The following is a 57671-nucleotide window of genomic DNA, read 5'->3' as shown; positions in this document are numbered from 1 at the left end:
GGTCACGTTTTGCAGGACGCTGGTGAGGTAGGTGTAGACACCAAACATTCCGCCAAAACCCACAGCGGCGGTCAGCAGGGTGAGCAGAACCTGCGTGTTGCCCAGAGCCGTGATTTCCTTGAGCGGGGAGTTCTTGCGGTTGGGTTTATCAGCGGGAATATAGCGCAGGACGCCGAGAAAGGTCAGAACGCCAAACAGGCCGATAATCAGATACGCAATGCGCCAGCCAAAATGGTCTGCTGCAAAGGTGGAAAACGGCGCGCCAATCAGGGTGGAAATGGCAATGCCAGAGAGCACGCGCCCGACCGCCCAGCCGCGGCGGGAGCGCTCCACCATGGAAGCCGCCACAAGAGCGGAAATGCCGAAGAGCGCACCATGCGGCAGGCCGGTCAGAAAACGGGCGACCTCAACCAGTCCCGGTGTGGGCATGACAATGCTCAGAAAATTGCCGAGGCAGAACATGATCAGCAGAACAAGCAGAAGTTCCCGCCGGGACAGCCGCGCGCCCAGAATGGTGATGAGCGGTGCGCCAATTACCACCCCCAATGCGTAGGCGGTAATGGCATACCCGGCATCGGCCAGAGACAGATTGAGCGACTGTGCAAATTCCGGGAGCATGCCCATGATGGCGAACTCCCCGGTGCCGACAACAAACGTGCCGAATGTGAGGGTAAGGAGGGCTGCTGTTCTGCCATGAGGCGGCGGAACCACGGTAAGACCGCTCTCAGGCGGCACAGTTTCTGATGTCATGCAGGGTCTCGGCTTAAAAAAGTCGGCTCAGGCGATCAGAACGCGAGAGGCGACGGTGGCAATGGCAATATCATCCGCAGTGCTGGCGCCGGATACGCCAATGGCGCCCACAACGGTGCCCTCGGCATCCTTCAGCACAAGGCCGCCGCCAAAGCTGATGAGCCCGCCATTGGTATTTTCCAGTGTATAGGCATGGGCGTTGGGGTGGGCAATTTCTGCAAAGTCGGCGCTGTCCATCTGGAACAGCACAGCGGTGCGGGCTTTTTTGTTGGCGATATCAATGGCCCCGAGAATGGTGCCTTCCATACGCATAAAGGCAACCGGCCAGGCTGCGGCATCCACAATGGAAATGCAGACAGAGACATTCATGCGCTCTGCTTCGGCCAGAGCAGCAGTGATCATGGCGGTTGCGGTAGAAGAGTTCATGGCAGAGAAAATCGCTTTCCTGAGATAAAGGCGCAGAGTAGCTGCGCTGCTCAATAAGGGAATGGTGGGCGCAAGGGAAAGACTATTTGTTCAGCAGCTCTGGATATCTGTGCGTTCGACGTGCTTCATCATCATCCATGCCAGACGGCTGAGCCGGTGTGGCGGGAGCTTGCTGGCAGGGCCGGTCAGGCAGATGCTGGCACGCACCTCGCCATTGTCCCGCCAGGGAATGGCGACGCTGTTTACGCCCGGGTGGTAGCTTTGCAGATCCAGCGCAAAGCCTTTGATGCGCACGGTTTCAATCTGAGCGAGGATATCACTGTTCAGAGCATTGGCGCGGGTGGTCAGCACCCGTTTGCCAAGGCCGGGGACAAAGGCCAGAAAAACCAGCCCCACGGCGGATCCTTCCAGCTTTTCCCGGCTTGGGATTCTGTGCATCAGGTCCGGGTCTGGCAGGTTGACGATATCCAGATAGGCGGCCTCATCCCCGCTGGGGACGGCAAGCCAGACGGTGGCTCCGCTCTCTTCGGCAATCGCATCGAGGGCAGGGCGCAGGCGGGCGCGCAGAGCATTATCATCGCCGGTAATCCGGGCCAGATTGAGGATGCGACCGCCCAGATGATAGCGCATGTCCCCGGTGCGGCGCTGCACATAGCCCAGATGGTCGAGTGTCTGAAGAATGTTGTGGACGGTCGTTTTTCCAATGCCGGAGATGCCGGCAATTTGTTGCAGGCGTGCGCTGCCACCCTCCTGAGCGATGATTTCCAGAATGGCGGCGGAGCGTTCAATTGACTGAATAAGTTTCGGGGTTTTGCCCATGGGACAGGTCTCCTGATGATCAGGATTTATCGTGAGCGACCCGCCTTTGGGAACTGGAGCAGGTCCATCATGGGTGAACTTTTGCAGATTTAGGAGAGAATGCTTGTTTCCTGAAAGAGCGACCGCTTCATGCAGCGGTAAAATTTTTGTGGCTATATGAGAATAATTCTCATATAGCGGAACGCAATGTCGGAGGTTTCGCGTTGAGCACAAGAAAACTATCGCTGAGACTGTATCAGGAGCATCGTAAAGCGTTTCTTGTGTATGCCAATCGCCTCACGAGGGACCACGCGCAGGCAGAAGACCTGGTGCAGGAAGCCTGGCTGCTGTTTGAGCAGCAGAACAAAATAGAAATCAGCGCGCCGGTTCATTATTTCAAGACAATTATGCGGAATTTGTGCAGGTTTAGTTACCGGCGCCAGAAGCTGGAAAAAACCAAAGATACAGATTTTGATAATGCCAGCCGGATGATAGCGGATCTTGCTCCATCACCCGAGCAGGTTGCGGATGCACGCTGGCAAGTCAGCAAGTTGCTGGACCAGATAGAGGCGATGCCAGCGCGCCAGACCGCAGCAATTAAAATGTACTATTTTGAAGGATTAAAACTGCGCGAAATTGCCGCTGAGTTAAATATTTCAGTCTCGTTTGCGCAAAGCCTTATTGCTGATGGCATAGAAGCTTGTACAAATGCGCGCGCAACAGGAGAATAACGTGCCTTGCAATCTGAAAGGCAGAGTGTTGTGTCACCGGCACTTTGTCCGTTTCGTCGCTTTTGTCATCGCCTGATGATGGAGAAGACAACGGCTACGCGGGCCGCCGCACTCTGGCAGGTAAAATTGCAGGATGACCCGAACAATCCAGAGCTGCTGCGCCAGTTTGATATCTGGTTAAAGGCCGATCCAGGCCACCATCAGGCATGGGCGGATGTCAGCAGGACAATTACGCTCTTGCAGCAGGCCTCACCGGAGCGGCGACACTATAAGATGCCACCGGCTCCAACAGCGTATAAACCTGTCTGGCAGAGGCGTGCATTCCAGAGTTGGGCTGGCGGTGTTGCCGCCTTGGCATGTGTTGGCATGGTTTTGTTTGCGCCGGATGCAATGGTGTGGGTACGAGCAGATTACTCTACCGGTTATAGCCAGACAAAAGAGGTTCAGTTGCAGGACGGGAGTGTCGTGCAGCTGGCGCCGCGGAGTGCGGTTGCTATCCAGTTCACCAAAACAAGCCGTGCTGTCACTCTTTTACGCGGGCAGGCCCTTTTTACAGTCCAGCATAATGCACAGGTTTCTTTTACGGTAAAAGCTGGTGCTGTGACGGCAACCGATTTGGGAACAGTCTTTGATGTGGCGATGGATGATCACCACACCACAGTGGCTGTTAAGGAAGGAAGTAGTCGGGTTAGCGCTCCGGGAGGTCTTGCGGCGTATCAGGACTTATATGCCGGAGACTGGCTGCGGGTGACCGGGCATGTAACGCAAACGGGTAAGCAGAACCCGGAAATGGTGGGTGTATGGGCGACTGGTTCGCTTGTGGCCCGCTCTATGCGGGTTGCTGACTTCGTGACGGCGCTACGGCCGTGGTCACAACGTCATATTTTTGTGCTCGATAAGCAACTGGCAGAAAAGCGTGTCACTGGGGTTTATAACGTCCATGACCCGATGCAGGCCTTACGGCTGGCGGTCAGGCCGCATGGCGGAAACGTGGAAACTGTGTTGCCGGATTTGGCGCTCGTCACCGGTCCCGGATAAGGCGAACAATAAAAAATTTCTCTGATCGCAGGAAAATTTCTGCGCTCGTACATCTATGGAGAGGTGTGCAACTGCGAAACAGTTGCAATTCTGTGATGTTGAGTGGCAGGAAGGATTTTCGATACCCATGGTTATACGGCATTTTCTGGCTCGTGGTCTGATGCGAGGGGCTCTTGGCCTGTCGGTTTCCGGGGTGTGGACTTTGTGTGAGGGGACTGATGCGATAGCCCAGACTACCGCTCCCGTTCACTCTTTCCATGTTGCTCCCGGGGCCTTATCTGAAGTCCTGCTTGCCTTTAGTCAGCAAGCCCACGTGCAGGTGACTTCCGATGCAGAAAGCCTCGATAATCGTACCAGTGCTGGCGTGACCGGTCATTTTACGCAGGCAGCAGGCTTGCAACAGATTTTAGCCGGAACGGGGCTGACGTATCGTGCGGTTGGAGAGGGCGCATTTCAGATTGTCGCAGCGCCACGTGCATCGCAGGAACAGGCCGCCCCCATAAAAACGCCAGTCCCGCACAGCGCAGAAGGGAGTTCCACGAGCAGCTATGGCGGAACGGAGCGCATTGTGGTTGTGGGGCAGTCTATTGACCGGCTGAAAAATACCAACAGCGCAGTTACAGTGTTGCGGCATCTCGATACTGATGAATATCGGTCTCTGTATGATGTGACAAACCGCGTGCCCAACATGGTGGGGAATGCTGCGGGGCTTCCCGCTATTCGTGGGATGAGTGGTGAGGGGGCTGCGGGCGGTATTTTCACCCTCATGTCTGGCAGCAGGCCGCGTACAGCCGTGATTATTGACGGCTTACCCGAAACCTTCGGAGGCCAACGCTATACAGATTCAGGGCTATGGGATTTTGATGATGCGCAGGTTCTGCGCGGCCCGCAGGCCACCACGCAGGGGCGTAATGCGATTGGCGGCGCAATCACCATGAATACTAAAGACCCGACATGGGCTTGGCATGGGGCCGCGCATGCAGGGTATGAAAGTCAGGGGGACAGAGGCAGTTTCGGGGCAACGCTTTCCGGGCCGCTGGTGAAAGATCAACTGGCAATCCGGCTTTCCGGGAATGGCATTTACGGAAACAGCTATATTAAATATGCCGGAAAATCATGGCCGTATAATCCGAGTGAAATTAATCAGTCGACGTTTAGAGGAAAACTGCTCTGGACGCCTAAGGCATTGCCGCGTTTTAAAATGGAAATGGTGGGCTCTCACAGAGAGCAGAACGGTGAATATCTCTATCAGGCAACCGGTCCGGACTTCTGGAAATATAAATTTGATAACCCGGATATGAATATTCGTGTTTCAAATTCCTCTATTGATACGTTGAGTGATAAATTTAGCTATGAAATTTCAGATGCTCTGACAGCGAGCCTCTTATATGGCCACGTTTGGTATGATGCGAATTTCAACCAGTCCAACCAGCTTGGTAGCCCAAATTCTCGCGGCAAGCTCAACCTGAATGAGAATAACAATACGATAGAGCAGAGATTTGTTTATTCACCCAAAAATGGCTGGATTAACGGTGTTCTGGGTCTTTATTACTTTAATCGAGACCAGAATATTACCTCGCCTGATATGGGGGTGAATGGACCTGATCAGGAGCAGACCTATGCCATCTATATGGACGGCACAGTGCATCTGGTGGGTGGTCTGAGCCTGATAGCGGGCGCCCGTGTGGAGCGGGAAGTGCAAACCCGAAATGTGCGAATGAATTGGGGCAGCGTCAATTTTGATGGCGGCACGACCATGTTCCTTCCAAAAGGGGGCTTGCTCTATACCTTTTCTCCCCATGACAGCATGAGCTTTACTGTCAGGCGCGGTTATAATCCGGGTGGTGGCGCAATTGATTGGGATCGCGGGTTTTACTACCAGTATAAAAAAGAAACGGTCACGACTTACGAGCTTTCAGGGCATACGGAGCAGTTTGGTCGGCGTTTCAGTCTTAATGGAAATCTGTTTTATAATAGCTTTCATAATTATCAGGATCTTTTGGATTATACCTTTGTCAATGTTCCGGATGGCCGGAGCATGGGGCTGGAGCTGGAAGCACAGTATCATGTGACAAAGGGGCTCAATATTTATGGGGGTGTTGGGTTGCTGGATACAAAAATTCAAAAAGCCCCAACGGCGTATGCCTATGCAGAAGGGTCTAAATTCAGCAATGCCCCCAGTACGACATTTACTGTAGGGTTTGATCAGAAATTTCAGTCTGGTTTTTCATTCGGCGGAACGGTTAACCGGGTGGGGGCTTATACGTCGCAGGTTGAAAACGGAACGGGTATTACAGCCGGGAACTATATTACCTTCAACATGCATGCAGCCTATACGTCCAAATATTACACAGTGCGTTTTTATGCAAAAAACCTGTCTAATGAGCACATTATTTATAACGCACGCAGCAGTTGGGCTGGCTCTTATGCGCAGGTTGGCCAGCCGCGTGCTTTTGGTGCCAGTCTGGAGGGGCATTTCTGAGGTTGGGTGAAGCCTGACTGCGAGGAGAGGGAGCAAAATTTTCTCACAACTCACCGGCGCTGCTCTTATTCGGAAGAGCGGCCCCGGGGCATGGAATCAGAGAAGCATGCGTCTTGCTGCATGGTGGTGCAGGCTGCGCGCTGCAGGCAAGGTGCGGCGTCTCTTGGAGCGCCGTTACGCAGAGCAATCTGTGTTTACTGGCACACGGAGGAGAGTGGCCGCGTCCTGATGGCGGTTTTCCATACGGTTGAGCATACGGGCCAGAAGGAGGGCGACGCTCACCAGCCCTAGGCCGCATAGGCCCAGTGTGCCAAACAGCGTTTCATAATGGTGGTTTTGCAGGGGGGCGGCATTGGCTGCGGGGGTGGCAAAACTTGCAATTTCACTGCCCAGATACATACCTGCACCCACAGTGAGGTAATAGGCTCCCACCATCAGGCCATTCAGGCGGGCGGGGGCATAACGGGCAATAACCGCAAGCCCTAGCCCCCCAATCAGCAGTTCCGCCGTTGCGAGCGCAAAATAGCCACCCAGCATAGGCCATGCGCTGGTCAGGCCAGAGCCAGCAAAGCGTGTGCCGCTCCACCAGATGAAAAATGCTAGCGCTACAAAACCAAAGCCCACCGCGAATTTTGTGGGCAGGGAAAGGTCCCGGTTCCGGCTGGCGAGCGCATGGTAGAGCTTGGCCAGAAGGGGGCTGAGAAGAATGATGAAAATCGGGTCCAGCGCCTGAAACTGTGCGGCTGAAAGGGCAAATAACGGGTGCCCGAGAATGCGGAACGTGCCGTCCACATTGGTGAGGGCAAACAAGGTGAGGGAAGTCTGCATCTGCTGGTAGAAGCAGTAGAACGCAATGCTTTGCAGCAGCATGATCCCCATCGTGACCAGATTAAGCCGCTCCCGGGAAGCGGCTTTGCGGTAAAGCGCTCCCCACAGAATAGCCACCAGCGCCAAGCACCCAAACACAGCTAGCCGGGCGAAGGACGCGCTGGATAACACACCCATGACGGCAAGCGCGCAGAGGAGAATGGCCCCGGCTCCGGCAAATGCCGAACGCGGCAGGAGCGGGGCTTTATCCGGGGCTGAGCCAGTATGGCGCAGGGCCTGCGTGCGGGTGAGCAGGACACCCAGCGCGCAGGCCGGTCCTGCAACGCAAAGACCAAAAGCTGTAAAGGACCCAGCATAATCCCGCACCCATGGAATACAGAGCATGGAGAGGGCAGAGCCCACATTGGCCGCCATATAGTAAAGCGTGAAGGCGGAATCCCGCTCTTGCGGGTGCTCTTCATAAAGGCAGCGGATCAACTGGGCCGCATTGGGTTTGAAGAGTCCGTTGCCTGTTGCGGCCAGTGCCAGAGCGGGTTCAAAAAGTGCGCGATACACCGTGGAGAGCGCAAGAAGTCCGTAACCTGCGCTCAGCAGGATGGCGCCCAGCACCACGGTGCGGCGTGCGCCATAAACCCGGTCCCCCAGCCAGCCACCCAGAAGAGGCGTGGCGTAAATCATGGCGGCAAAGGCCCCGACCAGCAGGTCCGCCCCCATATCGGCCATGCCAAGCTGCTGCACCATGAACAGCAGCAGAATGGCCTCCATGCCGTAAAACCCGGCGCGTTCTGCGGCTTCTGTAACCAGCAAGGTGAAAAAAGCGGAGCGTCGGGCGGCAAGGGGCGGTGTGTCAGGCTGCACAGAAAGGGTCCTTCACAATCACATGCCTCTTGGTTGCTAAAGGAGGGAGTGGGGCATGTGGAAGAATGGGGTGGTGTGCTATTTATTATTTCGTATACGATTATACAGAGTAGATCAGTTCGGACAAGAAATTAGTCTGGCAAAATGGCTGAAATTTTCGGCAACAGGCTTTCTGTCTCTTTTTGGGATGGCTGCATAAAATCTACCCTTCAAATATGAAATAGTATACGATATATGCGTAGATATTCCCTGTCATGAGAGGCTTCAGCACTGTGAGACGGCGTTTTTTAGGGAGAGCTGGTGGCACGGTGAAGGTTGTTGCGCGGCTTTCCTGCGTTTCCGTACTGACGGCGTTGGGTGTGGCTGGGCTGCCGCTGGAGGCTTTTGCGCAGGCGGGGGCGTCCGGGCTGGAGGCGCCGCCCAGGGGCCGTTGCACTGCGGATGGCAGCATAAAGCTTTGCGCAGCAGGGCTGTTTGCCTTGCGGTTTTATGGCGCGGATGGCACGTTGCGGTCCCTTGCTGCCAGTTTGGATAAAGAGGCCGACTATCTGCCCTGGCGTCTGGAAGGACGACGGCAGGGGAATGGTTTTGCACATCTTGGGGATATTGATTTTCGGCTGAAAACTGAAGGCACGCCTCGCTGGAAAGACTTTTCCTCATGGCATGCAAAGCGGCCTGTGCGGGTGCTGCCTGCGGAAGGAAACGTCCTGCGGCAGGATGAGATCACGCCGTCTCTGGGCGCTGGGTTTCCCTTGCGTGTGCGCCGTGTATGGAGGCTTGCAGGGCAGGGTCTGGTTTTAGAGTTTTCCGTAGCCAATCCCGGCAGGCAGTCCGTGCAGGTCGGTGGTATGGGGTTCCCGCTGGTTTTCGGGAACGATTTTACCGATGAAACACTGGATGAAGCGCACAAGCACGAGGTGTTTGGACACGTCATCACGCAGGATCCGCGCGTCTGGATTGCTGGACTGAGCGACGAGGGTGGCGCGGGGAGCTATGTGGCAGCCGCCATGAAGGAGCTGGATAATCCAGACCCGCAGGAAGTTGCAAAGCTGGAGCAGTTTGCGACTAAAACTGTCGTCGGGCAGCTTCAGGTGGCCTCCGGCCCAACGGAAGGCGGGGTGCGGAAAAGCCTGTTTTATTATGATCCGGTCCCGTTCCCGGCTTATTATAACGCGGCAGAAAACTGGAAGACATGGGCATCATGGTCTCGCCAGAAAGCGGCAGATATCGGCCGGGCGTACAACTATCCGCATGTCGCTATTGTGCATTGGGTTTTGTATCGGCTGGCGCGGAATCATAAGGGCTTAGTGCAGCAGCATGATGCAGGCTGGTATCTGCATAAAGCCGCCATCACCATGACAGCCATGATGCAACAGGCTCCCTATTACACGCAGTATGGCCTGATGGAAGGCGATGTGTTTGTTGAAATCCTCAAGGATTTGAAGCGGGAAAACCTGACAGCAGAAGCGCAGACGATCGAAAGCCTGATGAAAAAACGTGAGACCGTCTGGAAAGGTCAGCGTTACCCGTATGGCAGTGAAATGGCTTGGGATTCTACCGGTCAGCCTGAAGTCTATGCCTGGCTCCGCTATTTTGGCGATACAGCACAGGCGGAAGAAACACGGGATGCCATTTTGGCATATGATCCTGCGTTGCCAAGCTGGGGCTATAACGGGAATGCCCGGCGCTACTGGGATTTTCTCTATGCTGGTAAAATTGCCAGAATAGAGCGGCAAATCCACCATTATGGCTCTGCGTTGAATGCCGTTCCTTTGTTCTCGGCATTTCAGGCGCAGTCAACAGATTTTTATATGCTGCGTGTGGCGTATGGCGGGCTGATGGGGGCTTTGACCAATATTGACCCGCAAGGTTTTGGGTCTGCGGCCTTCCATTCTGCACCCGATGTTATGCGGTTTGATGCATATTCGGGCGATTATGGCATGGGTTTCTACGGCCATGCGATCGCGACACAGGTTGATGTTGTCAAACATCCTGAGTTTGGCTGGCAGGCTTTTGGCGGCCTGTTGCATGAAGAGGGCGATGGGAGCGTGACCATTACGCCAAAAGATAGTGCAAGAAGCCGGATTTTTGTCGCAGACGCAGGCGTGTTTCTCACGCTGGAAAGCGGGAAATTTGAGAGTATCCACTATAATCTGGCCTCTCAGGACATGGATGTCACACTGGCTCCGGCAGAGACGTGGACGCCAACGGCGCGGCTGCGTGGTGAGTATCCTGCTGGTGCGCCAGCGCATGTTTATGGCGTAAGCCCTGCTGTTCCAAAAGTGCGGGATGCGTGGGAAGTGCCGTTGCACACCACTGCAACCGTTCTGCATTTGCACGCTATGACGCCCTGATCGGTATCAGGCTTGAAGACTATCATTCAGAAAACATGAAGCGTTTTTTTAAACGGCGTAAGGGAAAAGACGATGGAGATCAGACTAAACAGGCGCTTCCTGCTGGCGAGTGTTGCTTTGGGTGGCGCTGCGTCCCTTTTTCCGGGGGCGCGACGGGCGCTTGCTGCGCGCGGGCCGGGGAGTGTTGTGGCAGGGGAGAGTGTGACGCCTGTGCCGCTTCAGGATGTTCGGTTGTTGCCGTCTCACTGGCTGGATGCGGTTGAAAGTAATCGGGCTTATCTGCTCAGCCTGAGCGCAGACCGTTTGCTCCACAACTTCCGCACGCAGGCTGGCCTGCCGCCCAAAGGGGAGGTTTATGGCGGCTGGGAGAATGACACGATTGCGGGACATACGCTGGGTCATTACCTCTCCGCGCTCGCTCTGATGTATGCGCAGACTGGAAATGCTGAATGCCGCAGCCGCGTGGCCTATATTGTGCAGGAACTGGCGACTGTTCAGGACAAATGGGGCGATGGGTATGTGGCAGCTTTTACCCGTAAGGCAAAAGACGGCACGATTACCGATGGAAAAATAATTTTTGCCGAAATGGAAAAAGGCGACATCCGGTCAGGCGGGTTTGACCTGAACGGTGCCTGGTCTCCCCTGTATAACATCCATAAAACCTTTGCGGGTTTGTTTGATGCGCAAACCTATTGTCAGGACCCTAATGCGCTGCCAGTCGCGGTCAGGCTGGGTGGCTTCTTTGAAGCCTTTTACAGCAAGCTGATGGACGCACAGCTTCAAAAAGTTCTGACCTGCGAATATGGCGGCCTGAACGAAAGCTTTGCAGAACTGGCTGCCCGCACAGGCGATGCAAAGTGGCTGCGTCTGGCAAAGCGGACGTATGACCGGCCTGTGCTGGACCCGTTGATGGCCCGGCATGATGATCTGGCCAACCGGCATGCCAATACGCAAATCCCCAAACTGATCGGGCTGGGGCGGATTGCGGAGGTCAGCGGCGATGCGCACTGGCAGGTTGGCCCGCGCTTTTTCTGGCAGGCGGTCACACAGCACCATAGCTATGTGATTGGCGGGAATGCGGACCGGGAGTATTTCTCGGAACCGGATACGATTTCTCAGCATATTACAGAGCAGACCTGCGAGCATTGTAATACATACAACATGCTCAAGCTGACGCGGCAGCTCTACACATGGCAGCCGAACAGCGCGCTTTTTGATTATTATGAGCGTGCCCATCTGAACCATGTTCTGGCCGCGCATGACCCGCAAACGGGCATGTTTACCTACATGACGCCGACTATCACTGCGGGCGTGCGGGACTGGTCTACCCCGACGGACAGCTTCTGGTGTTGTGTGGGCACGGGGATGGAGAGCCATGCCAAGCATGGAGAGTCCATCTGGTGGCAGGGCGCAGAGACGCTTTTTGTGAATCTCTACATTCCTTCCCGGATGCAGTGGGCGCGTAAAGACGTGTCCTGGCGGATGGAGACCCGTTATCCGTATGACGGGCAGGTCACTCTGAAGGTTGAGGACGTAAAAGCGCCTGCAGCGTTCGCGCTGGCGCTGCGGGTGCCGGGCTGGGTCAAAGGGGACCTGAGTGTCACCGTGAATGGCCAGACCGTTCCCGCGACACCTTCTGGCGGTTATCTTGTGCTCAATCGGACCTGGCATGCCGGGGATACAGTTGCCCTTACGCTCCCTCTGGCGCTGCGCACAGAAGCGCCGGTCGAGGCTCCTCATCTTGTCTCCCTTCTGCACGGACCGATGGTTCTGGCGGCTGATCTTGCGAGCGCCGAAGCCCCTTATGATGCTATGGACCCGGCCCTTGTGACCTCAGATGTGGTGCGGGATATGGCTCCTGTTGCGGGGCAGGAGGCGGTCTATCGCACCACGCAGGCAGGCCGACCGGCACAGCTTGAGTTCAAGCCGTTTTATGCGCAGTACAAGCGCCGGAGTGCTCTGTATCTGCGGTGTTTTTCAGAAAGCGAATGGCATCAGGAAGAAGGTGTGTATCGTGAGGAACAGCGCCGCCAGAAAGATATTGCAGTTCGGACAATTGATGTCATTCATCTCGGGGAGATGCAGCAGGAGCATGATCATGGCCTGCGGGCGGATGGCTCCTGGCCGCTGGTGTATCGTGGTCGGAACGGGCGGGATCTGCGGTCCGGCGGGTTTATGGAATTTACCCTGAAGGCCAAACCGGGTCCGCTTGTTTTGCAAACGACGTTGTGGAGCAAGGATGTTCCCCGCACGCGGGGGACGCGCATTCTGGTTAACGGCAAGCCTCTTCCTAGCCTGAACTGGCCTGCGGATATGCACGCGCGGTTTGTGGATGTGGAGGCCGCTATTCCCGAAGCCTGGACACAGGGGAAAGAGACGCTGAGTGTGCGGATCCTCCCCGGTGGTTCGCGCTCCAATGGGCCGTTCTTTGGGGTGCGTCTGCTGGCTGCGGGGCATAAAGGTTCTCAGTAAGGGAGCAGCCATTTCCTGCCATCGTATGTCTGTCGGTTGTTTCGGGTGGGGGAATGGCCTAGCTATAGAAACAAGATCTGAGCGATAGAAGTGAAGTTTGCATAGTATGATCACCCCCCAGAAGACGCGACTTGTGTCACGGTCCATTTCTGACCAGCTTTATGACGTTCTCCGGGAGCAAATCCTGAACGGAGAGGTGGGGGAAGGTGAGCCGATCCGGCAGGACGGCATTGCGGCGGCATTTGAGATCAGCAAAATTCCGGTGCGTGAAGCACTGGTGCGCCTGCAACAGGATGGACTGGTCTCCCTTCACCCCAAACGAGGATTTTTCGTCACCCCGCTGACGCGTAAGGAAGCGGAAGATGTGTTCCATCTGCGCTTGCTGATTGAGCCTGAAGCGACGGCCCGTGGTGCCCAGAGTGCGACGGAAGAGGACGCAAAGAAGGCACAGGCCTGTCTGGAAGAGCTGGAAAGTGCTGTGGCACGGCAGGACCCGAGACGTGGGGTTTATAACCGGCTGTTCCATCTGGCTCTTGTAGAGCCCGCAGCAGGCCCCACGACCATCCACGTGCTAACCCTGCTGAACGTGACGGCTGACCGCTATGTGCGTTTTCACATGCACATGCAGGACATTGATACCCGCGCTAATCAGGAGCATCGGGAACTGATGGCGTGCTGGCTGGCGGGAAACAAGCGTGAGATTGAAAAACTGATGCGCAAGCATATTCAGACCACGCTGGATGATCTGCGCGGCGCGCTGAAATAAGGCGCGGTCGTAAAATTTTAAATGAGGATCAGGCCGCTTTTTCTGCCTGATCCTGAAGGCCGCAGGTCGCGGCCCAGTGGTGAATGATCAGCGCAAACACGACCACTGCGATATCGTCCCACACATGGTCCAGCAGACCGGCACCCTGAAAAGGGCCGCTCCAGGATAGAGCAAGAAGCCCCACAAAATAAGCCGGCATCCAGAGGCTGCTGCGCAGCTCCTGTGTCCATTCTGCAGAGGAGAGGCGGCGGCGGGCAACACTCATGAAAATAGCCGTAAGCACCAGCAGGGCAGGCATCAGCCAGCAGAGCGTGGTCCAGCCGGTCCAGATAACAATCAGGGATGCAATCGCAAAAGCCAGTGGTGAGAGCAGATTGAAGTAAGGCAGACGGAAGGGGCGGTGCAGGTCAGGCCGGGACCGCCGCAGCGCTGCGGCAGACGTAGGGGCCATGGCATAGCTCAGCATGAGGGCGGATGAGACCACGCCGATCAGCGCCTGCCATGAGGGGAACGGAAGCGTCCAGAAAAGGGCCAGCCCGAAGGTGAGCAGCAGGGCTTTATCCGGTACACCGCGCTGGGTATTCATGCGCTGGAAAACCGGAAAGAACGTGCCGCTTTTGGACCACGCATAAACTACGCGGGCCGTAGCCGACATGTAGATGTTGCCGGTGCCGGTGGGGGATAGAATGGCATCTGTCACCACCATGAGAGCCAGAAAGCTCAGGCCAAGCTGCACGGCAATATCGTGGAACGGCAGGGCAAGACGGGTTGCAATGCCGTTCCAGCCCTCCGTCAGCAGGTTAGCGGGAAGTGCGCCGATAAAAGCCGTTTGCAGCAGCAGATAAACCAGCATGGCCAGTGTGATGGAAGCCACCAGCGCAATGGGGATGGTGCGCTGCGGGTTTCGGACCTCACTGGCGACGGACAGAATGGGTGTCAGGCCGAGATAGGCAAAAATGACACCCCCGGCGGAAATGGCTGTCTCGACACCCTGAAAGCCATGCGGCGCAAAGCCATGCAGGCTGAAATTTCCGGGATGCATGTAGGCCAGCAGCAGCACGATAACCAGTGTGGGCACCAGAAACTTGAAGACGGTGACGATGTTATTGATGAGCGCAAAACTGCCAATGCCGCGCCGGTTGATGGCATAGAGTACGACCATAATCGCAAACTGCACCAGCCACCCGGCCAGAGTAGGGTCACCGCTGGCATTGCGGGACAGGCCGCCTATCCACGCATCGGCGTATTGGCGGGCGGCGACAATTTCGATTGAAATCAGACTGGAAAAAGCGATGGTGGTCATCGCTCCCGTCAGAAAGGCGGCGGTGGAGCCGTGGGCCTGTTCCGGGTAGCGCACCACGCTGCCTGCCAGCGGCAGGGCCGCACCCAGTTCGCAATAAACCAGCCCGATCAGCAAAACGGCGACACCGCCGATGAGCCATGAGACGATGCTGGCCGGCCCGGCCATATCCGCCACATGGGCGGCGGCAAACAGCCAGCCTGAGCCGAAGATGGACCCAAAGCCGATCATGGTCAGGTCAAACAGACCAAGGCGTTGCTTGAAGTGACCAGACTCATCATGCGCCATGAACGGCTCCTGTCATCAGTCGAAGGGCTGGCTGTTAGAGGGCTTTATTTGTCGGTCTGGCGCGGCAGCCCAAGGGGGTTGGTGCTGCGCAGGCCGGCGGGGAGAAGCGCATCGGGCAGATCCTGATAGCACACCGGCCGCAGGAAGCGCTCAATGGCCGCAGTGCCGACAGACGTGCTGCGCGGGTCCGTTGTGGCCGGGAAGGGGCCGCCATGTACCATAGCCGCACAGACTTCCACACCGGTCGGCCAGGCGTTGGCCAGAATGCGGCCAACCTTGCGTTCCAGAACCGGCATGAGCGTCTGGGCGACGGCAATATCGCCATCTTCCAGATGCAGCGTGCCTGTCAGCTGGCCTTCAAGACTGCGCGTCAGGGCAAGCAGGGTGTCCAGATCCGGGCAGGCGACAATCAGGGAGCAGGAGCCAAAAATCTCATGCTGCATGATCGGGTCCTGCATAAAGCTTGCAGCATCCGTGGTGAATACGGCAGCCTGACAGCTGGAGGCATCGCCCTTCGGCCCACGGCCCAGCAGGGACACACCTCGACGCCCGGCCAGTTTTTCCACGCCGGCGTCGTAAGAGGCATGGATGGACTGGGTGAGCATGGTGGGAGCGGGGGCCGTTTTCAGGGCCTCCTGCGCGCTCTGGCAGAAACGCTCCAGATCCGGGCCGCTCAGCGCCAGAATGAGACCCGGGTTGGTGCAGAACTGCCCGGCCCCCATGGTCAGAGAGGCGATGAAGGCCGTGCCAAGGCTCTCAGCGCTGTTCTTCAGCGCCTCCGGCAGCAGATAGACGGGGTTGATGCTGCTCATTTCCGCATAAACCGGCACCGGAACCGGGCGGGCGGCGGCAATCTGGCTGAGGGCAAGGCCGCCAGCGCGGGAGCCGGTATACCCGACCGCCATAATGGCCGGGTGTTTGACCAGTTCAGCCCCCAACGCATAATCCGGGCCACCGACGAGGGAGAATGTGCCTTCCGGCAGGCCACATTTTTGCACAGCGGACTGAATGGCGCGGCCAACCAGTTCACTGGTGCCGGGGTGGGCCGGATGGGCCTTGACGACCACCGGGCAGCCCGCCGCAAATGCGGAAGCGGTATCGCTCCCGGCCACGGAGAAGGCCAGCGGGAAGTTACTGGCCCCGAACACGGCAACCGGGCCAACGCCAATACGGATCTGGCGCAGGTCTGCGCGGGCCATGGGTTTGCGGTCGGGCAGGGCTTCATCAATACGGGCATCAAGGCAGCGTCCGGCCCGCAGTTCCCGCGCAAACATGCGGAGCTGCCCCATGGTGCGGCCCCGCTCACCCGTCAGGCGCGGCAGAGGCAGGCCGGTTTCTGCGTGGGCGCGGTCCAGAAGTGTCGGGCCGAGGGCTTCAATTTCATCCGCAATACAGTCCAGAAACTGCGCACGGGCTTCCGGCGTGGTCGCGCGGAAGGTGTCAAAGGCTTCGTCAGCCAGAGTGCAGGCTGTGCGGACATCGTCGGCCGTTGCGCAGGAAAAAGCGGTGTCCAGCGTCTCACCCGTTGCCGCGTTGAGAGCCTGAAAGGTTTCGGGGCGAGTGACCGTGTTCTGTCCGATCAGAAGAGCGCCTGTTAAAGTCATGAGGTTTCCTTATTTCAAAAAGCCGGAGCGCAGGCCAAACCTGTCCGGGCTGAAAGCTGTGGGGAGGGGGGCGCCACGCAGGATATGCGCGCTCAGCACGTCCGCGGTGACAGGCCCGAGGGTCAGGCCCAGATGGTTGTGCCCATAGGCCGCAACAACGCGCGGCGCATGGCGGAACGAGCCCAGAGCAGGCAGGTAATCCGGCAGCGTGGGGCGGGAGCCATGCCAGCGGGCAAAAGGGGAGGCCACGGGTAAGCCCAGTGCGCGCACATGGGCTTCCAGCCGTTCCCATTTGCGTGGGTCTGGCGCGGAGGCATCCCGCGTGAACTCAACAAAGGATGTGGCGCGCAGGCGGCTGCCAAAACGCGTGACGACCACGGCGCGATCTTCAAAAACCGCATTGGGCAGCGTCCACTGTCCGCCGTGGTCCCATTCCACATGGTAGCCGCGTTCCGCTACCAGCGGCACGGCGACGTCTGGCAGCAAAGTGCCGGAGCGCACGCCACAGGCCACAACAACGCGGTCTGCGGTGAGATCGCCTTGCGTGGTGTTCACCCGGACGGTCTGTGCCTCGGGGGTGATCTTCACCCCGCGGGCCGCAAGATGTGTGCCACCGGCTGCCACAAACCGCGCCAGAAGCGTATCCAGCACGTCACGCGGATTGGTGATGTGGGCCGTGCCTGCAAAATGCACGCCAGCTTTAACCGGGGTAGCGAGGGTCAGATTGAACGCAGCAATTTGTGCGGCATCCAGAGGCGTGGTGGTTGCAGGGCCGTGGTCAGTCTGTAGCGCACTTGTGGCCTTCTGGTCCGCGTCTGTGCCTTCCCAAAGTTTGACCACGCCGCGCAGGTCCAGAAGGTCTGGTCTGTCCAGCGTGTTGGCCAGTTTTTCCCATGCGGGCAGCGCGTTGAGCATCAGGCCACGCAAGGCGGCATCGCTCTCGCGCACACGCCCGGGCAGACAGGCGCGCATAAAGCGGAAAGACCAGGAGAGCCACGCCGGAGTAGAGCCCCAGTCCAGCGCTACGGGGCCGCGGGGGAAATGGTCAGACAGCACGCGGGTGGCGGTGGCGAGGCGGGCCAGAACCTGCACCTGCTCCGTCGCAATATGTCCGGCATTGCCCCATGATGGCGGGGCTGTGTCTGGCTCAGCAACCAGCGTGACGGCGCATCCCTGTTCCTGAAGGCGCAGGGCGCAGGCACGCGCAATAATGCCGCCACCCAGCACGAGGACGGAACGGGGCGGTGGGAGCGGGGCTGTCACAGCGGTGCACAGGCGCGTTGCAGCCACTCGCGCTCCTCCGGGGCCAGATGGGGGCCAATCTGCTCCAGTACGCGGGCATGGTAGGTGTTCAGCCAGGTGCGTTCCGTATCTGTCAGACGCTCAAGGCTGATGCCGCGCGTATCAATGGGAGCCAGAGTGAGCGTTTTAAAGCGGAGGTAGTCGCCTGTTTCGGTTTTGTAGGCCAGACAGGTTTCCATCTGGTTTTCCAGCCGCATGCCGTGAGAACCGGGGGCGTAAAAGCCCGGTTCGTTCGTCATCACCATATGTTCATGGAGCGGGTCCAGCACGGGGCGACGGGTGAAGCCAAGCGGCCATTCATGCACGGAGAGGCAACTGCCGACGCCGTGCCCGGCACCGTGGTCAAAATCCAGTCCTTCTTTCCACAAGGCCAGCCGGGCCAGAGGGTCCAGCCGGTAGCCATGTGTGCCTGCCGGGAAGATGGCCTGATCCAGCGCGATCAGCCCCTGAAGCACGCAGGTATACTGCTTTTTCCACTCCTCGGGCGGAGAGCCGGCACCGAGCCAGACAGTCCGGGTTACATCGGTTGTGGCGCAGGTATACTGGCCGCCGCTGTCAACCAGCAGGAAGGCATCGGCCTGCACTACGCTGCACTGCTCCGCCGTGGGGGCATAGTGCATGATGGCGGCGTTTGGGCCAGAGCCTGCAATGGTGTGAAAACTTGGGCCGATGCAGGTTTCTGCCTCGCGGCGCAGGGCCAGCAGATGGTCTGCGATGGCGGCCTCGGTTTTGCCGACGCCATGCGCTTTTACCCAGCACAGGAAACGGGTCAGGGCAATGCCGTCCAGCAGATGGGCGCGGCGCATGCCGTCCAGCTCTGCCGGGGTTTTACAGGCGCGGGGCATGAGGCACGGGTCTGTGCCTTCCGCCAGTGTGGCTTTTACGTCTTTAAGGGTATTTGCAAACCAGATCGGGCAGCGGGCCGGGTCCAGTCGCACGGTTTTTCCGTGCATGGTTTGCAAAATCTGTTCCATATCCGCAGGCATATGCACACGGACGGATGTGCCGAGGTGGCTACGCACCGCATCATCAATGCGGGTGATATCAATAAACAGATCAACCGTGGCATCGGCATGCAGGATGGCAAAACACAGGGCGACCGGCAAAAAGGGCAGGTCCCGCCCACGAATGTTCAAAAGCCATGCAATGCTGGTCGGGTCCGGCAGAATGACGGCATCCTGCCCGGCTTGACGCAGGGTATCCGCAATATCCTGAATTTTTGCGCTGTTTTCGCGCCCGGTGAGTGCCAGAGGCTGAATGCAGACAGGTGCAGCGGGGGCTTGGGGGCGATCAGCCCAGATGCCATCGACGGGATTGCAGGGGAGGGCGACCATATGACATCCGGCCTGCTCCAGCGCCTCAATATCCCGAACGCTCACGCTGCGCGGGTCAAACCCAACAGACTTCCCACGCGCATGTTTGGACAGCCAGAGAGGGGGTGGCGTCTCATACATATGCTCGACAGACCACAGGGATGTGTCCACCTGCTGGCGCATCTGTACCTGATAGCGCCCGTCAGAAAAGACGGCGGCCGTGTCTGGCAGAACCAGCGCGAGCCCGGCACTGCCGGTAAAGCCCGTCAGCCAGGCCAGTCGTTCGGCACAGGCAGGCACATATTCGCCAAGATGTTCATCGCCTCGCGGCAGGAAGAATCCGTCTACACCAAGGCCGGACAGAGCAGACCGAAGTGCCGTCAGGCGCTCTGAGGGGGAGGGAGAGGCCATGAGAGATGTCCGTCTTTCTTGATCTGATGTTCAGTTGAACGGGGCGGTGAAGCTGTGGGAGGGTTCGGTAAACCAGCGCGGGCCGTCGTCCGTCATGTAGAAATGGTCTTCCAACCGGATGCCAAATGTCTCGGGGATGACGATCATCGGCTCATTAGACATGCAATGCCCGGCTTTGAGCGGTGTGGTGTTGCCGCGCACCAGATAAGGCGCTTCATGAATGGACAGGCCAATGCCATGCCCGGTGCGGTGGGGCAGGCCGGGCAGCTTGTAATCCGGGCCAAGGTTATGGCGTTCCAGCACCGCACGGGCGGCATCATCCACCACATGGCAGGGCGCGCCAATTCTGGCAGCATTGAAGGCCGCATACTGGGCTTCTTTTTCAATGGCCCAGATCCGCGCTTGTTCCGGGTCAGGCTGGCCGAAAGCGTAGGTCCGCGTAATGTCGGAATGGTATCCGTCCAGGCGGCAGCCGGTATCAATCAGAACGAGGTCGTTTTCCCCCAGAACCTGATCCCCCGGAATGCCATGCGGGTAGGCGGTTGCATGCCCAAACTGCACTGCACAGAAATAGGAGCCATTATCTGCCCCCAGTGCACGGTGGCGCGTATCAATAAAACGGCGGATTTCACTGGCCAGAAGGCCCGGCTTCAGGAACGCATACACCTCTTTATGAACCTGAATTGTAATGGCCATGGCGTGCGTGATGAGTGCAATTTCCTCAGCGGATTTGCAGGCCCGCATGTTGGAGATCAGCCCGGCGTCATCTTCCAGCACAAGGTCAGGCCGAGCTTTGCGCATGGCCGTGACAAAACCAAAGCTAAAGTCCGGGTCCAGAGCAATGCGTGCCCCTGCGGCATAGGGTTCCAGAGCGCACAGGGCGGGGTTTTCATCTTCCTGCCAGGTTGCAATCTCCACATCCGTGCGCAGGCAGGCTTTAAGAGAGCCTGTTTCAAAATGCGGGCAGACCACAACAGGTGTGCCGGTGCGGGGGATGATGAGTGTTACCAGCCGTTCCGTCGCATCCCATGGCACGCCGGTGAAATAGCGCATGCTGTTGCCTGCATTTACGGCGAGCGCGTCCAGCCCGGCTTTTTCCAGCAGCACTTGCACCGAGCGGATGCGCTGTATGAAGGCGGCGCTGCTGATGGGCGCAGGCGAGGCAGGAAGGGGTGCTGTGGTGCTCATGGAAAGCGGCTCCAGACTCAAAAGGCGGTCATTACGTATACGATAAACGAATTATGGATCGTGAGCAAGCAGCTCATCGTCCCAGCGGCATTAGACGTTTGTTGTAGTTTATAACAGCAAAAGCATGAAGCGTGAGGGGCGGGAGAGGCTTTTTTGCAAAGAGGGTGCGGAGGGTGCTTTACGGGTCACTACGATGGTGTTACGTATACGATAAACGAAACGAGAGCAGAGCAAGGAGGCTCACACATGGCACTGGAAATGACCTGGAAAGGCGTTTTTCCCGCAGTTACCACCCAGTTTAATGAAGACCTGTCCGTTGACCTGAAAGGCACGCAGAAGGTTATTGACGCGCTGATTAATGACGGCGTGCATGGTCTGGTGATGATGGGAACGTGTGGCGAAAACAATTCGCTCGAACCCGCAGAAAAAGTGCAGATTCTGGAAGCCGCGCGTGAAGTGGCCGGAACGCGCGCCCCGCTGTTTGTTGGTGTGTCTGAAATGACAACCCCGCGCGCTGTAGCATTTGCCAAACAGGCCGCAAAAAGCGGTGCAGATGCGCTGATGGTTCTGCCGGCAATGGTCTATGTCCCCAAACCGCATGAACTGGTTGCGCATTTCCGCGAAATTTCCAAAGCGACCGACCTGCCGATCATCATCTACAACAACCCGACCTCCTACCGCGTGAATGTGGAACTGGATGTTCTGGCTGAGCTGGAAGATTGCAAAACGATTGTCGGTCTGAAGGAAAGCTCTTCCGACACACGCCGTTATACGGATGTGCCGAACCGCTTTGGTGACCGCTTCCTGATGATGGCGGGTCTGGATGACGTGGCGTTTGAAGGTCTGACACTGGGCGCAAAAGGCTGGATTTCCGGTCTGACCAGCGCCTTCCCGCAGGAGTCTGTAGCTCTGGTGGAAGCCCTGCAGCGTGGCGATATTGAAACAGCTCTGCGCATTTACCGCTGGTTCATGCCGCTGCTGCATCTGGATGCTGCGCATGATCTGGTTCAGTCCATCAAGCTGGCTGAGCAAGTGATGGGCCGTGGTAGTGAACTCGTCCGCTCCCCGCGTCTGCCGCTTGAAGGTGAGCGCCGCAAGCAGGTGATTGGCATGGTGGAAGCCGCTGCGGCAAGTCGCCCCAAACTCGGCTGATCCGGCTTTCCTCTCAAACGGCTCCCTGCAAAGGGGGCCGTTTTTTTTGCCCTGTCTGCTTTTCGGGGTGCTGATTGCGCGCTTAGATTACCACAATTGAAGAGAAGGGTTTTGCATCATGCAGGTTCATTCCACGCGCTGTGTTTCTGTTGTCAGACGTCTGGCTCTTATGACCACGGCGGCCTTGCTGAGTTATGGCCCGCTTGCGCACGCGCAGGCGGCGGTTGATCCCTCTGCAACCAAAGCCTTTCAGGACCTTTATCAGCGCGAGTGGGCATGGCGCATGGACCTTCAGGGCAGCTTGCCTGATGGAAAGCCCTCAGCCCATCTCCCCAAAGCGGACCCCGCAACACAGCAGGTGCGTCAGGAAACGTGGCGTAAAGCGCTGGCGGACCTGAATGCCATTTCCGTGCAGAGCCTTTCTGCGCAGGATCAGGTAAATTACGCGGTTTATAAACAGCAGCTGACTGTTTTGCTGGATGACCAGAACATGCAGGTCTGGCAAATTCCGTTTGATGCGGATTCCGGCTTCTGGAGTGATCTGCCTCCGTCCGATACTCCCTTCCTCAAGGAGCAGGATTACCGCAATTACATTAGCCGCCTGAATGACACAGGGCGGTATTTTGCAGACGAAATTGCCGCCATGAAAGCCGGAATTGCGCGTGGCTTCGTGCAGCCGAAGCTGATTGTAGAGCAGCGGTTGCAGGATCTGGAAAAAATGGCGTCTGTTACGCCGGAAGACAGTGCATTTGCACCGCCGTTCAAGCATTTCCCTGATGATATCTCCGCCAAAACACAGGCAAGCTTGCGGCAGGATGGGTTGAACGCCATTCGGGAGACGGTGATCCCGGCTTATAAAACGCTTTATACCTTCATGAAAGATGAGTATCTGCCGCATGCCCGTGCCTCACTGGCGGCGGAAGATCAGCCGGATGGAAAGGCGTATTACCGATCCCAGATTCGGGAATACACCACCCTGGATATGAGCCCGGATGAAATCCACAAAATTGGGATCAGGGAAGTTGCGGGCCTGCACAAGCAGATGCTGGGTGTGATGGCTGAGACGCATTTTAAAGGAGACTTCCCGGCCTTCCTGAAATTCCTGCGCACGGACCCGCAATTCTATCCCAAAACCGGCGATGAATTGTTGAAAGATGCCGCATGGCTGGCCAAGCGGGTGGATGGAAAGGTGGGGGATATCATTGGTCGCCTGCCGCGTGGGCGCTTTACCATTGAACCTGTCCCGGCAGACGTTGCTCCGGTTTATACAGCAGGCCGCGGTGGCCCGCACACCTATCTGGTGAATACGTATGATCTGCCATCGCGCCCGCTCTATGCGTTGCCCGCTTTGACCCTGCATGAATCCTCCCCCGGGCATTCCTTGCAGTTGTCTCTGGCGGAAGAGCAGCCGGCAGTGCCGCCTTATCGTCGGTTCAACTATATTTCAGCCTATGGGGAAGGCTGGGCGCTGTATTGTGAATATCTGGGCAATGAAATGGGGATTTATGAAACGGCGTATGACCGGTTCGGTTACCTCTCCTATCAGGCCTGGCGTGCGGCGCGTCTGGTGGTTGATACGGGGCTGCACCATCTCCACTGGAGTCGGGAGCAGGCACGGGCTTATCTGCGTGAAAACACGGCATTATCCGAGCACGAGATTGATACCGAGGTTGATCGGTATATTGCATGGCCGGGTCAGGCGCTTTCTTATTACCTTGGGGAGTCCGACATTCGCCGCAACCGTGCGCGCGCGGAGAAGGCACTGGGGAAAGCGTTTGATCTGCGGGCGTTCCATGATGCCGTTCTGGCAACTGGCTCTGTCCCGCTACCGGTGCTGGATGGCGCAATTGATCGCTTCATCCAGACAGGTGGGCGTTCTCCCTATGCCGCTGAGGGTGCGCAGTAACGCATGACGTTTTCAGGCTGAACTTTTCTCTGAGCGTTCAGACTGTAGGAAATTAATGAAAAAAGCCTTCTTCCGTAAACTGGAAGAAGGCTTTTTTGTGGATGACCGCTATCTCAAGCCGGGTTCGGGAGCGTTAAAACGCGGACCCCGTAGCCCGGCAGGGTGATCTGGCCGGAGGCTGCCTGCTTGGGGTCGAGCAGGTCCTTGCCTGCGGTAGTCTGCGGGAGCGTGAACGTAACCGGCGTTCTGGCATGGTTGATGAGCACCAGAACGGTATGGTCCTTGCCAGTGCGCAGGCAGGCTTCAATGTCAGCAGGCAGATCCGCCAAAGGAGAGAGCGCGCCAGCGTCCCGCACCTGCGTTGTGATGTAGGCGTCCAGCGTCGCGGCATCGGGGATTGTGCTCAGATAGGTGATTTTCCCTTTGCCGACCTGATGACTGACAGCCACAGGCTGCCCATCGAGCCAGCCATTGGAGGGGCCATAGGTGCCTTCCGTCTGAGTGGCTGGGTCTGTTGGCTCAAGCGTTTCAGCCCAGAGGGTACCTTTGCCCTGTGTCTGCGCCAGAGAGAGCGCAACTGGCTGAACCAGCCCGTAAAACTGTGAGACATGCGCTCCTAGAAAAGGGGCGAGCGGGCCGGGCTGGAGGTGGGGATCAAGCGCATTTTCGGCGTCTTTCATGCCGGAACGTGGCCCCAGCAGAAGGTGTCCGCCTTGCCGCACCCATGCGAGAAGATGTTCAGCCGTTTCCTGTGGCAGCACATTCAGGCCGGGAGCGACAATGAGTTTGTAAGAGGCCAGATTTTGGCGCGGCGAGACAACGTCCACCGTGCCAGCCCGATGGCGCAGGGGGCCGTAAAAGGCTGTCAGCGCCTTGACCGGATTAAAATCTTCCACCTGTTTCTGAAAGCTGATGGCCCAGCGGGAGGGCATATCATGCAGCAGCGCAACCTGTGCGTGCGGGGAGGTGCCCTGCAAAGCTGGCGCGGCTTTTTCGAACTCAGCGCCAAGTGTCTGGATTTCAGCGTAAATGGGGGCGGGGTTGCCATCAGCTCCTGCAATAACGCCGTGATATTGTTCCTGCCCGTTCAGAGCGGCGCGCCATTGCCAGTATTCCACGGCATCGGCGCCATGCCCTACCGCCTGCCAGGCCAGAGCGCGGACCTCGCCTTTGTCATGCGCCAGATTGTTCGGCCGCCAGTTAACAAAGCCGGGGTCTGTTTCCGTGACCCAGAAGTTTTTGTTTTTATAGCCACGGGCCAGATCATGCCGGGCGGCGTTGTCTGTCCAGTCGGTCTCATAATCGTCCCACCCGACCAGATCGAGGGACTGGTGCAGGGTGTAACCATCAAACCCGTCAAACCAGCCCATAGTGTTGGTGGTGATGAACTGGGAGGGCAGGGCGTACTGGCGGATCGGGGTTGTCTGATTGCGGACGTAGCTTACCCATGTGTCGGTTACAAACTGCTTCCAGTTTAAGAGCAGGGCGGGGTTTTCCTCCGCATCATGCACCGGGATCTGGCCAAAATCGGAATAGGTTTGAGACCAGTAGCTGGTCCACCATTTCTGGTTCAGATTTTCGATGGTGCCGTATTTGTGCTGGAGCCATGCGTGGAAGGCTTTATGAGCTTCCGGGTCAAAGGACGGCTCGGCCAGTTCATTGTCAATCTGCCAGCCGACAACGTTCGGGTTGTGGCCGTAGCGCACCGCCATGCGTTCCGCCAGATCGTGCGTTAAGGCACGGTAGCGCGCGCTGATAAAAGAAAACTGCTGCCGGTTTCCGTGCTCATCCCGCACGCCTGCATTAGAGACGCGCAGGGTCTCAGGATATTTTTGCGTCAGCCATGCAGGCGGCGCGGCGCTGGGGGTGCCGAGCAGGACTTTCATGTGGTGCTTTGCTGCCAGCGCAATGGCGTGGTCCAGCCAGTCCCACTGCCAGTCGCCTTCATGCGGTTCCATGCGGCTCCATGCAAATTCGCCGATGCGTACCAGATGGATGTGGGCAGCTTCCATTAAAGCGAGGTCATGCTCCCAGACGTCTTCTGGCCACTGTTCCGGGTACCAGGCCGCGCCTAGCAGGAGGGCTGGTGGTTCTGATGGAGCAGGGGCCGCCAGAGCGAGAGAAGATGCGCCAGCACACAGGCCAAAACAGAGCCCGAACTGCCAGACGGACCGCCTGACACGGCGGAGAGTCTGGCCGAAAGAGGGGGCGGGCGAGCCGGGACGGGGGGTGGCTTTACGGGTCATATCGGTCATGATACGTATACGATAGACGAAAATCGCACCAAAAAGAAAGCCGGATCGTGCCCTTGCGGCACCCCGAAGCACGGACTTTAAAAGCTATGCGTCACACATTTTTCTGTATTGATGGTCATACTGCTGGCAATCCTGTCCGCCTGATTAGTGGCGGAGCTCCTCTGCTGCGGGGGAATTCCATGGGGGAACGCCGTCAGGATTTTCTGGAACGGTTTGACTGGATCCGTACCGGTCTGTGTTTTGAACCGCGCGGGCATGACATGATGTCCGGCGGTTTTCTGTATCCGCCCACACAGCCCGATACCGATGCAGGTATTCTGTTTATTGAAACCAGCGGATGTCTGCCCATGTGCGGGCATGGGACAATCGGGCTGGTGACGTTTGGGCTGGAGCATGGCCTCTTGACCCCGTGCACGCCCGGAAAACTGAAACTTGAGGTTCCCGCAGGGATTATTGACATCACCTACACGGAAGAAAATGGCCGTGTGCGCAGTGTGGCAATTCGCAATGTGCCCGCTTATGTCGCGGCAACAGGTGTGCAGATTGACGTGCCCGGTCTGGGGCCGCTGACGGTGGATGTGGCTTATGGCGGGAATTTCTACGCCATTGTTGAGCCACAGGGCGCGTATGAAGGGCTGGATCAGCTCGGGGCGCGACGTATTCTGGAGTTAAGCCCGCTTGTGCGGGAACGGATGCGCGAGGCTGTTTGCCCGGTTCATCCACTGGATAGCTGTATTCAGGGGGTTAGCCACGTTCTGTGGGTGGATAAGGGCACAACCGCCACGCAGGGGCGGAATGCCGTCTTTTATGGAGATCATGCCATTGATCGCAGCCCGTGTGGCACCGGCACGTCTGCCCGGCTGGCGCACCTGCATCACAAAGGTGCTCTGAAGGTGGGGGATGTCTTCACCCATGAAAGCTACATTCACAGTGCGTTTAAAGGGACGGTTGCGGAAGAAACGACTTTGGGAGACTACAAGGCGATTGTGCCCGTTATTGAGGGGAGTGCCGTCTCGACCGGGTTCAACACAATCTGGATTGATGAAGAGGATCGATTCTGCCGCGGATTCCAGGTTTCCTGATAACGAAAGTTTCTGTTGATTTCTAAAGGGATTTTAACCTTATAACGATATCAAAATAAGTAATGGATTGTGGATTTTAGGTTACAGGTTCAGCCTGTTGCAACATAATTCAATTGAAGCGTGCAGAGCCAAAAACTCTGCACGTTTTTTTTGTTTAAAGAGAAATTTATAGAAATTTCAAAAGGATATTGGATGGTGCGCCTGAGAGGTGTCACGCCAGATGGATCTACATGGGTCGCCCGCGTCCAAATGGCGCAAAACCGGGGGCGGAACAGAATGCATCGGGAAACTAATTCCGTTTTGACAATGGTATACGATATCTGATAGCGCTTTGGCTGTCCCCACCACACTAGAGTTAGCGGATCACCGCTCAGGAATTAAGGAACGCTGAAGGATGTCGTATTTACCCCATCGCCTCACGCTCCTCGCTTTTTCGTCGTCATTGTCCCTGGCAATTGGGTCAAGTGCCTATGCTCAGTCTGTGGCAGCCACCGCAGAGGCGTCACCGCGCCAGGATCAATCCACTGCTGCGTCTGTGAAGAAGAAAAACGAGTCAGCCCGCGTTGTGCGTCGCACAGCGAAGAGTGCCGCAGCACAGCCGGAAGTGCTTACCGTAACCGGTTCCGCACTGTCTTCTGGCAGGCATCAGGACCCCAACCCCGTTCAGATCATCAGCGCCAAAGACATTCAGCAAACTTCTGCTGTCACACTGGGTGATTATCTGCAGCGTCTGCCCTCCATGGGTTCCCAGGGCGCAAACAACACGACCACCAACGGTGGTCTGGGCATGTCCTGCCCGGATCTGCGCAACCTTGGCCCCAGCCGTGTGCTGGTGCTGGTGGATGGTAAGCGTCAGGTTGAAACCATGGGGCAGGGCAGCTCCTGCGTGGATCTGAACTCCATCCCGGTTGACCAGATTTCCTCTGTGGAAATTCTGAAAGACGGTGGGTCCGAACTCTATGGTGCGGATGCGGTCTCCGGCGTTATCAACATCAAGCTCAAGCATAACCTGACAACCGGCAGCATTCAGGTGCGCGGCGGGATCAGCAGCTATGGTGATGGGCAGTCAGGCAAGATTTCAGGCTTCAAAGGCTTCAATTTTGACCATGACCGCGGGAACATCAGCATCTTTGGTCAGTATATGACCACCAGCCCGATCTACCAGCGTGACCGCCAGTGGTCCCGCCTGCCGTGGAATGCGAACGTAGGGCCGGGTGAAGCAATCCCCTACGGCAGCTCGGTTTCCACCGCGACGCGCGTGATGGTGCCGAATGCAGATGGCAGCACGACCAACCTGGTGGCCAACAGCTCGGGTGGTGGCTTCCATACGTTTGGTAATGCTGACCGCTACAACTTTGCGCGTGATGCCTCCATGACAAACTACCTGCAAAGCGGGAACCTGTCTGGGGATATGCATTATGACATCAATAAGCATTTCCAGCTTTATGCCAACGTTCGGTACACCCACAAGGATGCCATGAACGAAATGGCACCAAACCCGCTCACCGGTTCGTCCTACCCGTCAAGCCTCAGCACATCCTGGATCCTGCCGGCCGGAAACCCTTACAATACGTGGGGGGAAGATGTGTCCATGTATAAGCGGACAGCCGATATCGGCAACCGCGAATACAAGGAAGGTGTCGATACCTATCAGGTGATGGGCGGCATGAAGGGCGAGATTGCCGGAAACTGGCAGTATGATGCGTCCATGACGTATGGCTCGTCCGTTGCGACCATGACCACCAACAACATGACGAACTATCGCAATGCGATGAATGTTCTGGGCCAGCAGCAGGTTGATCCGTCTGACCCGAACAGTGCGGTGGTTTATAATCCCTCAGTCTGTACGTCGTCTCCGGGCTGTACGCTGGTTAACCCGTTTGCTCCGCTGTCCCAGCAGGCGCGGGATTATATTGGCTATACCCAGAACGACCACAGCTACTACCAGATGCGTGACTTCAACTTCCGCGTCTTTAACAACAAGGTTGTCAAACTGCCGTATGAACACGGTGGGAATATCGGCATTGCCGGTGGCATTGAGCACCGGAGCGAGCAGGCAAGCTACACCCCCGATGCACTGGCAGCCAACGGTGATCTGGGTGGCGGTGCGACCTATACCGGTGGTGGCTACAATGTGACGGAAGTGTATCTGGAAGGTAAAATTCCGCTTCTCCAGAATGCTTTCCTCGCCAAGGATCTGACCATTGATGGGCAGGGCCGGTATTCGCGCTACAACACGTTTGGCAGCGCCGAGAACTGGAAAGTCGGTATCAACTGGGCACCGGTGCAGGATATCCGCTTCCGCGCCACGCTGGGCACGTCCTTCCGTGCGCCGAACATGTCTGAAATGTTCGGTGGCCAGTCCATTTCCTATAACCCGGGCACTGACCCTTGCGCACAGGCTTCCAGCTATGGTGCGGCCAGCGCCGCGGTGACGTCCAAGTGTCTTACGCAGGGTGTGAATCCGGCAAACTTTGTGAACGTCAACAGCGGGCAGATCCCGACGCTGACGGGTGGCAACCCGAACCTTCAGCCGGAAATTGGCCGGACCTACACGGTTGGCACGGTTATCACACCGCGCTGGGTGCCGGGGCTGATGGCGTCTGTTGAATACTGGCACTACACCGTGCAGCACATGATCAGCACGCTGCCTGTGCAGTATGTGGCGGACCAGTGCTATACGGGAGCAGACCCGTCCTACTGCACTCAGGTTGCACAGCGTTCTACTGCTGGCCAGCTGACGCAGGTGAGCGATCTGTATGCCAACGTTGGCGGCCTGCGCACGAACGGGATCGACTTTGACCTGAGCTACCATATTCAGGTGACGCCGCAGGATTCCTTCACGCTGGAAAACAACTTCCAGCAGCTGGTGGGTTACCTGCAGCAGAACGAACCGAATGGCCAGTGGAACAACTATGCGGGCCGTCTGTTCTATCAAAGCGGTTACGGCATGCCCCGCGTGCGTGATTATGCCACGGTCACCTGGCACCATAACGACTTCAGCCTGCGTTACATGATGCACTACACTGGCGGGATGAAGTTTACCGATGGTTCGAGCGATCTGTCCTGCAAGGCTTATGTCTACTGCAAAGTGCCGGGCATCTTCTCGCATGACATCACGGCCAGCTACCGTCTGGGCCGCTGGAACTTTGAAGGTGGCGTGAACAACATTCTGGATAAGAAGCCCCCGTTTGTGCCCGATGGCGGCACCAATACGGCTCTGGCGATGTATTCTGATGAGATTATCGGCCGCTATGTCTTCCTTCAGGCCGGTGTTCAGTTCTGATTTGTAATGAAGACCGGAACGACTTAAAGACACAAGACGACGTGATTATGCCTGGCCCCGTGCCAGGCATAATTGTTTGTATGATTGGCAGGGAGAGTATGAGCGTGTTTGCACCCCATCGTCTGGCAGGATTAGGGCTGGCCTGTGTGCTGGCCAGCGGCACGGCACTGGCTGCGCCAGCCCCGGAAAAAACGACGCAGGCCGCCCCTGCAGAACCGTCTGCCAGCACGGCTTTTGCAGCCCTGCTGGATGAGGAATGGCAGTATCAGCTCCGGTCTTCTCCCGAGCTTGCGACCACCATTGGTGACTATCGCTACAACAAGCAGTGGACCGATTATTCTCTGGAGCAGATTACAAGAGATAAAGTCACCACAGCATGGTTTCTCAAACGCTTTGAAGCCGTTGATCCTGCCACTCTGACAGGGCAGGAGCAGATCAGCCGTGCGATGATGATCCGCCAGCTTCAGGACAAGCTGGACGGCATTGCCCTCAAAACTTACGAGCTGCCGATTGATCAGGTGCAGGGCGTGCAGCTGATGCTGCCGGGCTTTGTGTCCTCCATTCCGTTTGAAACAGCGGGCCAGTATCAGGATTATCTGGACCGCCTGCATGCGCTGCCCACAGTGCTGGCGCAGTTGAAGGTTCTGGCGCAGCAGGGGATGAAGGACGGTCTGGTTCCCCCGCGTTATCTGCTTGAAAAAGTGGTGACGCAGCTGGAGCAGGTTGCAGAACCAGCGGGTGTTAAAAACGTCTTTGGCCAGCCGGTTGAAAGCTTCCCCAAGGGGATTTCCGCCGCGCAGCAGGCCCGTTTGAAACAGGCTGTTCTGAAAGCCGTTGATACGGAAGTTCGTCCTGCTTTTGCCAGTTTTGCCCGGTTTGTAAAAACGGACTACGTGCCGCATGGCCGTGCGCATGAAGGCATCTGGTCTCTGCCGAATGGGGATGCCCTGTATCGCTACGCCATCCGGGTGCAGACAACGAGCCCCATGGCTCCCGAAGGAATCCATCAGCTTGGCTTGCAGCAGGTGAGCAAGATTGAAGGGCAGATGACGGATATTGCCCACAAGCTGGGGTTTGCAGATCTGGCTGCGCTGCGGGCGTCCGTGGATCATGACCCGAAGCTGTATGCGAAGTCTCGTGAAGAAATTCTGGAGAAATATCGCGGCTATATTGCGCAGATGTGGCCTGCCTTGCCGCGCATTTTCAACAAAATCCCCAAGACGAAGCTGGAAGTGCGGTCTGTTGAGGCCTACCGCGAGGCGGATGCAGCGGGTGCCGAGTATCATCAGGGCACGCCGGATGGCTCTCGTCCGGGTATCGTGTTCGTCAATACAGGGGATTACGACAAGCGCGACCTCTATACGATTGAAGACACGGCGTATCATGAAGGTGTGCCGGGGCATCATTTCCAGATTTCTCTGGCGCAGGACATGCCGCTCCCTGCTTTCCGCCAGCAGGGAGCTTACAATTCCTATGTGGAAGGCTGGGCACTGTATGCGGAAGGTCTGGGGAAAGAACTGGGCTTTTATCAGGATCTCTACAGCGATTATGGCCGTTTGAACGGGGCGCTGCTGCGGGCGGATCGTCTGGTTCTGGATACCGGTGTGCATTACAAGCACTGGACGCGCCAGCAGATGAGCGACTTCTTCCACGCGCATCCGCCCACTAGTGAGCCGGACATGCAGGCGGAAACAGACCGCTACGTTGCATGGCCGGGGCAGGCGCTGGGCTACATGCTGGGCCAGCAGACCATTCTGAAACTGCGTGAAAAAGCCAAAACCGAACTGGGTGCCAAGTTCGATATCAAGGCGTTCCATGATGTCATTCTGGGGAACGGCGCCATGCCACTGGATCTGATGTCTGATCTGGTTGACCAGTGGATTGCCAAAACCAAAGCGGGTTAATGCTTCAAAGGTTTTTGAGAAGGTAGCAAAAACGGCACAGGAGATGATCCTGTGTCGTTTTTTGTAGGATTTTCTATAGTCTCTTTGGGAAGAGTGTTTCCCAAAGAGACGGTTTTGCGCCTTAGTTATTCCACTTGATGCCCGGCGTTGGCTCTTCTTCATGCCCGAGGGGCTTGAGTGTGCTGCACGTGCTTTTGGGTGCTTTGCCTTTCAGGAGGCCCAGAGCGAACGGGACAGAGTCATTGGCGGAAGGATTAACCGCCCCGTTATGGGTCAGGCCGTGATACTGCGCCCATGTGACATGCGTTCCGGCATCACACATGGCGGCGACGGCATTATACTGCTGGCTGATACCCGCTTCTCCGTCGGCCAGACCCGTGCCGACAAAAACCGGCACCGAGAAATGTGCGTTTGGAATGGTGAAGGCCTGAATATAGGCCGGATCTTCCGGGCTCACGCCTGCGGTAAACATGTTGGCTGTGGTGATATCGTGGCTGTCTGTGTAGCGGAACAGATCCCCCAGACAGGACTGGCGTGCCTGGCGAGAGAGGTCATGCCCTTTTTCCGTCATGCCGGCATCCATGTCCTGACCGGGGTGCAGGCTTTGTTTGGAGCCTTCATCCGTCAGGATTTCAAACCCTGCGGCCATGTGCGGGGATTCCGTATTGCTGCGGGGCATGGGCGGATGCTTCGGGTGGGCTGAGACCGCAAAATCCGTCACAACCCCGGTGGCGACAACCCCCAGAATATGCAGGTCCGGCGCATAGCGCGGGGCCATCCAGCCGGTGCCCAGCGCCGCACCGCCGCCCTGAGACTGCCCGACCAGAACAATGCGGTTGCGCAGTTTGTCCGGATACTGTTTGAGCGCGGCCCGCAGCGCATTCAGCACGCTATACGCTTCTGGCTTGTACATCAGGTAAGGGTGCGGCCCCGGTGTGCCTAATCCCTGATAATCGCTGGCGACAATAGCAAAGCCCGCACTCAGCCAGTGGTCCAGAAAGGCGCGATCCCGCGAGAAATAGCCGCGCCATGAAGGGGCGCAGACATCCGCAATGCCGGTGGTGCCGTGTTCCCACGCAATGACCGGCCAGCCGCCTTTAGGTGGGGTGCCTTTGGGGAAAATGATCTGACCGGACACGGAAACCGGCTCTTCTTTCCCGACACCACTGATGGAGGTGTAGAGGATGCGCTCGGCGTGATCCGCATTGTCAGGAAGTTTGAGGCCCTGAATGGTTTCCGTGCGGATCATCCGGCCAGCTTCCGCCGGCACCGTGGCGGGCGGCTGATAGAACGGGCTGACACCGCCATCACCCAGAGGGCGATCAGGCACTGGCGGCGGGGCAGGCGGTGTTGCCGGGTGCGGCGCTGCACAGGCCGTTAGTGAAGCGAGCGTTGAGGCACACAGGAGGGCACGAAATGAACGGGTCATGGACAATCTCCGGTAAAATCAGTGGCCGACAGCAACGCCATCGCGGTGCGGATCGCCCCAGCCTTCCAGACCGGACGGGCCGCGCGTAATGCCCTGCACGGCTGCATTCATGACTGCACTTTTGGGGTTATGCCCCATTTTGCGCAGGGCCGGGGCAAGGGCTGCGGCGGCGGTGCCGTGTTCCAGTTCTTCCGCACGGTTCTGTGCGCCAATACGGGGCTGTTCAATGGCTGTGCGGATATTCTGGCCCCACGCGAGATAGCCGACGAGGGACTGCACAACGGAATCAATAATCCGGGCTCCACCGCCTGCGCCGATAATGACTTCCGGCTCGTTATCCGCGCCAAACACGATGGTCGGGGCCATGGTGGTAATGGGCCGCTTGCCTGGCGCAATGGCATTGGCGACGCGCTGACCATCGACAACCGGGTGCGTGGCGAAGTTGGTCAGGGCGTCATTCAGCACCATGCCATCCACCACAATATCCGCCCCGAAGTTCAGGTTGATGGTGGTGGTGAAGGACAGCGCGTTGCCAAAGCTGTCATGGATAGACAGGTGCGTGGTGGCCGGAACCGTCATGGCGTCGGACGCGGGGAGAGAGGCCTGATCTGCCGGGATGACGCCGGGGGAGACTTTGGGGGCGGCTGTGGTCTCATCAATCTGGCGCGCGCGGCTTTCCAGATAATCCGGGCTCAGGAGGTAAGACGTGGCGACCGGCACAAAATCGGGGTCCGCCGCGTATTTCCGGCGGTCAGCTTCGGCCAGACGAGAGGCCTCAAGCAGCAGATGCGCGGCCTGAACACTGCCGGGCGCGTAACGGCCAATCTGCATCCGGTCGAGCAGAGCCAGCTGTTGCAGCACAGCGAGGCCACCGGCCACCGGAGGCGCTGCCGTGCAGATGCGGCGGCCAAAGGCGTGAATGCACAGCGGGGCCCGTTCCCGCACTTTATAGGCTGCGAAATCCGCCGGGGTGATGTGCCCGGGGTAAGGCCCCTGCGCGACGGCCTGCCCAATGCGTTTGGCGTTTTCCGGGGCGTAAAAGGCTTCTGCCCCGTTTTGGGCAATACGGGTGAGGGTGTCTGCCAGAGCCGGGTTATGCAGAAGAGTGCCTTGTGGCAGCGGGCGCTGGTTGGCATCAAAGTAGGTGGCAAAATCCGGCAGCTTTGCGAGGTCCGGGCGTTCTGTCAGCACCAGATGCAGGTAGCCCGGCATGGGGAAGCCAGTGCGGGCTGTGGCAATAGCCTGTGTAAACAGGTCAGCCCAGGGGAGCTTGCCATAGCGTTTGTGGAGCAGGGCCAGGGTGCGCAGGGTGCCCGGCACCGCGACCACGCGCCCGGTGCGTTCCAGCACGGTGTGGGGGATCTGCTTGCCCTGTGCATCTTTGGTGTAGTCCCCCGGGACGGAGGCCGGGGCGCTGGCCAGACCATCATAAAAACTCAGCTGGCCGGTCTGCTTTTCCCAGAAGAGCACGGCGGAGCCGCCGCCCAGACCGGAGGCCTGTGGTTCCACCACCGCCAGCATCATCTGTCCCGCAATGGCGGCATCCACGGCGTTGCCGCCGCGTGCGAGGATGTCAGATGCAACAGTGGAGGCCATGGGGTTGGCCGTGGCGGCCATATAACTTTGAGCCATGACGGGTGCTTTTTGTGGTGGCTGGGTCGCGCAGGCGGAGAGCAGCAGGGCCGAAGCGCCAAGCATGGCCTTAAGGCCAGCGCGCTTGCGGGGAGACAGGGGAAGGGCTCGGTGATCTGTTTTAATGCTCATCCTGAAACAAGAACCTTTGCTGCACCGCACGAAAATATCTCTGGGAAAAAGGTTACGGTCTTTAATCAAAACAATAAACGTGCTGATTATGGGAAGATTAGAAACCCAGGGTGCGGAATGAACGTTTTTCAGGCGATGACGACCTTTGTGGCTGTGGTGGAAACCGGCAGCATGGCTGCGGCGGCTGAGCGATGCAGCATGTCCTCCACCATGGTGGGGAATTATATTCGTCTGCTGGAAGAACGGGTTGGGGCCAGCCTGCTGCGCCGCACCACGCGCCGGCAAAGCCTGACGCCGTTTGGTGCAGTCTATTTTGAGAAGTGTCGTGAAATTATTGCGATGCTGGAGGACACCGACCGGATGGCGCAGGCCGCGCAAACTGTGCCGGGCGGCAAGCTGCGCATTACAGCGCCCGTTACGTATGGGACGGAAAGCCTCACGCCCCGGATGGTAGACTATCTGCAACAACACCCCACCGTAGATGTGGAAGTGGTGCTGACGGAACGCAGTGTGGACCTGACGAAAGAAAAGTTTGATGCCGCCATTCGTCTTGGCCTGCCGGGGCCATCCACGCTGATCTGCCGACGTCTGGGCGATTACCAGATGACGCTCTGTGCTGCGCCGGATTATCTGGAGCGACGGGGAGAACCTTTTACCCCCGCGCAACTTCAGGCGCATGATGCGTTGTCTTTCCCTTATCCGGCAAGTTCCCCCATGCATTGGGCCGGGCGGGAATGGCAGCTGGAAGGACCGAAAGGGAAGGTTGTGGTGGAAATTCTGCGCACACGGGCCGTCATGAACAACACGCAGGCGCTGCGGAAAGCCGTTCTGGCCGGGATGGGCCTTGCCATGCTGCCGGCAGATCTTGTGCGTGAGGACTTGCGGGCCGGGCGACTGAAGGCTGTCTTGCCGGAATACCGTCTGCCGTCACGGCCAGTTTATCTCTTGTATCACAAGGACCGTTTCAGCTCGCCCACGCTGCGCTCGTTCATCAATTTTGTGGTCAGCGCTCTGGGCGGTATTGCGACGCAGGCCCGATGACAGACTCCCTGTCTGCCTCCCAGCGCAAGCGGTATATTCTGACGGCGATTATCGGCAATGTTGTCGAATATTATGATCTGGTCATTTATTCGTATTTTTCTGCCTTTATCGCCCGGACGTTTTTCCCCGCAGATTTGCGTTTTTCCCAGATCGCGCTGGCCCTTGCCACGTTTGGCCTTTCGCTGCTCGCGCGGCCCGTAGGGGCGTATGTCCTTGGTGGCTATGCGGACAGAAAAGGTCGCCTGCCGGGGCTGACAGTCTGTATGGCGCTGATGGCAACGGGTAGTGCGCTGATTGCCTTCTGCCCCGGCTATGCGGTGCTGGGTTCTTTTGCGCCGGGCCTGATTGTGCTCGGGCGTCTGATGCAGGGCTTTTCTCTGGGCGGTGAATTCGGGGTGGCGACGTCCTTCCTGATTGAACAATCCCCCCATCAGGAAGCAAAGCGGGCGAGTTGGCAGGCGGTTGGCCAGATTCTGGCGTCACTGTGCGCCTGTAGCGTCGTGCTGACGCTGGGTGGGCTGCTGAGCGAGCAGACTTATGCGGCCTATGGGTTCCGCATCGCGGCTGTTCTTGGCTCATGCGGCGGACTGGTGGGGCTGGCACTTCGGGCGTCTCTCGGCCCGCGTGAGGTGGCACCGCAGGCCGTTGTGGCTCCAAAGCCCGTCAGCACGGAACGCTATACCGGTCTGCGCATCATGCTGGTGATGGGTATGGTCAGTCTTGGCAGCGGCATTACCTATCTGGGGTTCTATATGCCCCATTTTGCGCAGAGTGTTTTTCATGTCTCGCCACGGCAGACGTATTGGGCCGCGTTTGCGACCTATGCCGGGCAACTCCTGCTCACGCCCGTGCGCTGGCGGCTGGCGGAATATTTTGACAGGACAAAGCGCATTTATCCCATGCTCTGTTCCTGCGCCGGGCTGGTTCTGCTGCCAGCCCTCATGGCCGCATGGATGCCCTGCTGGACGCCGGTGATGGTGATGCTGTGCCCGTTGCTGCTGAACGTGCTGGGGCTGTTCTATTTTGCATCACTGGACGGGTATATGGGTCTGCTGTTTGGCAAGGCGCACCGGGGGCGTGGCCTTTCCGTAGGCTATTCTCTGGGGGTAGCCACTTTTGGGGGGCTGGCTCCCTTGGTCAACGGCGCGATCATCCAGTTTTCCGGCTACCGGAGCGCGCCACTTTATTACGTTATGTTCACAGCATGCCTCGCAGCGCTGGCAGTGTGGCTGGGGGTTCATTTCCTGAAAGAGCGAGAGTCTGCCTGACCCTCAGAGTGCAAAGACGGCAGGCAAGGGTGCCTTAAAACGGTCATTATCAATCTCAGATTTATAATGTCGCCACGATTAAGCGATTTATCTTTTGGAGAAGATTCGTAACGATTGTCAGGCGTCATGCTCTTTCAGGAAACTCCGCCTCATGTCTCGTCAGAAGATTTGCACTGTTGCCGGTCCCTCCAACGCTCTGCTGCGTTCTATTCGGCGCAAGCGGCACCTGATGGCGGCAACTGTCCTTGGCGCTTTTGTGCTGGGTGAGTCTGCCTCTGCGCAGACTGTCTCCAGCCCGTCCACAACAGGCCGGTCCAATGGTGCTGTGGCTCCCGTAAATGCCGGGAAAGGCAAGGCCGGTCCCGCGCGGAAACAGGCGCGCCCGGCCCGGTCTGCCGACCGTGAGTCCAGTGAGTCTGAAAGCCTCGATATTCGTGGCAGCAGGCGGAATGCGCCCGGCGGCGGGATGATGCGCGTGGAGCATGATGCGCGCGCCACCCAGTCCGTCACCAGCACCTATATCGGCATGCAAAGCCCGACCAGCGCGCCGCTGGATCTGATTGCCAACCTGCCGAGTGTGAATGTGTCTTCCTCAGACCCCAGCGGTATTGATGGCAGCTCCATCACCAGCCGTGGCCTGAATGATGTGGATATCGGCTTCCTGTTGAATGGCATGCCGATTGCCAATGGCTCCTCCACATCCGGCGCTAGCTTTATTCAGAACTATATTGATTCTCAGAATATCTCGGTTGAATCCATGACGCCGGGTTCCATCTCGGTGGAAGATCCGCTGACGTCTGCCGCCGCAGGCTCGCTCTCCATTACAACCCGCAAGCCGTCTGACAAGTTCGGGGGCACAATTTCCGGGAGTTACGGCTCCTTCAACACGTCCAAGGAATTTATCCGGCTGGATACAGGGCTGTTGGGGAATTCGGGCATTAAAAGCTATGTCTCGTTCTCGCACACGCGGGCCGATGCCTGGCGCGGGTCTGGGAACAGTGACCGCAAACATATGGACTTCCGGGCGCAGAAAACATTCGGGCAGAACAGTTCGGTCGATCTGTATGTCGGCTACAACCACTATGACTCGTATATGAGCCGGTTTCCGACCATGGCGAACTTCCTGAACGACAAGCATGGTCGTCCCGTGACGACACCGCTGAACTATACAGACACGTTCAACCCGACGTCTCCCAGCACCTATTATGCGGAGCGCGCCACGAACAAGGACCAGTTCTACGCGTCTCTGCCGATCAAACTGGCGTTGAACCACATTTTCAGCGTGAGTGTGGTGCCGTATTACCAGCGCGCCGCCATTACGCTGGATAGTGCCTCCCGCATGCGGGAAGGCTATACCTATGCCGGAAGCACGCTCCAGCAGATTGATCTGAATGGAGACGGCACCATAAAGAAAGGCGCGTATTATGACGCAGCCAGTGCCGCGCAGTCGCTCAACCAGCAGGGTGGTGTGGTGGCGGCCCTGCACTGGAACCTGAAAGACAATTCAGGGCAGGTTGGGTATTGGCATGAAGAGAACAGCTATTCTCTGCTGACGCCCATGATGCGCATGAACCAGACAACCGGTGCGCGGCCTTCGGATACCGATAAATCCGCGTATATTCGGAATACGTCTGGCAACATTTATTATTCTACCAATTACCTTGGGTCCTACAGCCTGAATTCCGGTTTTCTGGAAGACACGCAGTATTTCCTGAACCACAAAATGAGCCTGCGGGCTGGCATCAAAGTCACCGCCATGACGCTACGCGGGCAGGACTATCTGCCGGGCGGAGCGGGCAAGACATCTCAGTCCTTCGTCTCTCCTACACCTCGGGTGGCGTGGTCCTATGATTTTGACAAGCACAATCAGGTTTACATCAATGCGGAGGGGGATTTCCGTGCGCCGTCTCCGGTGGGGCTGATCACGCGCTACAGCACGGCAACAGGCAAAATCAATACCTCCGGCGCGGGGGCAAAGCCGCAATATTCCATTAAGGAAGAAATTGGCTATCGCTATTCCGGTAACCTGCTGGTGGCGGATATCAGCGCCTTCAACTTCAATGTCTCCAACCGTTTGCTGACGCTGAATACCTACAGTAACGACGTACAGGTCAGCCAGACCATGAACGCGGGGGGGGAGACCATCCGGGGTGTGGACGTCATGCTGTCCACCCGGCCTTTGCTGCACCGTTTCCGCCCGTATGTGTCGTTTGAATATCTGCACGCGACGATGGACAATAACCTGCCGACAACCTCGATCAGCGGTGTGGTGGATTACCTGCGGACCAAAGGCAAAAGGCCAGTCATGACGCCCAAATACATGGGGAGTGTGGGGCTGACCTATAATGAAGGCCCGTTCTTCATGAATGCCAGCTTGCGGTTTACGGCCAAGCAGTATTCCTCCTTCATGAACGATCAGGCAATGCCGTATTACTTCAGCAATACGATTGCGCTGGGCTACCATTTCCCCAAGGTGTGGATTGCGCAGTCTCCCACGTTCCGCCTGAACTTCTCCAACGTAACCGGGCAGAACAAGCTGGGCAGCGTGTATTCCTTCGCCAACAACGCAAAACCCACGGTTGGGGTCTATGGGCATACGATTGCGGCAAGCTCTTCCCCAACCTACGCGCCGCTGCCGTCCTTCTCCATGATCGGAACGGTCTCCACCTCCTTCTGAGGCGGACGGGGAAAAATCTTCTGGCCTCTGCGCGCAACGCTGCATAAGTTGCGCGCAGGTTCAGGAGCTGACATGTCTTTGGAAAATCTTGCCAGAACGCTGGAGCGCTCAGGCGATTATCGTGTGTTGCGCCGCCTGCGGCCGCATTGGCTGGAGGCCATGCCAGAAGGGCGCAGAGTGCGTAAAGGTCTGTTTCTGGACCTTGAGACCACAGGGCTGGATGCAGCCTTTGATGAAATTATCGAAATTGGCATGGTGCCCTTTGCCTATACGCTGGATGGCGGCCTGATTGGTGTGCTGCCGGCTTTCAGTCGCCTGCGTGAACCCTCCGTGCCCGTCCCGCCGCGTATCACGGAGCTGACCGGGCTGACGCAGGACATGCTGGCCGGGCACAGCATTGCGCCGGAGGAGGTGGCCGATTTTGCTGCCGATGCCTCTCTGGTGGTTGCGCATAACGCCGCGTTTGACCGTCCGTTTATTGAAGCCTTTTGCCCTGCTTTTGCGGAAAAACCGTGGGCCTGTTCCATGGCAGATGTGCCGTGGGACGAAGCCGGGTTCGAGGGCCGCAAACTGGGCTATCTGGCCACGCAGGCCGGGTTCTTTTTTGAAGGCCATCGCGCCACGGATGACTGTCTGGCGAGCCTGGCACTCCTGGGCTATTGCGGCTTCCCGGAGGGGCGGAGTGCGCTCTCTTATTTGCTGGACCGCGCCCGCTCGGTCTGGGTGCGGATCTGGGCGACGCAGGCACCGTTTGAAAGCAAGGATACGCTCAAGGCCCGTGGCTATCGCTGGAATGACGGCATGGACGGACGGCCCAAGGCATGGTTTATCGACCTGCCTCCTGAAAAACGGGAGGAGGAAGAGACCTTTTTGCGGGACGAGATTTACCGGCGGGATGTTGAATTGACTGTCAGCGAGATTAAAGCCACAGACCGCTTTACAAGCCGGGTTTAGGACAAACGTGCTGAAAGTTTTTTTTGGTGCAGCGGGATTGCTGAGCCTGTCTTCCGTAGCAGTGGCCCCCATCGCCAGTGCTGCAAGCTGCCCGGATCTGTTCGCTAAAGGCGTGCCGCCAGCCGTCCTGTCCGAGACGGCACGGATTGGCACGGTTATGCTGTGTAATGACCAGTATGCCGTCCTGGCCTCGGAACAGACGCGCGGCCCGCTTTGGTCCGCGGAAGATCTGACCGAAGAAAATCTGGAAATTGCCGACAAGATGCAGCGGCATGACAATTTTCAGCCGGACACGCGCTTGCCCTCCACCATGCAGGCACTGACAGCGGATTATACCCGCTCCCATTATGACCGTGGGCACATGACGCCCAGCGGGGACGAGGCCGGGGCGGCGGCCCAGAAGCAAAGCTTTCTGTTTTCCAACATTGTGCCGCAAACGCCGGAGCTTAATCGTGGCCCGTGGGAAGGGGTGGAAAGTGCCGTGCGCGGCTGGGCGCGGGAAGAAGGGGAGATTTTTGTGGTGACCGGCCCGGGCTATGACCCGGACCAGTTCAGGACCATAGGGGCTCATCGTATTCCCGTCCCAACTGTGACATGGAAAGCGGTGTATGACCCAGCTGGGAATGGCACGGGCGCGTATGTCTGCCTGAATACCGCGCATCCCTCCTGCCGGATTACCAGTGTCGCGATGCTGATCCGGCTGGTGAATATTGATCCGTTTCCGGCACTCCCTGCGTCCATGAAGGACCATGTCGCCGCCATGCCGCCTATTCGCGAAAGCCCCTATGCTTTGTCTAAACAGGACAGGACCCGCAAGCTGCTGAAAGAATGGGGTAAGAAAGCCGCGCAGAAAGCCCTGCGCGCTCTGGTGAAGTCTCTGGTGCCGTAACGCTGTTGATTTTGAAGTAAACGATTAATTTAAAAATCGGTGTGTTTCTTGTGAAGGAAGAGTGTTGTGCGCTACCTGCAAAGCAACACTCATATGTCAGGGTAATATCGTTAATGTGAAAAATTTTGATTTTTTCAAAGAGTATTTTATGAAATTTTCACTTTTTAATTTTTCTGGCAATAATTTTTGGATTGGATCATTGCTCGTATTTTTGGGACTAGATGAACAATATTTTTAGCATTTGAAAGTGAAGACGCTAACTCTACTCCATAATCGTAGTATGGGTCGTTCTCATTCTTTTTGAATGCAGAAAATTCGAATCTACAAACTCCCTTGTCAGGAGGGCTGTATTGGCAGGCTACATAATTTTCCTTATCAACAACAACTAACCTTCCTGCGGTAATATCATAATAATATTGATCTAGCGTGTTATCATAGTGCATGTTTAAATCGATTGCTCCGGGTAATTTTTTCCAAAGTTTGAATATTTCTTTAGAGTTTCTGTTATTAGGTTCTTTGTATTTGAGCCATATTGTGATTGTATGCTCCCATGAGACTTTTGGGTCATAGGCAAGGATAGTTTTTCCGTCCGGGCTTAACTGCGCCATATACAGACCCATTCCTGGTATGGGGGTTGGAAAAATGGCTGGGTTACTTAGGCAAAAAGCTTGAGACGGTATCTTCAGGGGCGCATTTTTAGGACGGAAGTGAAAAAAAGCCAGAACGCTTCCAGAAAGAAAAATAATTAAAAGACATCCTGTAAACTTTCTGAATTTTGAACGTGGCTTTTGTGATGTTTCGCTTGTTTGCAAAATTTTTATCCATATTATTCGAACAGAATGCAGCTATTCAGATCGCAACTTTGATACCACATTAACCAAGTATATGAAAAAGACCTTATAAGTTAGTCATAGCAAGGGTCCGCAGATTTTTTAAGAATTCAGATAAAATCTCTGATATATCGCAATACAGCAGGATGCTTGAGAACATATTAAGGCACCAGCACCCGGCAAGCCGCCAGATCCCACGCGGCACAGCCAACGGATTTGAAAAAGATGGGACGATCCTTCGGGGCCGGGGTGTGCAGGGCGGAGGCCAGTGCGCGCACATCTGCCCAGTTGACGCCTGCCTGAATGAGGTCGCCTGCCTCACTCGGGGCTCCTATCGGGTCATCGACATACAAGGTGCTGTTCTGCACAATTTGCGGACCGACTTCAATCATGTCGGGCTGGAAAGCACCCACACCAACCACCAGACAGTCTGGGTCGGGCGGTCCATCATACAAAATGGCCCGGCTGCTGGTGACGGTCAGGACGACATCAAAGCGCTCTTCGTCTGGTTCTTCCGGGCGAATGTGTAAAGGCAGGTCGGCCTGCTGCTGGCAAAAGGTGGCTGCGCGTTCGGGCGTGCGGCCGCGCACCACGAGCGTGGTGTCAGGGTACAGGGCGGCAAAGGCTTCACAATGGGCGCGGGCCTGCGTGCCCGTGCCAATTATCAGCACGCGTCGCACGGGCCCGCGGGACAGAAGCCGAACGCCCAGCAGACTGATGGCTGATGTGCGGCGCATGGTTACGGTGGGGCCGTCCAGTGAGAAAAGTAGCTCGCCGGTATGGGCGTTGGCACAGGTGACCTGTCCCTGAATGGTGGGGTGGTCGATGCCGGCATTGTCCGGGCAGATTGTCAGTAATTTGGTGACAAGGAGATCTTGGCTAACAGACGGCATGGTCATCAGGAGCGTGGAGCTGCCGGGGGCGGGCACGACGCTGCGTTCGGGGCAAAGAATGTCGCCCTCAGCATAGGCCTGAGCCGTCAAGGCCAGCGCGTCAACCAGCGCGGGAAAAGGCAGGGCATCGCGGGTCTGGGCGGCGGAATAGTGTTTCATGCGCGGGATTATGCCAGAAAAGGGCAGGAAAGGCGCGTTTTAAACTGCCTCTAGCGGTCGATATGGCCCAGATCCTGCTGAGGGGAAATGATATCCCGCACTCTTTGCTTCAGCTCTTTAGGGCCGGGGAAGCCGCCGTCTCGCTTGCGCTCCCAGACCAGATGATCATCCACATGGATTTCAAACCGGCCACCGGTATCCGGCACCAGAGTCACGCCGCCCAGCGTTTCGCCAAACGTGGAAAGCAATTCCTGCGCCATCCAGGCCGCGCGCAAAAGCCAGTTGCATTGCGTGCAGTAGTGGATGGTGATGCGCGGTTTACTGTGCGTCATGCGGATCTCTTTTCAGGGGCATAGGCGTCTGACACGAGAGTCTTCATGCCATGAGCAGACGGTCTGTGCCAGAACTCTCATCTGGCCGTAGTATTAAGTAACGGCCAGATTGGTCAGGAAAGCCCCCCAGACGTCACTCCGGGATTTTTGAGATTTCCTCAGCTGCCGTGGTGAGGATCTGCGTGATGCGTTTAAGGGCGTCCGGGGAACAGCCGCGTTTGCGCATCATGGCCTGCTTGAGCGCGTGGCGGGCCTGATGCAGGGCATCAGCGGCTTCCGGATCAACAGCGTTGACCCCGGCAAAGGCTTCCCGCACTTCGCCCATACGGCTGCCGATACGGGCGAGAGTTTCCAGAATACGGTCAGCCTGCTCACGGTTTTCTTCCAGAAAAGCCCGGCCTTCATCCGTCAGGCTATACAGCTTGCGGTTGCCCTGCTGTGTGACGGAGGTGTGGCCGATTTCTTCCAGATAGGTGAGGGCCGGGTAGACCATGCCGGGGCTGGGGGCATAGAAGCCACCGGATTTTTCTTCCAGCAGGCGGATCAGTTCGTACCCATGCGCAGGCTGTTCAGCCAGCAGGGCAAGCAGGATGAGCTGGAGTTCCTCCGAGCTGAGTTTGCGGCCTTTGGGGAAGTCCCCTCTGCCGGGGCCTCGTCCAAAACCCCCTCCAAAACCCCCTCCAAAACCGCGGCCAAAGCCCCGGCCTCCGCCGTGGCGCTCGCCGCCCGGTCCGGCGGCGTGGTGAGGATGACGGAAGGGACGATCGTGTTTCTGTGTTTTCATCATGTCTTGCGATATAAATATCTTAAGATAGATTTCAAGACTTATTTTTCGATTTATTGTGAGAAACGCATCATGCCTCTGCGGGGATGGTGGCTTGATCTGCCCCGCACTCTCCCGCATCATCTGAAAATGTGCAGCATATCAGGCTTTTACAAGGTTGGCGTAGCAGGTGTTGGCCTTATGGCCTGTCTGCTCAGTACGCCCGTTTTTGCGGCAGAGGGCGGTGATAACCAGCCCTCCAAAGCCGAGATGGACAGCATAAATCGCCAGATTGCGGCCATTCAGAACCCGCAGGACCGCGCTGCGGTGCAGAACCAGAGTCTGGTCTGGAAGGTGACGACCTTCCTCTGCCAGAACGCCGCCCGCGCGCCGCTAACGCATCTGGGGTTGGATGATCGGTTCTTTTTGCAGGATGATCAGCCTGATAGTCAGGTGCTGGTCAGTTCCTCTTTGGTGCAGGGGCGGGGGCAGTTCCGGCAGGCGGCAGATGGCATAAGCTGGACGCCCTTCCAGTGGTCCTGCCATCTGGACCCGGCCACCGGCAGTGTGAGGAGCTTTGAGGCAACGCCTCTTGCAGGAGCCGGCGCGGTTGGTGCCTCAGCGTCCGCAACAAAACATGCCCCGGCCGCCTGTCAGGTCAGAAATCTGCACGTCACGCTGGATGACCGGAACGGGGCGTTTGATGGTATGTCCCAGTCTGGCACCGTGCTGACTGTGCGGAATACAGGGGCGGAAGCCTGCACTCTGCCGCCTGTCCCGCTGGTGCAGTTTGAGGATGGGAGGGGGCATAGGCTGTCTGTTGTCAGGCGCTCAGCCGTTCGGGCGCGTCAGCCCGGTCCCCATGGGGCAAAAGTCACGCAGCATGTTGTGCCTGTTCTCCTGGAACCCGGTGCTGTGCGTGAGGCCACGTTGCACTGGGTTTCTGGTGAAGTGTTTGATGACAGCCATAATTGCGTGCAGCCCCCGTGGCTTGTGCTGAAGGTCGGGCAGGGGGAGCAACGGGCGGCTTTTAACGGCCATCTCTGTGCGCCTGCCGGGGCACATCAGGTTTTTGACCAGAGTGCCTTACAGGCGCATACGGATGCGCAGTAAGCGTTTTAAAGAGCCGATTGTGCGAGGTATGCGGTGTTTCTGCGGCAGCTGACTTATCTGATTGCGCTGGACCGGTGCCGTCATTTCTCCCGCGCGGCGGAAAGCTGTGGCGTTTCTCAGCCCGCTTTGTCTGCGGGTATTCGCCAGCTTGAAAATGAGCTTGGCATTACCATCATCCAGCGGAACCGCCGTTTTTACGGTCTGACGGAAGAAGGTAAGCGCGTGCTGGTCTGGGCGCGCCAGACACTGGCTGCACTGGACGGGTTGAAGCAGGAAGCGGCTTTTGCGCAGGATATTGCCGGAGGCTCACTCTCCATTGGCGTCATGCCGCCTGCCATACAGGTTGTCCCGCTGCTGCTGGAGTGCTTTCGCGCGGCTGTTCCGGCTTTGCATGTGGAAGTAAAGGTTTATTCCAGCACAGACATTACCCGGATGCTCCGGGAGCATAACCTGCAACTCGGCATTATGTATCTGGATCAGTTGCCGGCTGATGGGGTGTTTGAGGCGCGGGCTTTGTATGCGGAACAGCATGTGCTGGCCGCAGCGGCCTCGGTCCCGCTTCCGGCTGGCAAGCATTGTTCCTGGGCGGAGATTGCCTCGCTACCGCTGTGCCTGCTCAGCCGCAATATGCGCAGCCGGCAACTGGTGGATGCCGGGTTCAGGGACGCTGATGTGACCCCAACCGTGATGCTGGAAACCGATGCGCTGGAACTGTTGCATGCGGAACTGCTTGGCGGGCGTCTGGCCAGTATCCTGCCAGTGGCGGCGCTGCCGGAGCGGGTCGGACTTTCCGGCCTTCAGCTCCGGCGTATCAACGGGTGTGCGTCGCCCGATGTCGGGCTTGTGCGGCTCACCCAACCTAACACCAGCATGTTGCTGACCCGCTTGTGGGATGTGGCGCAGACCCTGAACGTGGCAGACATTTATTCGGTCTGATAAGCAGGCTTTATCACCTGATTATTACAAACATTTGGACGAAGGCCCTCGGTTTTTCGCATTGTCCCGCTTCGTGCAGGAGGGGGTGCCATGCGCCGGGATAATGTCATGACAGGTCAGAGCATGGTCGGGCCTGATGGGGGCTTGCTGGGCAGGCTCTTCTTTGGTGGTCCGCGCGCGTCCTGGCGCAGCAAGCTGAGCTGGCTGCTTGAACCCTCGGCCATGGACGTAATTTTTGCTGTCCGGTCCTCCCTTGCCGCTGTTCTGTCTTTACTGATTGCCATGGGCATGGAGCTGGATAGCCCCCAGTGGGCTCCGCTGACCGTCTGGGTGGTGGCGCAATCCTCGCGCGGGGAAAGTCTGTCCAAGGCGCGCTGGCGGATCGCCGGGACGGTGCTGGGCTGCTGTATTGGTGTTGCACTGATTGCGGCTTTCCCGCAGGCGTCCGCTCTGTTTTTCTGCTGCCTTGCTGTGTGGATCGGCCTGTGCTGTGGCGGGGCGACTTTTCTGGAAAGCTATCGGGCCTACGGTCTCGTGCTCACAGGCTTTACGTCAGCGATTGTTGCCACGGGTGCCATTGCACAGCCTGATGAGGTTTTTGATATCGCCATTGCGCGCGGCACCTACATTATTCTGGGTGTGGTGTGTGAAGCCCTGCTGGCTGTCCTCTTTATGCCCACTTTACAGACGCAGGCCCGCAAGCGTTTGCTTGATCGGCTGAACGGTGCCTTTCAGACGGTGCGGCATGTGGTGTCCGATCTGGTTAGCGGGCGGGCGGATGCCCAGACGCAAGGGCAGGTTCTGACAGACCTGATGGCGGCCAACGCCCGCATTGAGTTTGATGCGCTGGAAATGGGGCCTCGGACCCACGCGGCAGATCACGCGCATGCGGCTCTCGCGGCCATGATTATGGTGCTGGCCCGTGCGCGGGGAATGGCGTTGCTGGAGCCGAAAAATGAGGGCGCGCAGGCCGATGTCCCGCTCCCGGCTTCTCTATATGCAGATTATGATATTGCCCGGCAGCATATTGAGGCCTGCGCGCATCCCAAACGCGGGGATCGCTTCCGATTTAAAATGACGTCCCGCCGTCATGCTCTGGAAGCTGTTGAAAATGGCATCCGCTCCTGCGTAGGTATTCTGGCAGGCTGGCTGGTGTGGGAAGTAACAGGCTGGCCTGCCGGGGCTGGCTTCATCTCTTTTGTGGCTTTGGTTTATGGTCTGCTGGCAACGCGGGAAAACCCCATTGTGGCCTCAACCCCTTTTCTGAAAGGGGCGCTGTGGTGTGCGTTTGCCGCCGCCATTTATGCCTTCTGGATTATGCCAGCGGTCACAGCGCCAGAGGTGCTGGTTGTTATGCTGATGATTGTCATGACAATTGGTGGTCTGGCTGCGCGGAAACCGGCGACTGCGGGGTATGCCTTTTCCTTCAACATGTTCCTGCCGGTTCTGATTGGGCCGGGGAACCAGAGCCGTTTTTCGGAAGAGGCGTTTTTCAACAACGCCATGGCCTTTCTGGTGGCCGTGGCCTTTGTTTGCTGGACGTATCGCCTTGTCCTGCCGTTCCGGGTGGACTCTCACATGCGGCGCACGGCCCGCTGGGTGGAGCGCAGGCTGAAGGCTCTGGGCGCGCCGGGCAGCCGGGTAACGGTGCATCAATGGCTTGCAGAAAGTGCTTCCAGCCTTGTGCGGATTTTGCGGAATGCGCAGGGCGTGCCGCAGCCCGTCCGGCTGGCCTATATGCAGACGCAGTTTCGCGCCATGACCATGGGCATGCACATTGTCTTCCTGCGGGATGTCGCGAAGGACCCTGTTCTGCCGCTCAGCGCACGGCGTGGGATTCAGGTTTTTCTGCGCAAATGGGTGCAGACCGGCACAGACGCCACGGCATGGGCGGGTATGACGGAAGGATGGCTGTTGCGGCAGATGCAGGGTAAGCCGTTTGAGGTGCAGGAAACCCTTCAGAAAGCCGCCATCAGCCTGCGTATTCTGGCAGCTGAACGGCCACAGGATGTGCTGTAGCAGGTTTGGATGAGGCAGTTTTTGTAAAAAGGCGAACCGGGTGTAGTTTTCTGATCAGAGTATCTCGCTGGCAAGATTGGAGAACCGTCGTGAACGTCAGAAAAACTGGCAAAAAAGGCCTGACACTGAAAATGCTTGCCGGACTGGCTGCCACCTTTGGTGTGCTGGATGGTGCCGGGGCGACCAACTGTTGGGCAGGCCAGCCTGCTGTGGCAAACACATTGAGTATCCCGCTGACGCCTGCAAGCCAGGTGCAGAAAAGCAGCACGACGTATCGTTGTTCCGGCTCAACAGAACTGCTTGATAAACTTGCAAAACCGTTGGTGTCCGTCACGTATCTCAATGCCGGGGCGGTCAGTCTGGCCGTGTTGCAGGTGGAGGGGGAAACGCAGGTTTTCTCAAATGTGATTTCCGCCTCTGGCGCACGCTATACGGCCAACCGGTTTGAATGGTGGAGCAAGGGCGATACGGCATTTTTCTCGGAAGTGGGGGCAGAGGGCACGCATCCTTTAACCTGTCGGGAAACGCATCAAGCAGCCTCGCGTAAGGGGCGGTGAGTGATGCGAGGCGGGAAAAGGGGGCAGCTCGTGCGTGCGCTGGTTCCTGAGCGCATGTGCTGACCTATGCTTTTTCTTGAAAAAGGAAGCCGCAGTTTTCTGCATGACCGGCAGTTAGGATGTTCTCTGGCGTTTGTGGCCGGGGCGGTGAACGTCGCCGGGTTTCTGAGTGTTGGGTCTTACTGCGCAAACATGACAGGCAATGTCACAGCCTTTGCTATCGGTCTGCAAAAAGGGCAGGCCGAGGAGGTGGTGACCTGTATTGCCCTCATTGCCAGCTTCTTTCTTGGTGCGATGATGTGCACGTTTCTGGTCAATGGTGGCCGCAGGCGCGGGCAGAAGGCGATTTATGCCTATAGTATTCTGCTGGAAGGCCTGCTCCTCGCCACGATTGATCTTGTGCAGTTTTTCTGGCTTCCCCCATCCGGTCACCATATTTTGCCGCCGCTTGGGTTGAGTTTTCTGATGGGATTGCAAAACGCCACAGTTACCCGGATTTCCGGCTCGGTCGTGCGCACAACGCATGTGACCGGGATGATTACCGATCTGGGCATTGAGCTTGCAGACTGGGTGGATGCGTTTCGGCATCCTGTTGATCCGGAACACCACGCAAAAACGGTGCTCCGCCTGCGGCTGCATAGTAAAATTATTGCTTGTTTTATTGGTGGAGGCGCAGTGGGAGCTTTTGGCTACACCACATGGCCACGCTTTTTTCTGATGGGTGTGGCCTGTGTTGTCATTGCTCTGGCGCTACCGGGTATTCTGGCGAACGCGTTTCCAGCTTCGTCTGGTCAGACAGGGCGGGATACAACGCCCCCGCCGTCTCTCTGAGAAAAAGCATGCAGCAAGAAGGCAGTTTTTGAAGTGGCCTTCTTGCTGGTGGATGCTGCAGGGGCGGATTACTTCAGAAAGCCGACAATCTTTTCAGCTTCCGAGACAATCGGTTCAGCAATAGCCTGCGCGCGCTGAGCACCCGAGCGCAGCACGTTGGCCAGATGGGTTTCATCCTGCATCAGGCGTGTGGTTTCCTGCGCAATCGGCGCAATGGCGTTCACCACAACGTCTGTCAGCGCCTTTTTGAAGGGGCCAAAGCCTTCGCCCTGATGGCGCGCCAGAACCTCTTCCACGCTCAGATCAGCCAGAGCCGCGTAAATGGTTACCAGATTTTTGGCTTCCGGGCGGTCGGCCAGTCCGGCAGGTTCTGCAGGCAGCACATCGGCATCCGTTTTGGCGCGGCGGAGCTTCAGGGCAATCGTATCCGCATCATCCGTCAGCTCAATACGGCTCTGGGCAGACGGGTCAGATTTCGACATCTTCTTGGTGCCGTCGCGCAGGCTCATCACGCGCGCGGCTGCGGGCGGGATCAGAGCTTCAACTTCCGGGAAGAACTCAACGCCGTAGTCATGGTTGAACTTCTGGGCGATGTCGTTCGTCAGTTCCAGATGCTGCTTCTGGTCTTCCCCAACTGGCACGCGGGTGGCTTTGTAGGCCAGAATGTCGGCTGCCATCAGGCTGGGATAGACATACAGGCCAGCGGAATGATTTTCCCGGTCCTTGCCTGCCTTATCTTTGAACTGCGTCATGCGGTTCAGCCAGCCAAGGCGGGTCACGCAGTTGAAGATCCACGCCAGCCGCGCATGAGCGGACACGGCAGACTGATTGAACAGGATGTGCTTGTCCGTATCAATCCCGGCGGCCAGCAGAATGGCGGCCTGCGTCAGCGTCTGGTTACGCAGTTTTTCCGGGTCCTGCCACACCGTAATGGCATGCATGTCCACAAGGCAGAAAACGCACTCATGGTCGGCCTGCAGGTTCACCCAGTTGCGGATGGCCCCCAGATAATTGCCAAGCTGCGGAATACCGGAGGGCTGAATGCCGGAAAAAATACGTTGCATAAGGATACCAGTGCCTGCGTCAGGAAAAGGAAGGATCAGGGAAGGGGGGATTTATGGTCCAGCTCTTCCCGCTCCAGCGCGACCATGCCAGCCGATTTCCGGGTGGCGCGAGCGGCTGCAATGTCTGCTGTAGTAATTTGCGGGGCGGGGCTGGTCTGCCCGCGTGAAGACAGCCACGTTAGAATCTGTGCCACCTGTTCATCCTGCAGGTAGCGGAAGGGTGGCATTTCGGCTTCGTAAGGCTGACCGTTGGCTTTAATGGGGCCGCTGACGCCATTCATCAGCACATCAGCCAGATATTTCCGGCCTTCCGGTGTGCTGGCAATGCGGTCAATCCGCCCGACAAGCGGGGGAACCGCGCCGGGCATCCCGTCGCCACCATGGTGGCAGATGCCGCAATTTGTCCCGTACAGGCCAGCCCCGCTTTTAGGGGTGCAGGCCGTCAGGAAAAGAGCAGCCCCGCTTACAGCAAGAAGAGCGGGACGAAGCCGTTTGAAAAACGTCATGATACTAAAAAGACCTGCTGGCCCCACACGGGCGGAGCCAGCTTTGGCAACGTGCTGGGTTTAGCGCGTATGCGTGACACCCAGCAGCTGGATACGGAAGATAAGCGGGCTATCTGACGGGATAACGCCCATGGCCTTGTGGCCATAGCCCAGCTCAGGCGGCACATAGAGCATCCATGTATCGCCCACGTGCATCAGCGGCAGGGCTTCCATCCAGCCTTTTACAAGGCCTTCCAGCGGCATCTGCATATAAGCGCCGTCACCATGCTGCTCGGAGCTGTCAAAAATGGATCCATCAGGCAGACGGCCTTCATAGATCAGCATCATGGCGTCACCCGGACGCGGCTGGTCGGCGTCTTTCTTGCCAGATTGCAGAACCTTATAGGCCAGCCCGTCCTTCAGCACCGTCACTCCAGGCTGGCTGCGCAGCTTGTCCAGCTGCTGCATGGGGGTCAGCTCGGGTTCTTCCTGCTTGTGGGAGCCGCAGGCCGTGAGAGAAACGGCCATGCTGGCCGCAAGCAGATAGGGGATGATGTTGAAACGACGGGTCATGGTCCTCTCGGCAATCTAGAAAGAATGGCAGATGTCCAAAAGCTCAGAGAGCGCCGCCATTGCGGCCAATCTGTGCTCCCAGTCTCAGACGCAGTGCGTTCAGTTTGATGAAGCCCTGTGCGTCAGCCTGATTATACGCACCTTCATCATCCTCAAACGTCACGACGCGGGTATCATACAAGCTATTGGGGCTTTCGCGACCAACGCAGATGACATTACCCTTATAGAGTTTAAGACGCACGCGGCCTGAAACGGAATGCTGGGAGGCATCAATCAGAGCCTGCAGCATGCGGCGTTCCGGGGAGAACCACAGCCCGTTATACAGGATGGCGGCGTAGCGCGGCATCAGGCTGTCTTTCAGGTGCATGGCTTCACGGTCCAGCGTGATGGACTCAATGCTGCGATGCGCCGTCAGCAGGATGGTGCCGCCCGGGGTTTCGTAGATGCCGCGGGATTTCATGCCCACAAAGCGGTTTTCCACCAGATCCAGACGGCCAATACCGTTGGCTTTGCCCAGCTCGTTCAGGCGGGTGAGCAGGGTAGCCGGAGACATGGCTTCGCCATTGATGGCAACCGGGTCACCGCTGACGAAATCAATGGTGATTTCCGTCGCCACATCCGGTGCTGCTTCCGGAGAGATGGTGCGCTGGAAAACGATTTCTTCCGGACCAATGGCCGGATCTTCCAGCAGCTTACCTTCAGAAGAAGAGTGCAGAAGGTTGGCATCCACGGAGAACGGGGCTTCGCCGCGCTTGTCCTTGGCAATGGGGATCTGGTTTTCTTCAGCAAAGGACAGCAGGCGGGTGCGGGACGTCAGATCCCACTCACGCCACGGGGCGATAACCGTGATGTCGGGCTGCAGGGCGTAATAGGCCAGCTCGAAGCGAACCTGATCGTTGCCTTTGCCGGTTGCGCCGTGGGCCACGGCATCGGCCCCAACGGCGCGGGCAATCTCGATCTGGCGCTGAGCGATCAGCGGGCGGGCAATGGACGTGCCCAGCAGATACTGGCCTTCATACAGCGTGTTGGCCCGGAACATGGGGAACACGAAGTCCTTGACGAAGGTTTCGCGCAGATCTTCGACGAAGATTTCCTTCACGCCGAACATCTCAGCCTTCTTGCGGGCCGGTTCCAGTTCCTCACCCTGACCAAGGTCAGCCGTAAAGGTGACAACCTCACACCCGTAAGTCTTCTGCAGCCAGCGCAGGATGACGGACGTATCAAGGCCGCCGGAATAGGCCAGCACAACCTTTTTGACATCTTTTCTGGCGGCAGTAGCGGCCATGAGGCAGGTCTCCTGAATCTGATAAAATGAATAAAGTCCGAACAGTGTCCTAGCACCAGCGGGGGAAGGGAGCCAGAGCCCAACCCCCGCTGAGCGTGGTCTGATGCAGAAAAATCAGCTTTGCGAAGCGCGGATACGCTCACTTTCGGTTTTTAGCTGCCCGCAGGCAGCCAGAATATCGCGTCCGCGCGGTGTGCGGATGGGGGACGCAAAGCCTGCGGCCATGACGATATCCGCAAATTTGTTCTGCTGTTCCCGCGTGGAGGGGCGGTAGGCGCTGCCCGGCCAGGGGTTGAAGGGGATCAGGTTGACCTTGGCCGGAATGCCGGAAATCAGCCGGACCAGTTCCCGCGCATCGGCCTCACTGTCATTCACGCCGCGCAGCATGATGTATTCAAATGTGATGCGGCGGGCATTGCTGGCCGCCGGGTAGCGGCGGCAGGCGGCCAGAACTTCCTCAATCGGGTATTTGCGGTTGAGCGGCACAATTTCATCCCGCAGGTCATTCCGCACGGCATGCAGGGAAACGGCGAGGTTAATCCCCAACTCATCCCCGCAACGGTCCATCAGCGGCACAACGCCAGAGGTGGAGAGCGTAATGCGGCGGCGCGAGAGGCCAATGCCTTCCCCATCCATGATAATCCGCATGGCCTTGGCGATGTTTTCATAATTATAGAGCGGCTCACCCATGCCCATCAGCACGATGGTGGAGAGCAGGCGTGGCGTGTCACCTTTGGGGCTGGGCCATTCGTTATAGGAATCTCGTGCGGCCATGAACTGGCCGACAATTTCCGCAGCGCCAAGGTTCCGCACCAGTTTCTGGGTGCCGGTATGGCAGAAGGTGCAGGACAGCGTGCAGCCAACCTGCGAGGAAATGCACACAGCACCCCGGTCTTCCCGACGGTCCGGGATATAAACGGTTTCTGCTTCCTGCCCGTCACGGAACCGGAAGAGGAATTTGCGGGTTTCGTCCGAGGAGGTCTGCACTGTTGCAGCTTCCGGGCGGCCAACCACAAATCGTTCCGCCAGTTTTTGCTGGAGCGGTTTGGCAATGCTGCTCATCTGCGTGAAGTCGGTCACGCCCTGATGGTAGATCCAGTGCCAGAGCTGCTTGGTCCGAAACGGCTTTTCTCCGATTTCGACCAGAATGTCCGTAATTTCCTCGCGCGTCAGGCCCACCAGATCGCGCCGCCCATCTGGCAGAGTAGCCGGGGGCGGGCTGAACAGGGCCGCTTTTGCCAGAATACGGGCCCGTTCATCCGCATTGAGCGAGGCGGCGGCCTCTGCATCGTGCGATGGTGTGGGATGAGCAGAATTACCTGAAGACATGAACGGAGCCACTACTGGAAGGGGGAAAGGAGCCCTTATAACAGAGAAGAGCCCGGCAAGCACCGGACCCTTGATAAATTATCCTGATCTTTCTGCGGAAGCCGTTGGATCGGCTGTTTGGAAAGTGGTCCTGCTGCCAAAACGCTTGCGCGTTCAGCGATCAGGACCACAAGGCTTCCTTATGGCGTATGCGTGGTAGCGCCAGACGGCTGCGGGGTAACCTGCAGGCCTGCGCGCAGCCATTTGGCGATATTGGTTTGAGCCGGATCAATCCCGCCCAGAATCGCGCTGATTGTCTGTGCCGAATACGCATCCGGCGTGGTGTCCGGGGAGATCGGGAAGGAAGGGCGGGGGATATCAAACGTCATCGCCGGCTGTTCTGCCTCTGCGGTGCTGCCCGCCATGCTGGCCTGCTGGAGACCGTCAGACTGGATGTTGGCGACCACAGAGAGGTGGTCCGCATCCTGATGCAAGCCAAAATACAGATAGGCGTAAGAGGCTGCGGCAGAAAGCACATCGCGCATGGCAATGCGATACCGGTTGTTCCCATCGGAGGGGAGCGCACGGGCATGCAGTGTTGCCGGATCTGTTGAAATCACCAGTGTCTGGTTTTTCAGATCATCCTGAAGCGTCAGCCCATCCTGCTCATAGCCCCGCAGCAGAGAACTCCCCGCTTCCGTCACGCTATCCTGCGGGGCAGGGGCGCTGGCGGCAGCATTATAGGGGCGAGGGGCAGCCTCGGCACCACCAGTGATGCCGAGCAGGCCAGTTGCAACGCCAAGCATCATGATGATTTTGCGCATAAACGACAGACTTCCTTAACTATGCTGTGAGAAGATTTTATTACTTGGGGAATGTGGCAGAAAAAGTGATCTTTCGCCACGTATTTGCCGAACAGGCAGTAATAAAAAATCTTTTAAGGAAGTGCTTTTACAAGAACGTTAGGTAAGACTGCTTGAGAAAGCAGCCTTACCGGATTGTCTTAACCGACCAGCGGTACCCGTTTGGCAGCAATCAGAAATTCCCGGTTGCCTTCCGGCCCTGTAATCGGGCTGGCTTCAATCCCCAGCACAGACCAGCCGGGCAGAGCGCTCCACCAGTCGTGGATCATCTGGCACACGCTTTCATGCACCGCTGGGTCACGCACCACGCCTTTGGCCCCAATCTGGTCACGGCCAGCTTCAAATTGCGGTTTGATGAGGGCGACGGCCCATGCGTCGTCTGCCGCCAGAGCCAAGGCAGCAGGCAGCACGGTCCGAAGACCGATAAAGCTGGCATCGCAAACAATGACGGACGGGGCTTGCGGGATCTGCTCACTGTCCAGATGCCGGGCGTTGCACTTTTCCATCACGGTTACACGCGAGTCAGACCGTAACTTCCATGCCAGCTGCCCGTGCCCCACATCCACAGCATAGACATGCCGTGCGCCGTTGGTGAGCAGCACATCGGTAAAGCCACCTGTGGAGGCCCCAACATCCAGACACACGCGGTCCTGCGGGGAGAGGTCAAGATGGGTGAGGGCATGAGCCAGCTTGCAGCCGCCGCGGGAAACCCACGGATGCTGCTGGCCGCGCACATCCAGAGGCGCGTCCTCGGCAAGCTGATCGCCTGCCTTGGCCACGCGCTTTTCTCCGGTGAACACAAGCCCGGCCATAATCAGGGCCTGAGCTTTTGTCCTGCTTTCAACCAGCCCCCGGTCAACAAGCATCTGGTCAACACGACGGCGCGCCATCAGATCAGGCCGTCTGCTCCGTCAGCGCCACTCCCAGCGCGCTGAGAGCGGTTTTGACGATGTGGGGGGCGGTGAGGCCGGCCTGCTCGTACTGGGCGTCCTGCGTGTTATGGTCGATGAAGATATCGGGCAGGGTCATGGGCCGGAAGCGCACATGGTCCAGCAGGCCGGTATTGGCCAGATGCTGGCCAACCTGCGCGCCAAACCCGCCAATCGCGCCTTCTTCCAGCGTGATCAGCACCGCATGGTTACGG

The 57671-nt window shown here is 57.7% G+C and carries 45 protein-coding genes (1 of these 45 running past the window's edge); 21 read left to right on the top strand and 24 right to left on the bottom strand.

Going from position 1 to position 57671, the window contains the following annotated elements; translation table 11 throughout:
* The 3 genes from AD930_RS08290 to AD930_RS08280 all read right to left on the bottom strand — a co-directional run.
* Nucleotides 1-750 carry the 5' portion of an MFS transporter gene (locus AD930_RS08290; RefSeq protein WP_043551010.1) on the bottom strand. 486 nt of this gene lie to the left of the window's left edge, so 750 of the gene's 1236 nt are visible here — the first part of the coding sequence; the start codon lies at nt 748-750; its stop codon lies beyond the left edge, outside the window.
* A gap of 27 nt (nt 751-777) precedes the next feature.
* The gene (locus tag AD930_RS08285; protein WP_061505857.1) at nt 778-1176 is read right to left on the bottom strand and encodes a GlcG/HbpS family heme-binding protein; all 399 of its coding nucleotides are present in this window, start codon (nt 1174-1176) and stop codon (nt 778-780) included.
* A gap of 90 nt (nt 1177-1266) precedes the next feature.
* Complete coding sequence (locus AD930_RS08280; RefSeq protein ID WP_061505856.1) at nt 1267-1995, bottom strand: IclR family transcriptional regulator; 729 nt, start codon at nt 1993-1995, stop codon at nt 1267-1269.
* Between the two features lie 203 nt (nt 1996-2198).
* On the opposite strand from AD930_RS08280, the gene AD930_RS08275 reads away from it, so the two are divergent.
* From AD930_RS08275 to AD930_RS08265, 3 genes are all read left to right on the top strand, one after another.
* On the top strand, nt 2199-2705 hold the full coding sequence (locus AD930_RS08275) for an RNA polymerase sigma factor (RefSeq protein ID WP_244150536.1): 507 nt from the start codon (nt 2199-2201) through the stop codon (nt 2703-2705).
* Between the two features lie 30 nt (nt 2706-2735).
* On the top strand, nt 2736-3743 hold the full coding sequence (locus tag AD930_RS08270) for a FecR family protein (protein ID WP_156476940.1): 1008 nt from the start codon (nt 2736-2738) through the stop codon (nt 3741-3743).
* Nucleotides 3744-3870: 127 nt separating this feature from the next.
* Nucleotides 3871-6225, top strand: a complete 2355-nt coding sequence (locus tag AD930_RS08265; RefSeq protein ID WP_061505853.1) for a TonB-dependent receptor plug domain-containing protein — start codon at nt 3871-3873, stop codon at nt 6223-6225.
* Between the two features lie 174 nt (nt 6226-6399).
* On the opposite strand, the gene AD930_RS08260 is transcribed toward AD930_RS08265, so the two are convergent.
* Nucleotides 6400-7911, bottom strand: a complete 1512-nt coding sequence (locus AD930_RS08260) for a peptide MFS transporter (protein WP_061505852.1) — start codon at nt 7909-7911, stop codon at nt 6400-6402.
* Nucleotides 7912-8183: 272 nt separating this feature from the next.
* Here AD930_RS08260 and AD930_RS08255 point away from each other — a divergent pair, with 272 nt between their 5' ends.
* The 3 genes from AD930_RS08255 (at nt 8184) to AD930_RS08245 (ending at nt 13503) form a co-directional block, all read left to right on the top strand.
* A complete protein-coding gene (locus AD930_RS08255; protein WP_244150535.1) occupies nt 8184-10265 on the top strand; it encodes a DUF5695 domain-containing protein in 2082 nt (693 codons plus the stop codon).
* Between the two features lie 72 nt (nt 10266-10337).
* On the top strand, nt 10338-12737 hold the full coding sequence (locus tag AD930_RS08250) for a glycoside hydrolase family 127 protein (protein ID WP_061505850.1): 2400 nt from the start codon (nt 10338-10340) through the stop codon (nt 12735-12737).
* 133 nt (nt 12738-12870) lie between these two features.
* Nucleotides 12871-13503 (top strand): GntR family transcriptional regulator, encoded by a 633-nt coding sequence (locus tag AD930_RS08245; RefSeq protein WP_231867365.1) that lies wholly within the window; start codon nt 12871-12873, stop codon nt 13501-13503.
* Nucleotides 13504-13531: 28 nt separating this feature from the next.
* On the opposite strand, the gene AD930_RS08240 is transcribed toward AD930_RS08245, so the two are convergent.
* Genes AD930_RS08240 through AD930_RS08220 form a run of 5 tightly spaced genes read right to left on the bottom strand, consistent with a single transcriptional unit; the run spans nt 13532 to nt 20909 of the window.
* A complete protein-coding gene (locus AD930_RS08240; RefSeq protein ID WP_061505849.1) occupies nt 13532-15091 on the bottom strand; it encodes an APC family permease in 1560 nt (519 codons plus the stop codon).
* A 44-nt stretch (nt 15092-15135) separates the two neighbouring features.
* A complete protein-coding gene (locus AD930_RS08235) occupies nt 15136-16695 on the bottom strand; it encodes an aldehyde dehydrogenase (NADP(+)) (protein WP_061505848.1) in 1560 nt (519 codons plus the stop codon).
* Between the two features lie 9 nt (nt 16696-16704).
* A complete protein-coding gene (locus AD930_RS08230; protein ID WP_244150534.1) occupies nt 16705-17985 on the bottom strand; it encodes an NAD(P)/FAD-dependent oxidoreductase in 1281 nt (426 codons plus the stop codon).
* Nucleotides 17955-19721, bottom strand: a complete 1767-nt coding sequence (locus AD930_RS08225; RefSeq protein WP_061505847.1) for an aminopeptidase P family protein — start codon at nt 19719-19721, stop codon at nt 17955-17957. The genes AD930_RS08230 and AD930_RS08225 overlap by 31 nt, the downstream gene beginning before the upstream one ends.
* Nucleotides 19722-19751: 30 nt before the next feature.
* A complete protein-coding gene (locus AD930_RS08220; RefSeq protein WP_061505905.1) occupies nt 19752-20909 on the bottom strand; it encodes a M24 family metallopeptidase in 1158 nt (385 codons plus the stop codon).
* Between the two features lie 246 nt (nt 20910-21155).
* On the opposite strand from AD930_RS08220, the gene AD930_RS08215 reads away from it, so the two are divergent.
* Nucleotides 21156-22061 carry a dihydrodipicolinate synthase family protein gene (locus AD930_RS08215; RefSeq protein WP_081894238.1) on the top strand — a complete coding sequence of 302 codons (906 nt, stop codon included), beginning with the start codon at nt 21156-21158 and terminating at the stop codon, nt 22059-22061.
* 118 nt (nt 22062-22179) lie between these two features.
* Complete coding sequence (locus AD930_RS08210) at nt 22180-23967, top strand: DUF885 domain-containing protein (RefSeq protein ID WP_082781772.1); 1788 nt, start codon at nt 22180-22182, stop codon at nt 23965-23967.
* 113 nt (nt 23968-24080) lie between these two features.
* Here AD930_RS08210 and AD930_RS08205 read toward each other — a convergent pair whose 3' ends face one another.
* Nucleotides 24081-26213: a beta-galactosidase gene (locus tag AD930_RS08205; RefSeq protein WP_244150533.1), complete on the bottom strand. Its 2133-nt coding sequence runs from the start codon at nt 26211-26213 to the stop codon at nt 24081-24083.
* A 95-nt stretch (nt 26214-26308) separates the two neighbouring features.
* On the opposite strand from AD930_RS08205, the gene AD930_RS08200 reads away from it, so the two are divergent.
* The 3 genes from AD930_RS08200 to AD930_RS08190 all read left to right on the top strand — a co-directional run bounded on the left by AD930_RS08200 (nt 26309) and on the right by AD930_RS08190 (nt 32494).
* The gene (locus AD930_RS08200) at nt 26309-27304 is read left to right on the top strand and encodes a 4-hydroxyproline epimerase (RefSeq protein WP_061505846.1); all 996 of its coding nucleotides are present in this window, start codon (nt 26309-26311) and stop codon (nt 27302-27304) included.
* A gap of 394 nt (nt 27305-27698) precedes the next feature.
* Nucleotides 27699-30590, top strand: a complete 2892-nt coding sequence (locus tag AD930_RS08195) for a TonB-dependent receptor domain-containing protein (protein ID WP_061505845.1) — start codon at nt 27699-27701, stop codon at nt 30588-30590.
* A 98-nt stretch (nt 30591-30688) separates the two neighbouring features.
* Nucleotides 30689-32494 carry a DUF885 domain-containing protein gene (locus AD930_RS08190; protein WP_061505844.1) on the top strand — a complete coding sequence of 602 codons (1806 nt, stop codon included), beginning with the start codon at nt 30689-30691 and terminating at the stop codon, nt 32492-32494.
* Nucleotides 32495-32615: 121 nt separating this feature from the next.
* On the opposite strand, the gene AD930_RS08185 is transcribed toward AD930_RS08190, so the two are convergent.
* The gene (locus tag AD930_RS08185; RefSeq protein ID WP_061505843.1) at nt 32616-33923 is read right to left on the bottom strand and encodes an alpha/beta hydrolase; all 1308 of its coding nucleotides are present in this window, start codon (nt 33921-33923) and stop codon (nt 32616-32618) included.
* An 18-nt stretch (nt 33924-33941) separates the two neighbouring features.
* The gene (gene ggt / locus AD930_RS08180; protein ID WP_082781771.1) at nt 33942-35687 is read right to left on the bottom strand and encodes a gamma-glutamyltransferase; all 1746 of its coding nucleotides are present in this window, start codon (nt 35685-35687) and stop codon (nt 33942-33944) included.
* A gap of 117 nt (nt 35688-35804) precedes the next feature.
* Here ggt and AD930_RS08175 point away from each other — a divergent pair, with 117 nt between their 5' ends.
* From AD930_RS08175 to AD930_RS08155, 5 genes are all read left to right on the top strand, one after another.
* Nucleotides 35805-36728 (top strand): LysR family transcriptional regulator, encoded by a 924-nt coding sequence (locus AD930_RS08175; RefSeq protein ID WP_043550988.1) that lies wholly within the window; start codon nt 35805-35807, stop codon nt 36726-36728.
* On the top strand, nt 36725-37996 hold the full coding sequence (locus AD930_RS08170) for an MFS transporter (protein WP_061505842.1): 1272 nt from the start codon (nt 36725-36727) through the stop codon (nt 37994-37996). The genes AD930_RS08175 and AD930_RS08170 overlap by 4 nt, the downstream gene beginning before the upstream one ends.
* A 151-nt stretch (nt 37997-38147) precedes the next feature.
* Nucleotides 38148-40673, top strand: a complete 2526-nt coding sequence (locus AD930_RS08165) for a TonB-dependent receptor (protein WP_061505841.1) — start codon at nt 38148-38150, stop codon at nt 40671-40673.
* Nucleotides 40674-40745: 72 nt separating this feature from the next.
* On the top strand, nt 40746-41627 hold the full coding sequence (locus tag AD930_RS08160; protein ID WP_043550984.1) for a 3'-5' exonuclease: 882 nt from the start codon (nt 40746-40748) through the stop codon (nt 41625-41627).
* A gap of 7 nt (nt 41628-41634) precedes the next feature.
* The gene (locus tag AD930_RS08155; RefSeq protein WP_244150532.1) at nt 41635-42516 is read left to right on the top strand and encodes a DNA/RNA non-specific endonuclease; all 882 of its coding nucleotides are present in this window, start codon (nt 41635-41637) and stop codon (nt 42514-42516) included.
* A gap of 164 nt (nt 42517-42680) precedes the next feature.
* Here the strand turns inward: AD930_RS08155 and AD930_RS17780 are convergent, their stop codons facing one another.
* The 4 genes from AD930_RS17780 to AD930_RS08140 all read right to left on the bottom strand — a co-directional run bounded on the left by AD930_RS17780 (nt 42681) and on the right by AD930_RS08140 (nt 45517).
* On the bottom strand, nt 42681-43124 hold the full coding sequence (locus tag AD930_RS17780) for a hypothetical protein (RefSeq protein WP_156476939.1): 444 nt from the start codon (nt 43122-43124) through the stop codon (nt 42681-42683).
* Nucleotides 43125-43507: 383 nt separating this feature from the next.
* Nucleotides 43508-44398, bottom strand: a complete 891-nt coding sequence (locus AD930_RS08150) for a delta(1)-pyrroline-2-carboxylate reductase family protein (protein WP_061505839.1) — start codon at nt 44396-44398, stop codon at nt 43508-43510.
* Nucleotides 44399-44448: 50 nt separating this feature from the next.
* A complete protein-coding gene (locus AD930_RS08145; protein ID WP_061505838.1) occupies nt 44449-44730 on the bottom strand; it encodes a SelT/SelW/SelH family protein in 282 nt (93 codons plus the stop codon).
* 133 nt (nt 44731-44863) lie between these two features.
* Nucleotides 44864-45517, bottom strand: coding sequence for a PadR family transcriptional regulator (locus AD930_RS08140; protein WP_082781770.1), 654 nt, complete (start codon nt 45515-45517; stop codon nt 44864-44866).
* Between the two features lie 69 nt (nt 45518-45586).
* Between AD930_RS08140 and AD930_RS08135 the strand changes: the two genes are divergently transcribed.
* The 5 genes from AD930_RS08135 to AD930_RS08115 all read left to right on the top strand — a co-directional run bounded on the left by AD930_RS08135 (nt 45587) and on the right by AD930_RS08115 (nt 50949).
* A complete protein-coding gene (locus AD930_RS08135) occupies nt 45587-46606 on the top strand; it encodes a DUF4232 domain-containing protein (protein ID WP_061505837.1) in 1020 nt (339 codons plus the stop codon).
* Between the two features lie 33 nt (nt 46607-46639).
* Nucleotides 46640-47542: a LysR family transcriptional regulator gene (locus AD930_RS08130; RefSeq protein WP_061505836.1), complete on the top strand. Its 903-nt coding sequence runs from the start codon at nt 46640-46642 to the stop codon at nt 47540-47542.
* 90 nt (nt 47543-47632) lie between these two features.
* Nucleotides 47633-49561, top strand: a complete 1929-nt coding sequence (locus AD930_RS08125) for an FUSC family protein (RefSeq protein WP_061505835.1) — start codon at nt 47633-47635, stop codon at nt 49559-49561.
* Nucleotides 49562-49650: 89 nt separating this feature from the next.
* Nucleotides 49651-50118, top strand: a complete 468-nt coding sequence (locus AD930_RS08120; protein WP_061505834.1) for an MliC family protein — start codon at nt 49651-49653, stop codon at nt 50116-50118.
* 66 nt (nt 50119-50184) lie between these two features.
* Nucleotides 50185-50949, top strand: coding sequence for a YoaK family protein (locus AD930_RS08115; protein WP_061505833.1), 765 nt, complete (start codon nt 50185-50187; stop codon nt 50947-50949).
* 68 nt (nt 50950-51017) lie between these two features.
* On the opposite strand, the gene trpS is transcribed toward AD930_RS08115, so the two are convergent.
* From trpS to AD930_RS08075, 8 genes are all read right to left on the bottom strand, one after another.
* On the bottom strand, nt 51018-52013 hold the full coding sequence (trpS, locus tag AD930_RS08110) for a tryptophan--tRNA ligase (RefSeq protein WP_061500155.1): 996 nt from the start codon (nt 52011-52013) through the stop codon (nt 51018-51020).
* A gap of 35 nt (nt 52014-52048) precedes the next feature.
* A complete protein-coding gene (locus tag AD930_RS08105; RefSeq protein WP_061505832.1) occupies nt 52049-52519 on the bottom strand; it encodes a c-type cytochrome in 471 nt (156 codons plus the stop codon).
* Between the two features lie 60 nt (nt 52520-52579).
* Nucleotides 52580-53071, bottom strand: a complete 492-nt coding sequence (locus tag AD930_RS08100) for an FKBP-type peptidyl-prolyl cis-trans isomerase (protein WP_061490144.1) — start codon at nt 53069-53071, stop codon at nt 52580-52582.
* 43 nt (nt 53072-53114) lie between these two features.
* Nucleotides 53115-54356, bottom strand: a complete 1242-nt coding sequence (locus tag AD930_RS08095; RefSeq protein ID WP_043550972.1) for an argininosuccinate synthase — start codon at nt 54354-54356, stop codon at nt 53115-53117.
* A gap of 114 nt (nt 54357-54470) precedes the next feature.
* Nucleotides 54471-55685, bottom strand: a complete 1215-nt coding sequence (gene rlmN, locus AD930_RS08090; RefSeq protein WP_061505831.1) for a 23S rRNA (adenine(2503)-C(2))-methyltransferase RlmN — start codon at nt 55683-55685, stop codon at nt 54471-54473.
* Nucleotides 55686-55864: 179 nt separating this feature from the next.
* Nucleotides 55865-56488: a hypothetical protein gene (locus AD930_RS08085; RefSeq protein ID WP_061505830.1), complete on the bottom strand. Its 624-nt coding sequence runs from the start codon at nt 56486-56488 to the stop codon at nt 55865-55867.
* Nucleotides 56489-56667: 179 nt separating this feature from the next.
* Nucleotides 56668-57417: a TlyA family RNA methyltransferase gene (locus AD930_RS08080; protein WP_061505829.1), complete on the bottom strand. Its 750-nt coding sequence runs from the start codon at nt 57415-57417 to the stop codon at nt 56668-56670.
* Nucleotides 57418-57421: 4 nt separating this feature from the next.
* Nucleotides 57422-57671 (bottom strand): transketolase C-terminal domain-containing protein (locus tag AD930_RS08075; RefSeq protein WP_279615158.1); only part of this gene is annotated, 250 nt, incomplete at its 5' end.

This window comes from Acetobacter malorum (assembly GCF_001580615.1).
Taxonomy (GTDB): domain Bacteria; phylum Pseudomonadota; class Alphaproteobacteria; order Acetobacterales; family Acetobacteraceae; genus Acetobacter; species Acetobacter malorum.
This window is presented reverse-complemented; position numbering and strand designations above follow the sequence as displayed.

Bases quoted from the DNA above. Each gene is read 5' to 3' on its own strand.
- AD930_RS08285 (WP_061505857.1), bottom strand. From the start codon at position 1,176: ATGAACTCTTCTACCGCAACCGCCATGATCACTGCTGCTCTGGCCGAA.
- AD930_RS08280 (WP_061505856.1), bottom strand. From the start codon at position 1,995: ATGGGCAAAACCCCGAAACTTATTCAGTCAATTGAACGCTCCGCCGCC.
- AD930_RS08265 (WP_061505853.1), top strand. From the start codon at position 3,871: ATGGTTATACGGCATTTTCTGGCTCGTGGTCTGATGCGAGGGGCTCTT.
- AD930_RS08250 (WP_061505850.1), top strand. From the start codon at position 10,338: ATGGAGATCAGACTAAACAGGCGCTTCCTGCTGGCGAGTGTTGCTTTG.
- AD930_RS08240 (WP_061505849.1), bottom strand. From the start codon at position 15,091: ATGGCGCATGATGAGTCTGGTCACTTCAAGCAACGCCTTGGTCTGTTT.
- AD930_RS08235 (WP_061505848.1), bottom strand. From the start codon at position 16,695: ATGACTTTAACAGGCGCTCTTCTGATCGGACAGAACACGGTCACTCGC.
- AD930_RS08225 (WP_061505847.1), bottom strand. From the start codon at position 19,721: ATGGCCTCTCCCTCCCCCTCAGAGCGCCTGACGGCACTTCGGTCTGCT.
- AD930_RS08220 (WP_061505905.1), bottom strand. From the start codon at position 20,909: ATGAGCACCACAGCACCCCTTCCTGCCTCGCCTGCGCCCATCAGCAGC.
- AD930_RS08215 (WP_081894238.1), top strand. From the start codon at position 21,156: ATGGCACTGGAAATGACCTGGAAAGGCGTTTTTCCCGCAGTTACCACC.
- AD930_RS08210 (WP_082781772.1), top strand. From the start codon at position 22,180: ATGCAGGTTCATTCCACGCGCTGTGTTTCTGTTGTCAGACGTCTGGCT.
- AD930_RS08205 (WP_244150533.1), bottom strand. From the start codon at position 26,213: ATGACCCGTAAAGCCACCCCCCGTCCCGGCTCGCCCGCCCCCTCTTTC.
- AD930_RS08200 (WP_061505846.1), top strand. From the start codon at position 26,309: ATGCGTCACACATTTTTCTGTATTGATGGTCATACTGCTGGCAATCCT.
- AD930_RS08195 (WP_061505845.1), top strand. From the start codon at position 27,699: ATGTCGTATTTACCCCATCGCCTCACGCTCCTCGCTTTTTCGTCGTCA.
- AD930_RS08190 (WP_061505844.1), top strand. From the start codon at position 30,689: ATGAGCGTGTTTGCACCCCATCGTCTGGCAGGATTAGGGCTGGCCTGT.
- AD930_RS08185 (WP_061505843.1), bottom strand. From the start codon at position 33,923: ATGACCCGTTCATTTCGTGCCCTCCTGTGTGCCTCAACGCTCGCTTCA.
- ggt (WP_082781771.1), bottom strand. From the start codon at position 35,687: ATGAGCATTAAAACAGATCACCGAGCCCTTCCCCTGTCTCCCCGCAAG.
- AD930_RS08175 (WP_043550988.1), top strand. From the start codon at position 35,805: ATGAACGTTTTTCAGGCGATGACGACCTTTGTGGCTGTGGTGGAAACC.
- AD930_RS08170 (WP_061505842.1), top strand. From the start codon at position 36,725: ATGACAGACTCCCTGTCTGCCTCCCAGCGCAAGCGGTATATTCTGACG.
- AD930_RS08165 (WP_061505841.1), top strand. From the start codon at position 38,148: ATGTCTCGTCAGAAGATTTGCACTGTTGCCGGTCCCTCCAACGCTCTG.
- AD930_RS08160 (WP_043550984.1), top strand. From the start codon at position 40,746: ATGTCTTTGGAAAATCTTGCCAGAACGCTGGAGCGCTCAGGCGATTAT.
- AD930_RS17780 (WP_156476939.1), bottom strand. From the start codon at position 43,124: ATGGCGCAGTTAAGCCCGGACGGAAAAACTATCCTTGCCTATGACCCA.
- AD930_RS08150 (WP_061505839.1), bottom strand. From the start codon at position 44,398: ATGAAACACTATTCCGCCGCCCAGACCCGCGATGCCCTGCCTTTTCCC.
- AD930_RS08145 (WP_061505838.1), bottom strand. From the start codon at position 44,730: ATGACGCACAGTAAACCGCGCATCACCATCCACTACTGCACGCAATGC.
- AD930_RS08140 (WP_082781770.1), bottom strand. From the start codon at position 45,517: ATGATGAAAACACAGAAACACGATCGTCCCTTCCGTCATCCTCACCAC.
- AD930_RS08135 (WP_061505837.1), top strand. From the start codon at position 45,587: ATGCCTCTGCGGGGATGGTGGCTTGATCTGCCCCGCACTCTCCCGCAT.
- AD930_RS08125 (WP_061505835.1), top strand. From the start codon at position 47,633: ATGCGCCGGGATAATGTCATGACAGGTCAGAGCATGGTCGGGCCTGAT.
- AD930_RS08115 (WP_061505833.1), top strand. From the start codon at position 50,185: ATGCTTTTTCTTGAAAAAGGAAGCCGCAGTTTTCTGCATGACCGGCAG.
- trpS (WP_061500155.1), bottom strand. From the start codon at position 52,013: ATGCAACGTATTTTTTCCGGCATTCAGCCCTCCGGTATTCCGCAGCTT.
- AD930_RS08105 (WP_061505832.1), bottom strand. From the start codon at position 52,519: ATGACGTTTTTCAAACGGCTTCGTCCCGCTCTTCTTGCTGTAAGCGGG.
- AD930_RS08100 (WP_061490144.1), bottom strand. From the start codon at position 53,071: ATGACCCGTCGTTTCAACATCATCCCCTATCTGCTTGCGGCCAGCATG.
- AD930_RS08095 (WP_043550972.1), bottom strand. From the start codon at position 54,356: ATGGCCGCTACTGCCGCCAGAAAAGATGTCAAAAAGGTTGTGCTGGCC.
- rlmN (WP_061505831.1), bottom strand. From the start codon at position 55,685: ATGTCTTCAGGTAATTCTGCTCATCCCACACCATCGCACGATGCAGAG.
- AD930_RS08085 (WP_061505830.1), bottom strand. From the start codon at position 56,488: ATGCGCAAAATCATCATGATGCTTGGCGTTGCAACTGGCCTGCTCGGC.
- AD930_RS08080 (WP_061505829.1), bottom strand. From the start codon at position 57,417: ATGGCGCGCCGTCGTGTTGACCAGATGCTTGTTGACCGGGGGCTGGTT.